The sequence below is a fragment of the Fulvimarina manganoxydans genome (assembly GCF_900176465.1).
In the GTDB taxonomy this organism is placed as follows: Bacteria; Pseudomonadota; Alphaproteobacteria; order Rhizobiales; family Rhizobiaceae; genus Fulvimarina; species Fulvimarina manganoxydans.
Genome location: NZ_FWXR01000007.1, coordinates 56,867 through 113,818, shown reverse-complemented (window position 1 = coordinate 113,818; position 56,952 = coordinate 56,867). Strand labels below are relative to the sequence as shown.

At 61.8% G+C, this 56,952-nt stretch carries 51 protein-coding genes (1 of these 51 running past the window's edge); 25 read left to right on the top strand and 26 right to left on the bottom strand.

Translation table 11 applies throughout. The features are described 5' to 3' along the window. From B9A15_RS10055 to B9A15_RS10045, 3 genes are all read right to left on the bottom strand, one after another. Positions 1–924, bottom strand: the 5' end (the start) of a protein-coding gene (locus B9A15_RS10055) for an efflux RND transporter permease subunit (protein WP_084409923.1). 2,340 nt of this gene lie to the left of the window's left edge; only the first 924 of its 3,264 coding nucleotides appear in the window; the start codon lies at positions 922–924; the stop codon falls past the left edge of the window. Beyond that, positions 921–2,429 carry an efflux RND transporter periplasmic adaptor subunit gene (locus B9A15_RS10050; RefSeq protein WP_170923237.1) on the bottom strand — a complete coding sequence of 503 codons (1,509 nt, stop codon included), beginning with the start codon at positions 2,427–2,429 and terminating at the stop codon, positions 921–923. The genes B9A15_RS10055 and B9A15_RS10050 overlap by 4 nt, the downstream gene beginning before the upstream one ends. Before the next feature lie 743 nt (positions 2,430–3,172). Further along, positions 3,173–3,640: a MarR family winged helix-turn-helix transcriptional regulator gene (locus B9A15_RS10045; RefSeq protein ID WP_084409982.1), complete on the bottom strand. Its 468-nt coding sequence runs from the start codon at positions 3,638–3,640 to the stop codon at positions 3,173–3,175. A 373-nt stretch (positions 3,641–4,013) separates the two neighbouring features. Between B9A15_RS10045 and fumC the strand changes: the two genes are divergently transcribed. Further along, positions 4,014–5,402 (top strand): class II fumarate hydratase, encoded by a 1,389-nt coding sequence (gene fumC / locus B9A15_RS10040; RefSeq protein ID WP_084409921.1) that lies wholly within the window; start codon positions 4,014–4,016, stop codon positions 5,400–5,402. A gap of 155 nt (positions 5,403–5,557) precedes the next feature. On the opposite strand, the gene B9A15_RS10035 is transcribed toward fumC, so the two are convergent. Further along, the gene (locus tag B9A15_RS10035) at positions 5,558–7,306 is read right to left on the bottom strand and encodes a hypothetical protein (protein WP_084409920.1); all 1,749 of its coding nucleotides are present in this window, start codon (positions 7,304–7,306) and stop codon (positions 5,558–5,560) included. Between the two features lie 234 nt (positions 7,307–7,540). Here B9A15_RS10035 and ahcY point away from each other — a divergent pair, with 234 nt between their 5' ends. From ahcY to B9A15_RS10015, 4 genes are all read left to right on the top strand, one after another. Continuing rightward, complete coding sequence (ahcY, locus tag B9A15_RS10030; protein ID WP_084409919.1) at positions 7,541–8,941, top strand: adenosylhomocysteinase; 1,401 nt, start codon at positions 7,541–7,543, stop codon at positions 8,939–8,941. A gap of 261 nt (positions 8,942–9,202) precedes the next feature. Beyond that, entirely contained in the window at positions 9,203–11,794 is a 2,592-nt protein-coding gene (locus B9A15_RS10025) for a sensor histidine kinase (RefSeq protein WP_244556885.1), read from the top strand. After that, positions 11,791–13,356: a tRNA (adenosine(37)-N6)-threonylcarbamoyltransferase complex ATPase subunit type 1 TsaE gene (gene tsaE, locus B9A15_RS10020; RefSeq protein ID WP_244556884.1), complete on the top strand. Its 1,566-nt coding sequence runs from the start codon at positions 11,791–11,793 to the stop codon at positions 13,354–13,356. Before B9A15_RS10025 ends, tsaE begins: the two co-directional genes overlap by 4 nt. Before the next feature lie 87 nt (positions 13,357–13,443). Then, positions 13,444–14,145, top strand: coding sequence for a nucleotidyltransferase family protein (locus tag B9A15_RS10015; protein ID WP_244556883.1), 702 nt, complete (start codon positions 13,444–13,446; stop codon positions 14,143–14,145). A 90-nt stretch (positions 14,146–14,235) separates the two neighbouring features. Here B9A15_RS10015 and B9A15_RS10010 read toward each other — a convergent pair whose 3' ends face one another. Continuing rightward, a complete protein-coding gene (locus tag B9A15_RS10010; protein WP_084409916.1) occupies positions 14,236–16,137 on the bottom strand; it encodes an ABC transporter ATP-binding protein in 1,902 nt (633 codons plus the stop codon). Then, positions 16,134–18,002, bottom strand: a complete 1,869-nt coding sequence (locus tag B9A15_RS10005; protein ID WP_084409915.1) for an ABC transporter ATP-binding protein — start codon at positions 18,000–18,002, stop codon at positions 16,134–16,136. Before B9A15_RS10005 ends, B9A15_RS10010 begins: the two co-directional genes overlap by 4 nt. Positions 18,003–18,303: 301 nt before the next feature. Between B9A15_RS10005 and B9A15_RS10000 the strand changes: the two genes are divergently transcribed. Beyond that, a complete protein-coding gene (locus B9A15_RS10000) occupies positions 18,304–18,774 on the top strand; it encodes a tRNA (cytidine(34)-2'-O)-methyltransferase (protein WP_084409914.1) in 471 nt (156 codons plus the stop codon). Between the two features lie 132 nt (positions 18,775–18,906). After that, on the top strand, positions 18,907–19,875 hold the full coding sequence (locus tag B9A15_RS09995; protein WP_084409913.1) for a calcium/sodium antiporter: 969 nt from the start codon (positions 18,907–18,909) through the stop codon (positions 19,873–19,875). A gap of 63 nt (positions 19,876–19,938) precedes the next feature. On the opposite strand, the gene B9A15_RS09990 is transcribed toward B9A15_RS09995, so the two are convergent. The 3 genes from B9A15_RS09990 to B9A15_RS09980 form a co-directional block, all read right to left on the bottom strand. Beyond that, positions 19,939–20,469: an AAA family ATPase gene (locus B9A15_RS09990; RefSeq protein WP_210190494.1), complete on the bottom strand. Its 531-nt coding sequence runs from the start codon at positions 20,467–20,469 to the stop codon at positions 19,939–19,941. Continuing rightward, positions 20,459–21,319, bottom strand: a complete 861-nt coding sequence (locus B9A15_RS09985) for an urea carboxylase-associated family protein (RefSeq protein WP_084409911.1) — start codon at positions 21,317–21,319, stop codon at positions 20,459–20,461. Before B9A15_RS09985 ends, B9A15_RS09990 begins: the two co-directional genes overlap by 11 nt. Before the next feature lie 104 nt (positions 21,320–21,423). Next, positions 21,424–21,678: a hypothetical protein gene (locus B9A15_RS09980; protein WP_084409910.1), complete on the bottom strand. Its 255-nt coding sequence runs from the start codon at positions 21,676–21,678 to the stop codon at positions 21,424–21,426. 255 nt (positions 21,679–21,933) lie between these two features. On the opposite strand from B9A15_RS09980, the gene hemF reads away from it, so the two are divergent. Next, positions 21,934–22,842 carry an oxygen-dependent coproporphyrinogen oxidase gene (gene hemF, locus B9A15_RS09975; protein WP_084409909.1) on the top strand — a complete coding sequence of 303 codons (909 nt, stop codon included), beginning with the start codon at positions 21,934–21,936 and terminating at the stop codon, positions 22,840–22,842. Positions 22,843–22,932: 90 nt separating this feature from the next. Further along, positions 22,933–23,178, top strand: coding sequence for a DUF1059 domain-containing protein (locus B9A15_RS09970; protein WP_084409908.1), 246 nt, complete (start codon positions 22,933–22,935; stop codon positions 23,176–23,178). Between the two features lie 104 nt (positions 23,179–23,282). Here the strand turns inward: B9A15_RS09970 and B9A15_RS09965 are convergent, their stop codons facing one another. After that, positions 23,283–23,651: a YbaN family protein gene (locus tag B9A15_RS09965; RefSeq protein ID WP_084409907.1), complete on the bottom strand. Its 369-nt coding sequence runs from the start codon at positions 23,649–23,651 to the stop codon at positions 23,283–23,285. A gap of 320 nt (positions 23,652–23,971) precedes the next feature. Between B9A15_RS09965 and B9A15_RS09960 the strand changes: the two genes are divergently transcribed. The 6 genes from B9A15_RS09960 to B9A15_RS09935 all read left to right on the top strand — a co-directional run bounded on the left by B9A15_RS09960 (position 23,972) and on the right by B9A15_RS09935 (position 29,234). Continuing rightward, complete coding sequence (locus B9A15_RS09960) at positions 23,972–24,583, top strand: LOG family protein (RefSeq protein ID WP_084409980.1); 612 nt, start codon at positions 23,972–23,974, stop codon at positions 24,581–24,583. Between the two features lie 163 nt (positions 24,584–24,746). Next, positions 24,747–26,297 (top strand): bifunctional GNAT family N-acetyltransferase/carbon-nitrogen hydrolase family protein, encoded by a 1,551-nt coding sequence (locus B9A15_RS09955; protein WP_084409906.1) that lies wholly within the window; start codon positions 24,747–24,749, stop codon positions 26,295–26,297. A 158-nt stretch (positions 26,298–26,455) separates the two neighbouring features. Next, positions 26,456–26,677 (top strand): DUF3072 domain-containing protein, encoded by a 222-nt coding sequence (locus B9A15_RS09950; protein ID WP_084409979.1) that lies wholly within the window; start codon positions 26,456–26,458, stop codon positions 26,675–26,677. Positions 26,678–26,790: 113 nt separating this feature from the next. Next, positions 26,791–28,092, top strand: a complete 1,302-nt coding sequence (locus tag B9A15_RS09945) for an MFS transporter (RefSeq protein WP_084409905.1) — start codon at positions 26,791–26,793, stop codon at positions 28,090–28,092. Further along, entirely contained in the window at positions 28,089–28,754 is a 666-nt protein-coding gene (locus tag B9A15_RS09940; protein ID WP_084409904.1) for a class I SAM-dependent methyltransferase, read from the top strand. Before B9A15_RS09945 ends, B9A15_RS09940 begins: the two co-directional genes overlap by 4 nt. Positions 28,755–28,835: 81 nt before the next feature. Beyond that, positions 28,836–29,234: a DUF1761 domain-containing protein gene (locus tag B9A15_RS09935; protein ID WP_084409903.1), complete on the top strand. Its 399-nt coding sequence runs from the start codon at positions 28,836–28,838 to the stop codon at positions 29,232–29,234. Positions 29,235–29,573: 339 nt separating this feature from the next. Here the strand turns inward: B9A15_RS09935 and B9A15_RS09930 are convergent, their stop codons facing one another. Both B9A15_RS09930 and B9A15_RS09925 read right to left on the bottom strand, forming a co-directional pair. Continuing rightward, on the bottom strand, positions 29,574–31,892 hold the full coding sequence (locus B9A15_RS09930) for an FdhF/YdeP family oxidoreductase (RefSeq protein ID WP_084409902.1): 2,319 nt from the start codon (positions 31,890–31,892) through the stop codon (positions 29,574–29,576). 149 nt (positions 31,893–32,041) lie between these two features. Continuing rightward, positions 32,042–32,575: a L,D-transpeptidase family protein gene (locus tag B9A15_RS09925; RefSeq protein WP_084409901.1), complete on the bottom strand. Its 534-nt coding sequence runs from the start codon at positions 32,573–32,575 to the stop codon at positions 32,042–32,044. A gap of 135 nt (positions 32,576–32,710) precedes the next feature. Here B9A15_RS09925 and B9A15_RS09920 point away from each other — a divergent pair, with 135 nt between their 5' ends. Together B9A15_RS09920 and B9A15_RS09915 are read left to right on the top strand one after the other, a co-directional pair. Next, positions 32,711–33,394, top strand: coding sequence for a response regulator transcription factor (locus B9A15_RS09920; RefSeq protein ID WP_084409900.1), 684 nt, complete (start codon positions 32,711–32,713; stop codon positions 33,392–33,394). A 45-nt stretch (positions 33,395–33,439) separates the two neighbouring features. Beyond that, positions 33,440–33,892: a cyclic nucleotide-binding domain-containing protein gene (locus B9A15_RS09915; RefSeq protein WP_084409899.1), complete on the top strand. Its 453-nt coding sequence runs from the start codon at positions 33,440–33,442 to the stop codon at positions 33,890–33,892. On the opposite strand, the gene B9A15_RS09910 is transcribed toward B9A15_RS09915, so the two are convergent. Further along, on the bottom strand, positions 33,885–35,150 hold the full coding sequence (locus B9A15_RS09910) for an Hsp70 family protein (RefSeq protein WP_084409898.1): 1,266 nt from the start codon (positions 35,148–35,150) through the stop codon (positions 33,885–33,887). The two genes, B9A15_RS09915 and B9A15_RS09910, sit on opposite strands and share 8 nt — an antisense overlap. 212 nt (positions 35,151–35,362) lie before the next feature. Here B9A15_RS09910 and fae point away from each other — a divergent pair, with 212 nt between their 5' ends. Next, positions 35,363–35,902, top strand: a complete 540-nt coding sequence (gene fae, locus B9A15_RS09905; protein WP_084409978.1) for a formaldehyde-activating enzyme — start codon at positions 35,363–35,365, stop codon at positions 35,900–35,902. A gap of 300 nt (positions 35,903–36,202) precedes the next feature. Here fae and dksA read toward each other — a convergent pair whose 3' ends face one another. After that, a complete protein-coding gene (gene dksA / locus B9A15_RS09900) occupies positions 36,203–36,619 on the bottom strand; it encodes an RNA polymerase-binding protein DksA (RefSeq protein ID WP_084409897.1) in 417 nt (138 codons plus the stop codon). Positions 36,620–36,923: 304 nt separating this feature from the next. Between dksA and B9A15_RS09895 the strand changes: the two genes are divergently transcribed. The 4 genes from B9A15_RS09895 (at position 36,924) to B9A15_RS09880 (ending at position 40,955) form a co-directional block, all read left to right on the top strand. Next, positions 36,924–37,442, top strand: coding sequence for a SixA phosphatase family protein (locus tag B9A15_RS09895; RefSeq protein WP_170923236.1), 519 nt, complete (start codon positions 36,924–36,926; stop codon positions 37,440–37,442). Between the two features lie 332 nt (positions 37,443–37,774). Beyond that, a complete protein-coding gene (locus B9A15_RS09890) occupies positions 37,775–39,232 on the top strand; it encodes a YcjX family GTP-binding protein (RefSeq protein WP_084409895.1) in 1,458 nt (485 codons plus the stop codon). Then, on the top strand, positions 39,229–40,320 hold the full coding sequence (locus B9A15_RS09885) for a YcjF family protein (protein WP_084409894.1): 1,092 nt from the start codon (positions 39,229–39,231) through the stop codon (positions 40,318–40,320). The genes B9A15_RS09890 and B9A15_RS09885 overlap by 4 nt, the downstream gene beginning before the upstream one ends. 101 nt (positions 40,321–40,421) lie before the next feature. Then, positions 40,422–40,955, top strand: a complete 534-nt coding sequence (locus B9A15_RS09880; protein ID WP_420537457.1) for a hypothetical protein — start codon at positions 40,422–40,424, stop codon at positions 40,953–40,955. Positions 40,956–41,111: 156 nt separating this feature from the next. Here B9A15_RS09880 and B9A15_RS09875 read toward each other — a convergent pair whose 3' ends face one another. The 11 genes from B9A15_RS09875 to pcsA all read right to left on the bottom strand — a co-directional run bounded on the left by B9A15_RS09875 (position 41,112) and on the right by pcsA (position 52,986). Then, positions 41,112–42,335 carry a BatD family protein gene (locus tag B9A15_RS09875; protein WP_084409893.1) on the bottom strand — a complete coding sequence of 408 codons (1,224 nt, stop codon included), beginning with the start codon at positions 42,333–42,335 and terminating at the stop codon, positions 41,112–41,114. Beyond that, entirely contained in the window at positions 42,329–42,970 is a 642-nt protein-coding gene (locus B9A15_RS09870) for a hypothetical protein (protein WP_084409892.1), read from the bottom strand. The genes B9A15_RS09875 and B9A15_RS09870 overlap by 7 nt, the downstream gene beginning before the upstream one ends. Continuing rightward, positions 42,967–43,905, bottom strand: coding sequence for a vWA domain-containing protein (locus B9A15_RS09865; protein WP_244556882.1), 939 nt, complete (start codon positions 43,903–43,905; stop codon positions 42,967–42,969). Before B9A15_RS09865 ends, B9A15_RS09870 begins: the two co-directional genes overlap by 4 nt. Continuing rightward, a complete protein-coding gene (locus tag B9A15_RS09860; protein WP_084409890.1) occupies positions 43,902–44,855 on the bottom strand; it encodes a VWA domain-containing protein in 954 nt (317 codons plus the stop codon). The genes B9A15_RS09865 and B9A15_RS09860 overlap by 4 nt, the downstream gene beginning before the upstream one ends. Positions 44,856–44,858: 3 nt before the next feature. Then, positions 44,859–45,251: a hypothetical protein gene (locus B9A15_RS09855; RefSeq protein WP_139798311.1), complete on the bottom strand. Its 393-nt coding sequence runs from the start codon at positions 45,249–45,251 to the stop codon at positions 44,859–44,861. Between the two features lie 7 nt (positions 45,252–45,258). Continuing rightward, positions 45,259–46,197, bottom strand: a complete 939-nt coding sequence (locus tag B9A15_RS09850; RefSeq protein ID WP_084409888.1) for a DUF58 domain-containing protein — start codon at positions 46,195–46,197, stop codon at positions 45,259–45,261. Beyond that, entirely contained in the window at positions 46,197–47,135 is a 939-nt protein-coding gene (locus B9A15_RS09845) for an AAA family ATPase (RefSeq protein ID WP_244556893.1), read from the bottom strand. Before B9A15_RS09845 ends, B9A15_RS09850 begins: the two co-directional genes overlap by 1 nt. Before the next feature lie 335 nt (positions 47,136–47,470). Further along, positions 47,471–48,604: a DUF4214 domain-containing protein gene (locus B9A15_RS09840; RefSeq protein ID WP_084409887.1), complete on the bottom strand. Its 1,134-nt coding sequence runs from the start codon at positions 48,602–48,604 to the stop codon at positions 47,471–47,473. 140 nt (positions 48,605–48,744) lie between these two features. Beyond that, a complete protein-coding gene (glgX, locus tag B9A15_RS09835) occupies positions 48,745–51,009 on the bottom strand; it encodes a glycogen debranching protein GlgX (protein ID WP_084409886.1) in 2,265 nt (754 codons plus the stop codon). A 218-nt stretch (positions 51,010–51,227) separates the two neighbouring features. Continuing rightward, the gene (locus B9A15_RS09830; RefSeq protein ID WP_084409885.1) at positions 51,228–52,214 is read right to left on the bottom strand and encodes a quinone oxidoreductase family protein; all 987 of its coding nucleotides are present in this window, start codon (positions 52,212–52,214) and stop codon (positions 51,228–51,230) included. 37 nt (positions 52,215–52,251) lie between these two features. After that, a complete protein-coding gene (pcsA, locus tag B9A15_RS09825) occupies positions 52,252–52,986 on the bottom strand; it encodes a phosphatidylcholine synthase (RefSeq protein WP_084409975.1) in 735 nt (244 codons plus the stop codon). A gap of 209 nt (positions 52,987–53,195) precedes the next feature. On the opposite strand from pcsA, the gene B9A15_RS09820 reads away from it, so the two are divergent. Further along, positions 53,196–54,437 (top strand): UbiH/UbiF family hydroxylase, encoded by a 1,242-nt coding sequence (locus B9A15_RS09820; protein ID WP_084409884.1) that lies wholly within the window; start codon positions 53,196–53,198, stop codon positions 54,435–54,437. Here B9A15_RS09820 and B9A15_RS09815 read toward each other — a convergent pair. Next, on the bottom strand, positions 54,390–55,355 hold the full coding sequence (locus B9A15_RS09815; protein WP_084409974.1) for an AEC family transporter: 966 nt from the start codon (positions 55,353–55,355) through the stop codon (positions 54,390–54,392). The two genes, B9A15_RS09820 and B9A15_RS09815, sit on opposite strands and share 48 nt — an antisense overlap. A 221-nt stretch (positions 55,356–55,576) precedes the next feature. On the opposite strand from B9A15_RS09815, the gene hspQ reads away from it, so the two are divergent. Both hspQ and B9A15_RS09805 read left to right on the top strand, forming a co-directional pair. Continuing rightward, positions 55,577–55,900, top strand: coding sequence for a heat shock protein HspQ (gene hspQ, locus B9A15_RS09810; protein WP_084409973.1), 324 nt, complete (start codon positions 55,577–55,579; stop codon positions 55,898–55,900). 152 nt (positions 55,901–56,052) lie between these two features. Further along, positions 56,053–56,643, top strand: coding sequence for a PilZ domain-containing protein (locus B9A15_RS09805; RefSeq protein WP_084409883.1), 591 nt, complete (start codon positions 56,053–56,055; stop codon positions 56,641–56,643). The last annotated feature ends 309 nt before the right edge of the window (positions 56,644–56,952 follow it).

The window sequence follows — 56,952 nt, the reverse complement described above, 5'->3', positions numbered from 1 at the left end:
CGTTACGGTCTGAAGCGCGTTGGCGCCCGGCGATTGATTCACCTGGACGAGCTGCGAGGGATATTGGCCGTCATAATAGGAATTGACCGAATAGCTCTGCGCTCCGAGTTCTACACGAGCGATGTCGCTTAAGCGAACGATGGCGCCATCCGGGCTGGCGCGCACCACGACATTCTGAAATTCAGAGACATCGCTGAAACGGCCCTTTGAAGTCACCGTATAGACCGTCGCCTGACCTTCCGGCGCCGGCGCACCGCCGATTTGTCCAATCGAGGCGACCGTGTTCGACGCCTGGATCGCAGCCACCACCTCATCCGGCGAGATGTTCAAGGCCGCCATCCGGTCGGGATCGGTCCAGATGCGCATAGCGTAATCCGCCGGACCGAGTGGTGAGGCATTGCCGACACCCTCGACACGAGACAGAGCAGTCGTCACATTGGTCGAAACATAAGCGCCGAGCTCGATCGGGCTTAAGGCGTCGGGATTGGTGGTGTAGAAAGCGAGCGCCAACAGGAAATTTGGCGACCGGCTGCGCACCGTAACGCCCTGGCGCGCGACATCGGTGGGAAGCTGCGAGGTCGCGAGCTGCACTCGGTTCGAGACGTTCACCTGAGCGATGTCGGGATCGGTTCCAATCGCGAAGGTGATGGACAAGTTATAGGTGCCGGCATCGGTCGAGGTCGAGGACATGTAGATCATGTTCTCGACGCCGTTGATCGCTTCTTCCAATGGCGCGGCGACGGCATCAGCCACCGCTTGGGCCGAAGAGCCGGGATAGGAGGCGGACACCGAGACGGTCGGCGGCGCGACATTCGGATATTGGCTGATCGGCAGAACGAAAATGGCCAGAAGACCGCCGATGATCAGAACGATGGAAATGACGGAGGCAAGGCGCGGTCGTGCGATAAAGAGATCGGAGATCACTGGCCGCTCTCCGCGCCAGAGCTTTGGCTCTCAGATCCCCTTCCATCGCCCGCGCCGCCTCCGGCATCACCGCTGCTCGCTGGACCGCCATTTCCTTGGCTTTGCGACGATCCCTCCGCATCCGCGGCGGCGCCGTTCGTGGCCGATGGGCCCTGCGAAGTCTGCGAGCTATTCTGAAAGCTCGGCGTGACCTTGGCGCCATCCTGGATGTTCTGAACGCCTTGGACGACGACGAGATCGCCATCCTGCAAGCCGGAAACGACCGCGACATCGCCGCGAAGGGTCTTGCCAGTCTCGATCGGCTGGCGCCGTACGGTGTTGTTTGATTGGTCGAGCACGAAGACCGAACGTCCATCACGGTTCAGCTGGACCGCGGCCTGAGGGATGACCGGCAGGCGCGGTGGGTCGCGCTCCTCGGCGACCAGCGTCACGTTTTCGTTCGGCAAGAGAATTCCATCCGGGTTTGGAAAACGGATCCGCACCTCGATGGTGCCGGTCGTTGAATCAACCGTATTGCCGACAAAGGCGAAAGCGCCTTCCGGCTGATATTCTTCGGAATTCGGTAGGCGCAGCGAGAGACGATAATTGTCGACGACAGCTTGGGGATTGGGGTCGGCGGTGCCATCCTGTCCGCCGACCGCGGTCGTCTCGCCTTCCGGCATCGCTTCGTCCGGCCGCACCCGGCGCCAAGTGGCGAGCCGGTTCTCGCCGATCGGAAAGCTCCCCCAGATCGGATCGAGTTGGACGATCTCGGCGAGAGTCCCGCTCGCGGCCGAGACGAAATTGCCCTTGGTGATCATCGCCTCCGAGATCACCCCATCGATCGGCGCTTCGATTGAGGTGTAGTCTAGATTGAGCTGAGCCTGGCGCACGGATGCTTCGGCCTGAAGCTCGCTCGCCCGAGCCGATTCGAAGGACGCCTGTGCCTGATCGAGCTGCGCCTGCGGAATCGTGCCGGAATCGATGAGCTCCTGCGCACGCTTGAGCGATCGCTCGGCTTCCGCCCTTTGGGCCTGCGCACCGGCGAGCTGCGCCTGTGCCGATTGAAGCGAGGCCTGATACTGATCGTCCTCGATCTTGAACAACTGTTCGCCGACCGAAACCTGCTCGCCACCCTGGAAAAAGACTTGTTCGATGAAGCCGTTGACGCGGGGCTGCAGCGTCACCTCTTCGATCGCCTGAATGCGACCGATGAAGGTGAACTCCTCGCCGACCGACTGCAATTCTGCCGCCGTCACAACGACGGCTGGAGGGCGATCGGAGCCGCCCTGCCCGCTTCCAGCGTTCCCGCCCTGCGCATTCGCGCCTTGCCCGTCTCCGCCTTGCGCCTTTTCACCCTTGCTCTCGGAGGTCGCAAGAAAGGAGAGCCAGGATGGAAGGTCGATCTCCCCGATCAGCGGAAGATCGATGCTCGGCGAAGCATTCTCCTGGCTCGAACCACGGCTCTGTTCCTGAGCCGACGCGGCCAGGGGAGCGAAGAAACAGGCCGCTGCGATGACGGACAAGCCAGCCACCGTCGACAGCCGCACTCCGATCGATTGTCCGGCGGTCCGCCCCGGCTGCGTCACTCTAGCCTGCATCGTCCATCCAGTGTGTCAGAGAACGGATCCCGAAAGAAGAAATCTCGTCCAGCCTTTTCGCTTTGCGACTTCGCAGGAGAGCGAAGCGCTGCGCTGGCACGGGACACTCCAAGCGCGGCCTTCGGAAGCCTGAAGGGACCCATGCAACGATTATTCACCCTGCCCGGAGATAGGCAAGCTAAGGCCGTTTATCGGCTCGACAGAGGCAAGGTCAAAGGATGGAGGCGTCGCGCCCACGGGTCTTGTTCTACGACGATCAATCCGCATATCTTGCGGATCGACTACCGGAGGGCGGAAAATTCCTGCGAAAAACCCGCGCGGGCGAGGGCAACGAGGGACCATCTCCCGTTCATCTGCCACATAATATCAAAGAGATATCTTTCGCACCGACCGTGTTCCTATCCGACATGATCGAGCGCCAGCGCCGGGGTCCTTCGCTAAGGAAAGCAACTATGGCTAGCGAGATCTAAGCGGCCCTCACTTAGTCATTCGAATAGGACTGTGAGGCCGTGAATGTCGATCGGCCACTTACGACGTCACGACGAACAAGAGATCCAGACTATTCGTCGCGGCTGTCGGCTGATCAACTTGCATCTTGGTTAGGCAGCCAGCGGATAGGCTCTCGATTCTTCCAGCGCGACATATTGTCCGCAAGCCAGAAACGGTGGTTAGGAAGAGGCCAGCTTCGAGCGACGCGGCGTGAGAATACCCTTGTCCGACAAATCGTCGGCGATCAGTTTCAGATCCTGAAGAAGGAGTCGAAATTTCTGATCGTCCAAGGGAATTCGGCAGCCAACGGCTTGTTGGATCAGCGAGGCCTCCCGCTCCAACTCGCTTCCCTTGTCGGTTAGCCCAATCACGGAAACGCGCCTGTCGCGCTCATGAGCAGCGCGTTCGACATAACCGATCGCCTCGAGCCGATCGATCAGCGGCGTGATTGCATTGGCCGCCAGATCGAGACGCCCGGCAATCTCCGACACGCTCAAGGCACCATGGTCCCACAGCACCATCATAACGAGGAACTGCGGATAGGTCAGATCGAATTTCGCAAGAAGGGGCCGGTAGACCCGAATGATCGCATTGGCCGCATGGTAAAGCGCGAAACACAGCGAATCGTCGAGACCAGCGCGTTCCATCGATGAATCCAGCTCTGGAAGTTCCGACTCGCGACTGTCTGCGCCGAGGTCCTTAGTCATTGCGTCCCGCTCATATTCCGACAGATCACACGGAGAGCCGTGGATCTCGACCAGTCAATGGCTGGAAAAGCCATTGCTGTTAAGCCCTTAGAGGAAACAGCCTTTGGTATAAAGAGTCTCGCGCCTCTTATCTGAACCAATCACAAGCGAAGAGGCGGGTCGATTGGCGTTCGAAGATCCCATCGCACTTGGACGGGAAAGAGACGCTAAACCGATTTTAGCCCGCCGCCCCTCTTCCAGAGCCCAGCGGCGGTCTTTATGCCAGGCGCCAGCGCGGGGGACCCGCTTCTCGATGCAATGGAAGGGACTGGCCATGAGCACACGCACGGAAACCGACTCCATCGGCGCGATTGAAGTCGCCTCGGACCGCTATTGGGGCGCCCAGACCGAGCGATCGCGGAACAATTTCAAGATCGGCGGCGACCGCCAGCCCCTGCCCCTGATCCATGCGCTGGCGACGATCAAGAAGGCGGCAGCAAGGGTGTCGGCCAAGAAGGGCAAGCTGCCGATCGAGATTGCCGACGCGATCGAAAAAGCGGCGGACGAGATCGTCGCCGGCAAGCTCGATGATCATTTCCCGCTCGTCGTCTGGCAGACCGGTTCGGGCACCCAGACCAATATGAATGTCAATGAAGTGATCTCGAACCGGGCCATCGAACTGATGGGCGGTACGATGGGCTCTAAGAAACCTGTTCATCCGAACGACCACGTCAATATGAGCCAGTCGTCGAACGACGTGTTCCCGACGGCGATGCATGTGGCGACGGTGATCGAGACGCATCGGCTTCTGATGCCGGCGCTCGATCGGCTCCATGCCTCGCTGGACGCGAAAGCGAAGGCCTATGCCGAGATCATCAAGATCGGCCGCACCCACACCCAGGACGCGACCCCGGTCACGCTCGGCCAGGAATTCTCCGGCTATGCGATGGCCCTCGAGCTGGCCAAGAAGCGCGTCGGCGATGCGCTCGACGGCGTATTGGCCCTTGCCCAAGGCGGCACGGCGGTCGGCACCGGTCTCAATGCCCCGGTCGGCTTCGACACGGAAATCGCGGCCGAGATCGCCTCGCTCACCGGCCATCCCTTCCGCACCGCCGAGAACAAGTTCGAGGCGCTCGCCTCTCACGGGGCCCTCACCTTCTTCCACGGCTCGCTGAACACGCTCGCCGCCGACCTTATGAAGATCGCCAATGATATCCGCTTCCTTGGATCGGGGCCCCGTTCGGGTCTCGGCGAGTTGAACCTCCCGGCCAATGAGCCGGGTTCCTCGATCATGCCGGGCAAGGTCAATCCGACCCAGGCCGAGGCGCTGACCATGGTGGCGACCGAGATCTTCGGCCATGAGACGACCGTGACGGTTGCCGCGAGCCAGGGGCATTTCGAGCTCAACGTCTTCAAGCCGGTTATCGCGAATGCCGTCTTGTCCTCCATCCGCCTTCTGGCCGACGGGATGGTGAGTTTCGCCGAGCATTGCGTCGACGGGATCGAGGCAAATGAGGGCCGCATCAAGTCGCTGATGGAGCAATCGCTTATGCTCGTGACGGCTCTGGCGCCGACCATCGGCTATGACAATGCGGCAAATATCGCCAAGACCGCTCACAAGAACGGCACGACCTTGCGCGAGGAGGCGATCGCGTCGGGCCTGGTGTCGGGCGAGGATTATGATCGCATCGTCGATCCCCGCGAGATGATCGCGCCGAAATAGAGCTCTTCTGACAGGTCTCGAAGACTTCGAAGCGGCGCACTCACCCGAATGCGCCGCTTCGTTTTGCCCCATCCCATATCCGGCGCAACGGCTGCCGAGTTCGGGCCGACATCACGCAGGACGATGCGCTGAACGAAGAAAGACCCCCGCCCACTTCATTGCGCGCCGGTTTCTTCTTCGTCGTCATTTGTCCCCGCATCCTCAGGCGCAGAGGAGCCCTCGGATCTTGCGCTCTCAGGACTCGCTCCTTCACCGGCACTGTCCGCCGGCTGTGGCAGAACCTCATCCCAAAGCGACGCGATCAGTCGGCCCGTCTCGTCTTCTGGCCAGATGACGTCGCCCGTCGCCCTCGCTCTGGCGAGTTTGTCGCGCAAGAGCCTCGCCGCTTTGTCGTCGCCGGCGGCGGCGATGTTGGCGAGTGCATAGGCCCGCTGCAGATTGCGAGGCCGCCCGATCCCTTCATAGTAAGCATAGGCCAAGCGGCGCAGCGCCGCCCAGTCGCGCGCGGCAAGAGACGCGGTTTCGGCCGTGTCCGCCTGCCGCCCGCTCTCGCTCTGACGCCAGGACTCGGCTGCCACCGCTTCCGCCACCGCGATCTCGGCCGGCGACAAGCGCTTAGTCAATGTCTCGGTGAGGCTTGGCTCGACGCCGTTGCGGTCCGCACGGGCGAGCAACACCGCCTCATAGATGCGGCTGAGCGCCTCCTGCGACATCTCGGCCCCAGGATTGAGGACGAGCGCGCGCGCAAGGCTCGAGGCCGCAGACATGTCCCCCGACAGAAGACGCGGCTCGAGCATGGCCACGGCTCGCGGAATGTCCTGCGGAAGGCCGCGCCCTTCGATCAAGGCGAAAGAGAGCGCCTCTTCACGGGCCGGATCGTCTGCCGCGCTCGTGGCAGCCGCATTCGAGATGAGCGGCACGCGATCGACAGGGCCATTCGTCACGGATGGTCTGAGGGCCAACACATCGGCTGCCAAGACCTCCCCATCGTTGAAAGCGGCGAGATCGAAGGGCCGCGCTGGATCGAGCCTGATCGACAGGCGATCCGGGTCTCGCAGAAATTCCTGCACGGCCACCGACCAGGATTGCGCGGCGCCGTCGAGCTCCGAGGTCGAACCGCCGGGAAGCGAGGCAAACATGGAGGCTATCGCGATGCCGGCCATGGCCGAGGCCATATCCCGAGCCTGAACCGCATCCAGGTCATTCTTCTCGCCAATAGTCGTCGTGATGGCTTCCACCAGCCCCGCATCGGTCAGATCGCCCCGGGCCGTCACCAGCTGGCCAGCGAATTGGACATCCTGGCCCGGCGGCGTCACCCCCTCGATCGGTGCGAGAAGGTGAAATCTGCGGAGATCGGCGGCGACCTCCAGACGCGCGACTTCGTCGCCCGAAACCGTCATCGAAAAGCGGACATCGCCACTCGAGGGAGCAACGTCGCTCACGATGCTCGATTTGAGGTTTAGAATCTCCTTGTCGAGCCGTTCCAGAACGGCTCGCACGGTCGGATCGAGCGGGAGAGCGCGCGTATCGATCGCGAAGCCTTCGATAATCGTCTCTGTGGGCGCTATGCGCAGCTGATCGATCGCCATCTGAAAATCGCCGCGAGCGATGCGGAGGTCGGTGATGACGAAGGAATCCGTGATCTGATCGTAGCGCCGCGTGCCATAGCTGACGATGGCGAAGCTGCGCCCGACCGAGACCGCGAAATCGAAGGCATAGGGAAGCGTCAGCGCGAATAGAGATCCGATATCGACAAGCTCTTGCCGCGCGCTCGAAGGCTGCAGCGGTGCGGCGAGTGCGGCGCCGTCCCGCAAACCATCTTGTGCCATGGCCGGAGCGAGAGCCAGCGCCGGCAAGAGACAAAGCGTGGCACTGCCGCGCAGGAGGCCTCGGAAATATCGCATGGTCACATCCTCCTCCAGACCGTCGAGGGACCCGATACGATCAACCTCGATCCGTTGCGCGGGACGTTATCATCGGCCTGCCAGCGGTCAAATCGCCCCATCACATCAAGACATAAAGATTTGTTTATATCTTCTTGAGTAGCCGTTGATGACCTGCTAGGAGACTGCCCGAGACTGCGTCGCTTCGCGCGGCGCACGCACACATTCATTTTTCCGTTCAAGGAGCCGCGCAACATGGCCGAATCGACCGATTATATCGTCAAGGACATGAGCCTCGCCGACTACGGGCGCAAGGAAATCCAGATCGCCGAAACCGAGATGCCGGGCCTCATGGCTTGCCGCGAAGAGTTTGGCGCCGATCAGCCGCTGAAGGGTGCGCGCATCACCGGTTCGCTGCATATGACGATCCAGACGGCGGTGCTGATTGAGACGCTGACCGCGCTCGGCGCCGAAGTCCGTTGGGCGTCCTGCAACATCTTCTCGACCCAGGATCACGCCGCCGCCGCCATTGCCGCGAGCGGCGTTCCGGTCTTCGCCATCAAGGGCGAAACACTGGAAGAGTACTGGACCTATACCGACCGCATCTTCCAGTGGTCGGATGGCCAGCCCTCCAACATGATCCTCGACGATGGCGGCGACGCCACGATGTATATTCTTCTGGGCGCCCGCGCCGAGGCCGGCGAGGATGTTCTGTCCAATCCCGGCAATGAGGAGGAAGAGATCCTCTTCGCGCAGATCAAGAAGCGCATGGCCGAAACGCCGGGCTTCTTCGCCAAACAGCGCGACGCCATCAAGGGCGTGACCGAGGAGACGACGACGGGCGTTAACCGTCTCTATCAGCTGCAGAAGAAGGGCCTGCTTCCCTTCCCGGCGATCAACGTCAATGACAGCGTCACCAAGTCCAAATTCGACAACAAGTATGGCTGCAAGGAAAGCCTCGTCGACGGCATCCGCCGTGGCACCGACGTGATGATGGCCGGCAAGGTCGCCGTCGTCTGCGGCTATGGCGATGTCGGCAAGGGCTCGGCCCAGTCGCTCGCCGGCGCTGGCGCCCGGGTGAAGGTCACCGAGGTCGATCCGATCTGCGCGCTTCAGGCCGCCATGGACGGCTTCGAGGTCGTCACGCTCGAAGACGCTGGCCCGACGGCCGACATCGTCATCACGACGACAGGCAACAAGGACGTCGTCACCCTCGACCACATGCGCTCCTTCAAGGACATGGCGATCGTCGGCAATATCGGCCATTTCGACAACGAGATTCAGGTCGGCGCCCTGCGCAACATGCAGTGGACGAACATCAAGCCGCAGGTCGACATGGTCACCTTCCCCGATGGCAAGCGCATGCTGCTGCTCTCGGAAGGCCGCCTTCTCAATCTCGGCAACGCCACCGGCCATCCGAGCTTCGTAATGTCGGCCTCCTTTACCAACCAGACGCTGGCCCAGATCGAGCTGTTCACCAAGGGCGGACAGTACGAGAACAAGGTCTATGTGCTGCCCAAGCATTTGGACGAGAAAGTTGCCCGTTTGCATCTCGGCAAGCTTGGAGCAAAGTTGACGGAGCTCTCCGAGGCGCAGGCCGACTATATCGGCGTCACGCCGCAAGGGCCTTTCAAGCCTGAGCATTATCGATACTGACCCGTCTTCGGGCCTGGCCCGGATCAAAAAAGCCGTCGGAGTTCAAGGACTCCGGCGGCTTTTTTTGTTCAGCCCGCATTAACCATCCACCATTGCGCTGATCCGTCTCTCGGCTACTATGTCCGAATCGTGGCAGGGATGGTGGACCCGGCCACGAGAGTGATGCGTCTGACGATCGTTCCAGGATCAAATCGCGGCAATACGGGGATCGATACGATGAAGAAACGGGCAACCGGGTGCAGGCCTGCGCCGCGGACCACGATGGATTCGGCTCGGACGATTTTCCAGGTGATCGCTTTGCCCTCTCTCACGATCGTCAACACCCGCCGCCCGGGCGCATTCTCCCTGGCTCTCACCCTGACTTTGATGCCCTGCGGCGCCTTGGCGCAAGGTTTCCAGCGTCCCACCGGGATCGTCGAGGACCCCGTCGCGCTGACGCTCATGTCGCTCGTCGCGATCCTCATCGGCACGGCGATGATCTGCGCGGTCTATCTGATGCGATATCGCGCGCGGCTCGTGGATGAGAACGAGGCTCTGCGCTCCGAAATCGCGAAGCTGTCGAACGATGCCGGCGAACGGCTAGCGCTTCTTGCCGCCGACGATCAGCGGCTTCTCGTCTATCGCGGACCGGGCCAGCCCCATGTTTATGGCCAGTTGCCGGCAAAGGCCGGCACACCTCAAACCCACAGCAATTTCCTCGATTTCGCCGAATGGCTCCCGGTGGAGGTGGCGGGGGAACTCGCAGCCTTGATCGAACAACTTCGCACGACGGGCCGGCCCTTCAGCGAATCCTTCGACACGATGAAGGGCGAACTCGTCGAGGTCGCAGGCCGCACCCATGGCGGCCTCGCGCTCGTACGCTTCAGCCATCTCGGCGGCCTTCGCGTGACCTTAAAAACCATCGAGGCCGAGCATGCCGAGGCGATCGCGACGGTCGAGACCATGCAGACCCTGTTCGACACCGCCCCGGTGCCCACATGGCTGCGCGGAGAGGACGGCCGGTTGGTCTGGGTCAATCGGGCCTATGCCGAGGCCGTCGATATCAAGGACCCGGCCGAAGCCATCGAGAAACAAGTCGAATTTCTCGGCGAGACGGACCGGCGCCGGATCGCCGAGACGGTCGTGACCGGCGAGACTTTCGCCGACAAGCTCTCAACCGTGGTCGCCGCCGATCGGCATATCTTCGACGTCACCGAGACCGCTGGACCGCTCGGCACGGCCGGCCTGGCCATCGACATTTCCGAGACCGAAAGCGTTCGGCGCGAATTGCGCCAGACGATCGACAGCCAATCGGAAACCCTCGACCAGCTGGGCACGGCCGTCGCCCGTTTCGACGCCGAGACCCGCCTCAGCTATCACAACGCCGCCTTCAAGGATCTGTTCGAACTGACCGAGCCCTTCTTGCAGGGCGACCCGGATCACGTCGCGCTTCTCGATCATCTTCGCAGCCGGGGCGTGCTGCCGACCGAAACCGCCTTTCCAAGCCAGAAGCGCCAAGAGGTGCTCGCCGCCTATAAGGCGACGGAACCCACCGAAGATATGTGGCACCTGTCCGACGGCCGCACCCTGCGCGTCGTGGCGACGCCCCATCCGCAAGGCGGCGCGACCTTTGTCTTCGAGGACATCACCGAGAAGCTGAAGCTGGAGATGCAGATCAAGACGGTCATCCGCCTCCAACGTGAGACGATCGACTATCTGTCGGAGGGTGTTGCTGTGTTCGGCTCCGACGGGCGCCTGCGCCTGTCCAACCCAGTCTTTGCCGAGATGTTCGGTTTGGAAGAGGCCTATCTTTCCACCAATCCGCGCATTCAGACCTTCCGCGATCTGACGGCGATCAAGGCCGAGGCGGCCGATCGCGCCGATATTTGGGCGGAATTTGCCATCGTCGTCACCTCCTTCGACGAGATGGAGCGCGCGTCCGAAGCGGGCGAAATGGAGCTATCTTCGGGCCGCACGGTTGCCTATCGCGCCGTTCCCCTGCCGAACGCTCAAACCATGCTGACCTTCTCGGACGTGTCGGATGCGCGCGCGGCCGAACGCATGCTGCGTGAGCGTAACGAGGCCCTGGAACAAGCGAACCGTATCAAGAACGACTTCGTCAAGCATGTGAACTACGAGCTTCGCTCGCCGCTCACCTCGATCATCGGCTTCTCGGCTCTGTTGCGGGCACCCGAGACCGGCCCGCTCAATCCGAAACAGAGCGAATATCTCGACTATATCGGGTCTTCGACCTCTTCGCTTCTGACCATCGTCAACGACATTCTCGATCTGGCGACGATCGATGCCGGCATCATGGAACTCGAAGTCTCCGACGTCGATATCGCGGCCACGGTGGACCATGCGGTCGATGGCGTGCGCGACCGGCTACTCGAACATCAGATCGCGCTCGACATCGACATCGCCGAAGCCGGCACCGCGTTCCGCGCCGATGGGCCGCGTCTGACCCAGATCCTCTTCAATCTCCTGTCGAACGCCGCCAATTTCGCCCCGCATGGTTCGACGGTCGGACTTCGCGCCTGGCGCGAGGCGGATGCGGTCGCCTTCTCCGTCACCGACAACGGCCCTGGCATTCTCCCCGAACAGATCGAGACGATCTTCGAACGCTTCGAGAGCAATCCCGATGGAGGACGCTCATCGGGCGCCGGCCTTGGCCTGTCCATCGTCAAGAGTTTCGTCGAATTGCACCATGGGACGATCACCGTCGAATGTCCGCAAAACGGCGGCACGTGTATCACCTGCGTGTTCCCATTCTCGCCGGACGATCCGAACGGAGCGGGCGACGACGATCCCCTGAGGACCGAAACGACGGAGGCTGCGACCCGTTCGCAGGACTTTCGGGACGCCGCAGAATGAGCCGCACGCACGTGATTGAAATGCCAAAGTCGTCAGAGGACGACACGATTGCGCCCCTCACCCGCCTCGTCGATTTCCATCTCGCCAGCGAGGCCGATACGCGCCGTCTTGGCGAAGACCTGTCGCTTGCCTTCAGGCCCGGCGACCTCATCGCTCTCCTGGGTGATCTCGGGGTCGGCAAGTCGACGCTCGCCCGCGCTGCGATCCGCGCTTTGGTCGGGGAGGACGATCTCGACGTGCCCTCCCCGACCTTCACTTTGGTTCAGGCCTATCCTGGGCGCCACCCTGTCTCCCATTTCGATCTCTACCGGCTGAGCGATTCCACGGAGCTTGCCGAACTCGGCCTCGACGAGGCACTGGAGAGCGGGATCGCCTTGGTCGAATGGCCAGAAAATGGAGGCGATCTGATCTCGAGAGCGACGATCGTCATCGAATTGGCCGTCAGCGAAACCCAAGGACGCCGCGTAGCCATAGCAGCACGCGAAGAAGCGGCCGACCGCCTCGCGCGAACGCTTGCCATCCGGCATTTTCTGACGAATGCGGACTTGCCTGAAACGAAGCGCCGCTTTCTCCTGGGCGATGCCTCCTCCCGCCGCTATGAGACGGTCGGTGACGAGAGCGCTCCGCTTCTTCTCATGGATGCACCGCGCAAAGCCGATGGCCCCCCCATCCGCGACGGCCTTCCCTATAGCCAACTCGTTCATCTCGCTGAGGATGTCGCGCCATTCGTGGCAATTGCCGGTGCGCTCGGACGAGCAGGTTTCACCGTACCCACTATCCTGAAGGCCGATCTCGAGGCCGGCCTTCTTCTCACAAGCCATCTTGGAAAGGGAACGATCCTCAAGCCCGACGGCTCGCCGGACCCGACGCGCTACAGAGCGAGCGTCGAATGTCTCGCTCGCCTCCATGACAGGACATGGGAAAGCGACCTTCCCATTCCGGGCGGCGCAAAGCATCACGTCCCAAGCTTCGATAAGAGAGCTATGACCATCGAGGCTGAGCTCCTGATCGACTGGTATGTGCCGGAAATGCGCGGCGCGCCGCTCGGCGAGGACGAGAGAGAGCGCTTCACCGAGACCTGGGCGGCGATTCTGACCGAGATCGAGGACGCCGAGACGACGCTCGTCCTGCGCGACTATCATTCGCCGAATATTCTATGGCAGGCCGATGCGATCGGTCCGGCTCGGATCGGCATCATCGACTTTCAGGATGCGATGATCGGTCCCACCGCCTACGACGTCGCCTCGCTCGCCCAGGACGCGCGCGTCGATGTGGCGCCGGAATTAGAGGCCGCGCTCGTCGCAGCCTATGTGAAGGCGCGAAGAGAAACCGATGAGAGTTTCAAGCCGTTCGCCTTCGAGCGCGATTACGCGGTGATGGCGGCTCAGCGAGCCTCGAAGATTCTGGGCATTTTCGTTCGGCTTGCGGTCAGGGATGGAAAACCGCAATACAGACGTCACATCCCTCGGATACGCGGCTATCTTCAGCGAACGCTGAATCATCCGACCCTGTCGGCGCTGAAACTGCTCTATGCCGATCTCGGCGTGACAGAGCCGCGCTGACGAAGCGGACCGATACGCCTCCACAGTTTACAGATGATGCGACCCATGAACTCCGTCCGCGAGATTTCGAATAGGCCGAAAACGGCCATGATGTTGGCAGCAGGCCTCGGCAAGCGCATGCGTCCCATCACGTCGACCATGCCGAAGCCCCTTGTGGAGGTTCATGGCAAGGCATTGATCGACTACGGCGTCGACGCGCTCGTGCGCGCCGGCGTCGAGACGATCGTCGTGAATGTCCACTATCTCGCCGATCTGATGCGGGCGCATCTGCGGAAGCGATCGGATGTGGAGATCATCATTTCGGACGAGACCGATCGCCTGCTCGATTCGGGCGGCGGCATCGTCAAGGCGCTTCCGCATCTCGGTCCCGATCCGTTCTATGTGATGAATGCCGATACGTTCTGGATCGAAGGCTATCGCGACAATCTCGACCTGTTGGCCGCCCTCTGGCGCCCTGAGGCGATGGATATCAGCCTTCTCATCGCCGATATGGCACAATCGACCGGCTATGACGGGCGCGGCGACTTCGTGATGGATGCCACCGGGCGCCTGACCCGGCGCGAGGAGCGCGACATCTCGCCCTTCATCTATGCGGGCGCCGGCATCATGAAGCCAGAGCTATTCGACGGATACGAGGCCGAGCCCTTCTCGCTCAACCAGATCTTCGACAGCGCGATCGAAGCCGAGCGCCTCTTCGGCGTGCGCCTTGGCGGCCTATGGATGACCGTAGGCACACCACCGGCCGTCCGTCTGGCCGAGGATGCCTTCAAGGCGAGCGCGGCGGCCTGATTACTCTGATCCTGGCGACCGGCGAGAATCACCACGATCCAGCTGGAATCCGAGCCCGGGCGGGCGATAAGAGCGCGAGCAGGTCTCGCGCTACTCGGCTGCCTCGACCTCTTGCTCCCCACCCAGAAATCCGCCGGATTGCCGATGCCAGAGATCGGCATAAAGCCCGCCCTTGGCGACAAGATCGGCGTGGCGCCCCTCCTCCACGATCCGCCCCTCGTCGAGCACGATGAGCCTGTCCAGCGCCGCAATGGTCGACAGGCGATGGGCGATGACGATGACGGTCTTGCCCTCCATCATCGTGGCGAGATTGTCCTGGATCGCCGCTTCGACCTCCGAATCGAGTGCGCTCGTCGCTTCGTCCAGAATGAGGATCGGCGCGTCCTTCAAAAGAACACGGGCGATCGCGATGCGCTGGCGCTGGCCGCCGGAGAGTTTGATGCCGCGCTCGCCGACCGTCGCCTCATAGCCGGTCCGCCCCTTCGGATCGCGAAGAGTGGGGATGAAACCATCTGCATTGGCCCGGCGGGCAGCGGCGAACACCTCCTCGTCGGTCGCGCTCGGTCGGCCGAATGCAATGTTGTCGCGGATCGAGCGATGCAGGAGCGCGGTGTCCTGGGTCACGACGCCGATCGCCGAGCGCAAGGAGGCCTGAGTCATCTCGGCGATGTCCTGACCGTCGATGGTGATCCGCCCGCCCTCGACGTCGTAGAGCCGCAGCAAGAGATTGACGAGGGTCGTCTTGCCCGCGCCAGAGCGGCCGACCAGCCCGACCTTTTCACCGGCCCGGATGGTAAGGTCGAGATGGTCGATGACGCCGCCACCCTTGCCATAGTGGAAGGTGACGCCGTCATAGCGGATTTCCCCCATGGTCACCTCAAGTGGTTCGGCTTCAGCCCGGTCAATGAGCGTCGGCAAGCGCGTGATTGTTCCCACCGCGTCCTGGATGGTCCCATAATTGCGGACGAGACCGTTGATGTTGAACATCATCCAGCCGGACATCTGATTGAGCCGGAGAACAAGGCCGAGCGCGGCTGCGACCCCGCCGGAGGTGATTGTGCCGGCCTGCCAGCCGGCGATGGCCACCCAGCCGACCCCGGTCATCATCAGGCCGTTCAAGACGGCGACCGTGGTGCGGACGGTCGTCAGGGCGCGGGTGGTGCGGCGGGTGGCGTCGACGAGCCGACGAAAACCGTCCTTGACGAACTGATCCTCGCGCCGGGTCGAATCGAAGAGTTTGACCGCGAGAATATTGGTGAAACTGTCGACGACCCGGCCCGATACCACGGAGCGCGCGTCGGCCGAGGCCCGGCCATATTCGCGGATCTTCGGCAGGAGATTGCGCACGATCCAGACATAGCCGAGCGACCAGACGGCGAGCACCAGCGACATGCGCCAGTCGATGGCGCCGAGGATCGATATCGTCAGGATGATGAAGGTGACGAAGGACCAGAAGGTCTGGAGAACCGTGGTGATGAAGTCGCCGGTCGCCTGTCCCGCCTGCTGCACCTTTTGGGCGATGCGGCCCGCAAAATCGTTCTGGAAGAAGGCATAGGCCTGCTCCATGACGCGCCGATAGCTCTGCCAGCGGATGCGGTTGTAGAAGCTCGGCGAAATCACCTGCTCCTCGAGAACCGAGCTGGCGAAGAGCACGATCGCCCGGCCGATCAGGGTGAGGAAGGCGAGCCCTGCGACAAGCCAGAAGTTCTCAGCGATAAAGGTGGCCGGCGACGAGCTTTCCATCGCATCGACCAGCCAACCGACGCCGGTGAACATGATCGCCTCGACAAGACCGGTCAGACCGCCCGTGACGAGAAGGCCGATGAGCGGCCACTTGGCCTGTTTGGCGAAATGCCAGATGAAACGGTTGGTCTCGTCGGGCAATGGGTCGAGATGGCCCGACCGGTTGACGGCACGATCCTCCGGCGCCTCTCCCTCGTCTTCGAATGGGTCGAGGATGGTCTCGAAGCGTTGGAGCAGCCGGTCCATCATTCGGCCGCCCTCAATGCGCCCGTCTCCTCAGGCTCGGACTGAAGCAGGAAGCCGCCTGCCTGGCGCTCCCAGAGCTGGGCATAGAGCCCACCCTTGGCGACGAGATCGGCGTGGCTGCCCTCCTCGACGATCCGCCCCTTATCGAGCACGATCAGCCGGTCGAGCGCGGCGATCGTCGACAGACGATGAGCGACGGCGATGACGGTCTTGTTCTCCATGAGGCGGTAGAGGTTGTCGGAGATCGCCGCTTCGACTTCCGAATCGAGTGCACTCGTCGCCTCGTCGAGGAGGAGGATCGGCGCATCCTTCAGCATCACCCGCGCGATCGCAATGCGCTGGCGCTGGCCGCCGGAGAGCTTCACGCCGCGCTCGCCCACTTCGGCATCGAGGCCCGAGCGGCCATCCCGGTCGACCAGTTCGGCGATGAAGTCTTCGGCCTTGGCGTCGCGCACCGCGCGCATCACCGCATCGTCCCCGGCATCCGGGCGGCCATAGAGGATGTTCTCGCGGATGGAACGATGCAGGAGCGAGGTGTCCTGGGTCACCATGCCGATCTTCTCGCGCAATTCGTCCTGCGGCACGGAGGAAATGTCTCGTCCGTCGATCAGAATGCGCCCGCCCTCCACGTCGTGAAAGCGCAGAAGAAGATTGAGGATGGTCGACTTGCCGGCGCCCGACCGGCCAACCAATCCGATCTTCTCGCCCGGCTTCACGGTCAGGTCGAAATCCTGCAGGACGCCACCCTCCTTGCCATAATGGAAGGTGACCTTGTCGAAGCGGATTTCCCCTTTCTCGACAGGCAGGGGCTCGGCCTTGCGTTTGTCGACCACCTGGTGAGGCAGCTCGAAAGTCGACATCCCGTCTCGGATCGTGCCGATATTCTCGAACAAAGCCGAGACTTCCCACATGATCCATTGGCTCATGCCATGAATGCGCAGGACGAGCCCGAGGGCGGCGGCGATCGCACCGGCGCTCACCAGACCGTCGGTCCATAGAAAGATGCCGAGCGCGCCGACGGCGAAGAGCAGCAGCGAATTGATCGTCTGCAGCGAGGTCACGAACAGGGTGACGAGACGCGCCTGGCCATAGACCGGATTGAGGAAGATGCGCATCGAGGCGCGCGCATAATCGGCCTCTCGCCGCGTATGGGCGAAAAGTTTCACGGTCTGGATGTTCGAATAAGCATCGACGACGCGGCCGGTCATTTCGGCCCGCGCATCGGCCTGCGCTTCCGAAACCCGGTCGAGTCGCGGAATGAAATAGCGCAGAATCACGGCGTAAAGCGCGAGCCAGCCCACGAAGGGCAAGGCCATTTGCCAGTCCGAGGCCGCTACGACGAGCAGGATGCCGGTGAAATAGACCGCCACATAGAGAAAGACGTCGATCGATTTGACGATGACCTCGCGCACCGCAAGCGCCGTCTGCATCAGCTTCTGGGAAACCCGGCCAGCGAATTCGTCCTGGAAGAAGGCGACCGAATGGCCGAGGAGCCAGCGATGCATCTGATATCGGAAGCGCATCGGCAGATTGCCGAAGACCGACTGGAAATTGATCAGCCCGTCAAATAGCTGGATCGCCGGCATGACGACCAGGATCAGAATGCCGAGTCCGACGAGTTCCCAGGTCCGATCGATGAGAAAGCTCTCGGGATCGGACGAGGCGAACCAATCGACGATGTCGCCCAGGAACGAGAAGAGCGACACTTCGATAAAGGAGAAGATCGCCGTCGTCACCGCAAGGACCAGAAGCTGCGGCCAGAACGGCTTGGCAAAATGCCAGACGAAGGAGCCGAGCGAGCGCGTCGGCGGCGCGGCCACGGGCGTATCGGGAAACGGGTCAACCATCCGTTCGAAGAAACCGAACATCAAAACTCTGCCGATCATAGGTTTGGTGGGGCGCAGAAACCAACGAGCGCAAAAGGCCCGAAAGTTCCGACGCCGAAAGAACGGCGGGCCTTGAAGCCGGCCCGTCGCTTGCGCTTGGGACCGCATATAGGTTCTCTCCAAGACGATCCCATGGCATCAGACGGTCCGTCTATCAGGCGCACGCTCGTGTGATCACCAGTCCGCGCCTTCGTAGCCTCGTCGTTCAATCGCCTTGCTGGCTCGATGCCAAACCAGTCTGGATCAGCCGGCACCTTGTCGCCCCCTATCGACGGACCATCGAATGCCGATTTCTATCGCGCTTTATCAGCCTGACATTGCGGGCAATACCGGCACGATCCTCAGGCTGGGCGCCTGTCTCGGGATCGCTGTCGAAATCATAGAGCCGGCCGGCTTCGACCTTTCGGACCGTAATTTGAGACGCGCCGGGCTCGACTATCTCGAACGCGCCGCTCTCCTGCGACACCTCGACTTCGAGGCCTTCGAAATGGCGAGGGAGACGCAAGGCCGCCGCCTCATTCTCTTCACGACGAAGGCGGCTGACGCCTATACGGATTTTGCCTTCGAAGAGACCGACATTCTCTTGTTCGGCCGGGAGAGCGCAGGCGTTCCCGATCATGTTCATGAGCGCGCCGACGCTCGGCTCCTGATCCCGATGCAGACCGGCGCGCGCTCTTTGAACCTCGCCGTCTCGTCCGGGATGGCTGCCGGCGAGGCCTTGCGCCAGACGCTTTGGTCGCGGCCCTGCGCATGAACGTGCAGAGCGGCAATCCACCCCTGCGGCCAAAATCGGCGTGAGCACGGGTGAGATGGGGCTGACAATTTCAATCGGGCACACCATCTCGACTGAAACCGATCCCGCCTCTTGTCAGGAGACCCGATCTTAATGCTCGTCGACAGCGCTTACGTCATTGCCGGCCTCGTTCTACTTTTCTTTGGCGGCGAGGCGCTGGTGCGCGGTAGCGTCGCAATCGCCGAACGGATGGGCATTTCGAAGCTGATCGTCGGCTTGGTCATCGTTGGGTTCGGAACGAGCGCGCCGGAATTGCTCGTCTCTCTCCAAGCGGCACTGGACGGCGCGCCGGACATCTCCATCGGCAATGTCGTCGGCTCGAACATCGCCAATGTTCTCCTGGTCATCGGCCTCGCAGCGGCGATCGCTCCGGTCGCGAATACGGACCGCTCGCTTCGCCGCGACCTTGTCGTTGTGGTCGCCAGCGCGGCTTTTGCCTGCGCGCTCTTCCTGACCGGGGAGATCGGTCGCTTGTCAGGGCTAGCGCTGGTCGCGGGCCTCACTGCCTATCTCGGCTACTCGGTCTTTGCGGAGCGTCGGCGGCGCAAGCTCGCGCAAGGCACGTTGGACGAGGCGGACGTGGTTCCAGGCGCTGAGGCCGGCGGCCTCACCGAGAAGCCTTTGATTGCGGGCCTTGCCGTTCTGGGCGGCATTGCCGCGCTCGTCTTTGGCGCAAGACTGTTGGTGACCGGCGCGACCGGCATCGCCCGCGATTTCGGCGTCTCCGAAGCGGTCATCGGCCTCACCATCGTCGCCATCGGGACATCGCTTCCCGAACTTGCCACCGCCCTTGTCGCCGCTGTGAAGCGCGAGGCTGAAGTTGTTCTGGCGAATGTGGTCGGCTCGGGGATCTTCAACGTGCTTTGCATCCTCGGCATTACAGCCTTGATCGCTCCAATCCCGGTGGCCGAACGCTTCGCTTATATGGATGGGCCGATCATGCTGGCAATCTCGGCGCTTGCCGCCCTCTTCCTCTGGTATCGTGATCGGATCGGCCGGCTGGTCGGCGCCAGCATGCTCGTCGTCTATGGCGCCTATATCGCGGTGCAGAACGCGCTGTAGGGCGCGATCGACCGAAGCCTCAATGCGCTTCGGCGAACATGCTCGAAAGAGACCCGGAGATCGTCAACGCAGGGCGGCCAAGAGAAAATCCGCCCGCTCCGCCACGCTAAATTTGGGCAAGACGACGGCTTCGTAGCCGAGAGCGGCATAGGCGGTGATGAGCCGATCATATTCGGCAACCGCCTCGCCCAGATCATGCCGTCGGGCATCATCGGTCTGATAGATCTCCGGCCAGGGCGGCGTCATGAAAACAAGACGATGATAGGGATCGAAGGGCGCGAGACGATCAGTGACATCGTCTCCGCCGGCAAAGGCGAGAGCGACCGCTGCGTCGACGAGACCGCGATCGAAGAAGACCCATCCCGTCTCCCCGGACATCCGCTCGCGGTCTTCGGCCGCAAGCCTCAAGGCTCGCTCGGCAAATTTTGCGAGATCGACCCAAGGCAGCGCCGCGCCGTTTCCCCGCTGCTCTTCGTCAACGATCCGGCGTCCCGGCTCGTCCACCGTCGGAAAGCCACGGTGCGAAAGTTCCTCCAAAAGCGTAGACTTTCCGCCACCGGAGCAGCCGGAAAGAACGACATGTTTAGAGGCCATGCCCGCGACCATAGGCGCTTTTTTCCGATGTGCGCCATCCCACGGGCTGTTCGGCCGGCCGGTAGATTTCGATCAGAAGCGGATGGCAGGCCGCCACATCGCTCGAATGTTCCTGGCCGCAATCACCGCCGGGACAGGCGGAAAGGGCGCCAACAAGGTCGATTTCGGCGAAGAATTCCAGGAAATCGCCCGGTCGGACGGGGCTCGCCTTCATGAAATACTGCCCGGTGTCGCGGGTGAAGCCGGTGCACATGAAAACATTGAGAACGTCGTGGACGAGATGCTCGACCGCATCGGTCGGCTGTTTCAGATGAGCGGCGAGCGCCCGCGTCAGATTGGAATGGCAGCAGTGGTGATAGTCGTCCCCGGACAAAAGCTTGTGGGTATAGGGATCGCAGCGCGTCCCTATCACGTCATGGACCGATCCCCCGAAGGCGTCGAAGCCATACCAATCGAGCGTGTCCTCGGTGATCGTCGCCATGGGTCGAAAATGCGGAAAACTCGACCAGAGCCGGTCGCCCGTCGACAGATGGGTGCCGTGCAACGCGCGGGTCTTGCCGGAATAGAAGCGCTCAGTCGGATCGATGGCCGAGAAAAGATCGAGATCACCGACTTGCGGACCTTCGACACTGACGACCCGGAAGAAGGAACCGGCCGGCACTGAAAAGCAGCGTGCGTCGCGAGCAGGTACGAGAAGCTCCTCGACCTTCGTCCAACCCTCGCGCGCCTTACGATAGGCGGAAATATCCGGCTGGGCGAGGCCATCGACGGGATAGCAAATGACCGGAACGACGGATTTGCGCCGGACCCCGTCTTCGGGCGCGGCGTGTTCGCTCACCTCAGGCTTCACAGAAGTCCTCCTCGCTTGCAAAAATCACGCGAGCCCCCTGCCCGGCGGCTGACGTTTGCATCTCCGCTATCTTGATGGATGTCAGCGTCAGAGACGAGAACGGCTCAGTCAGCAGTTGGAAGACGCCGCATGGTGAATTCGACCGCATCGTCGTCGAGCATCCTCCAGCTCTCGACCTGCGTCCAATAGGCTTGTCTGGGATAGCGCTCGAACCACTCTCGCGCTTTATCGCGGGCCGCCTCGCGCGGCAGCCGGAAGGTCTCGCGCACGAAACTGTCCGTCGGCGCTTCGCATGCGCTCCGCACCCGGCCGAGTTGGCGGCGAAGGCCGTCGAGCGGAGGATGGTTCGGACGAGCCATGAGCAGGGTTCCGTTTGCTGCCGCACCTGATAGACGCGACTGGAGAATAGGGCCTGGCACGCTGGATTGCGAATCGGAAAACCGGACGGGCGCTGCGATGACGCCTCGAGCGCAATCGCCCAAGTTTCGATTGCCAGAGCGGGCGCCAAGTGCCATCCCCATGGTGAACAACCGGTTACGAAGGGGTGGGACCAGTCCCATATGGGACAGACCTTTCGACACCGATTGCCAAGATGACGGGGGATTGCGAGGCGCATGGAACGGCCGAACCTGCCCGAAGGGCTGCCGGACGACATCGAGACGAAGAAGGCGACGGCTCAAGCGTGGTTCGAAGCGCTGAGAGACCGAATCTGCGCCGTGTTCGAGGATCTGGAGGCCCAGCATGGTGCCTCGACCGGCCTTGAGCCAGGCCGCTTCGAACGCAAAGCTTGGTCACGCGAGGGCGATGGCGGCGGCGGCGTCATGTCGATGATGCATGGCCGTGTCTTCGAAAAGGTCGGCGTTCACACCTCGACCGTCTTCGGGGAGTTCTCCGAGGAATTCCGCAAACAAATTCCCGGCGCCGAATCCGATCCCCGCTTCTGGGCGTCCGGTATTTCGCTGATCGCGCACATGCGCAATCCCAATGTGCCGGCCGTTCATATGAATACGCGCATGGTGGTGACGACGCGCCAATGGTTCGGGGGCGGCGCCGATCTGACACCCACACTCGAAAAGCGCCGCACTCAGAGCGACCCGGATGCCCGCGCTTTTCATAAGGCGCTGCAATTCGTCTGCGACCGCCATTCCGCCGTTGCCGATTATCAGAAATACAAAGCCTGGTGCGACGAGTATTTCTTCCTGCCCCATCGCAACGAAATGCGCGGCATCGGCGGCATCTTTTATGATTGGCTCCATTCGCCCGACGAGGCCGGCGGCTGGAACGCCGATTTCGCCTTCACGCGCGACGTCGGCAAGGCCTTCATCGTGGTCTATCCGCATATCGTGAAGCAGAATGTCGATCTGCCTTTCACCGAAGCGGACCGCGACGAACAGCTCGTGCGTCGCGGACGATATGTGGAATACAACCTCCTTTACGATCGCGGAACGCTCTTCGGACTCAAGACAGGAGGCAATGTGGAATCGATCCTCTCCTCCATGCCGCCTCTGGTTAAGTGGCCGTGACATAAAAGTTATTCGACTTTGGTCGAACGCCATGCATCCTGTCCGCGTTATCGTTTCGATAAGAAAACGATGATCGGGAGGACTGAACTCATGTATGAACTCGACTGCACCGGTATCATTCCGGGTTGCAAGCGCGTGATTCAAGCGGATTCCGAGGCGGAAGTCTTTCGCCGGGCGGTCATGCAGGCACGCCAAAACGGCATTGAGCGTACGACGCCCTTGATGCGCGACCGATTGCGCGCCGCAGTGCGCGAGCGCGCCGACTTCCCTTCGAAGACGACACCGATGGTTGTTGCTAAACGTTCGACACGCTCGGGAGCGCCGCGCGTCGTCTGAGGGATCACCCTTGATCTGAACCCTATTCGAAGCGGGGTCGGGCATTCGTCCGGCCCCGCTCTCATTTTGTCGAGACAACGCCCTCGTTGCTTTGCCCGGTTGCGTTACCGAGCCGAACGGAGTGGCTCAGGCCGCGTCCACAAAAACAGTGCCACGGCGCAGAAGATCACGGCCTGCACGAGAAGGATCGTCGTGGAGAGCCGGGCGAGGATGCCGCCCACGAGCGTCACGGCCATGACGATGGAGGCAAGCCATTTCGCACGCCGGCTGAGCGCCCTCTCCTCGCGCCAATCCCTGATCGGCGGTCCAAAACGCGGATGATCGACCAGCCAGCGCTCCAGCCGCGGCGAGCCCTTCGAAAAAGCGAAGGCGCTAAGGATCAGAAAGGGCGTCGTCGGAACGAGCGGCAGAACGACTCCGGCAAGTCCGAGAAGAAGAGCGACATAACCGAGCGTTAGCCAGAGAATTCGCATGCGGGCCGATCCATTTCGCGGTTCCGAGAAGCGATTTTCATATCGTCAAACCCTGGCGCATGATGCCGCGACCTCCCCGCCTTTCCGAGCCGTCTGAGCGCATTGTCTCGGAAATGCATCCGCGATTTGCAGGAGCGCCGCAGCCATTCTGAACTCGGTCGAAGCGCCCAAAGATCAAGAGGATGTCAGAAGACGATCCTGAATGGAGCGCCTTTGGTTGGCGGCACGCCCAGAGGATCATCGGATGGGCCTGACCGCCTTGTTGCAGCGCATCAGCGACAGTCTTGATTTTGCTCATCCCGCATCCGACTGTCGGACCCATGAAAACGATTCGATCCATTTGCGTCTATTGCGGCTCGTCCTCCGGCCGCGATCCATCATATGTGGCCGAAGGTCGCGCGCTTGGCCGGGCGATCGCCGAAGCGGACTGGCGCCTAGTCTATGGCGGCGGCACCAAGGGAATCATGGGTGCCGTGGCGAACGGCGTCAAAGAGGCCGGCGGGGCCGTCACCGGGATCATCCCGCGCTTTCTCATCGATATGGAAGCGACGGAACGCGAGCTTAAAGGTCTCGACGAGTTGATCGTCACTGAGAACATGCATGAGCGAAAGCACCTGATGTTCGAGCGGTCCGATGGCTTCGTCGCGCTACCCGGCGGCATCGGGACGCTGGAAGAGCTTGTCGAGATCATGACCTGGTCCCAGCTCGGGCGACATGAGAAGCCGATCGTCATCGCCAACCTCAACGGATTCTGGGAGCCTTTCTCGCGGTTGGTCGAGCATATGGCCGAGGAAGGCTTCCTGCATCGGGCAAGTCAGGTGCGACCGCTGGTGATCGACGAAACCGACGGCATCGTCGAGGCCCTGGCAAACCAGTTCCAGACACTCTCCTCTGCCGGGTCTGGACGGGAAGAGATCATCGAGAGGCTATGAAGACGCTTCTCGCCGGCATCGGTGGTCCGATCGAGGTAGCGAAAGGCGGAGCGAGCGCGCCTTGCGTATAGAGGTCAGCCACCTAAATCCCACTATCCCGCTTGCACCAGGGCTCGCCCGCATCGGGAAAAGAGACGCAGGATGAAGGACCAAAACGACCCGCATGGCTGACGAACACGCGCCCCCGAAGATCGAAGTCCGCGTCGCGGATAAGAAAGATGTCGACGCGATCATCGCGCTCTCCTCCAAGGTGTTTCGCGACGAAGCGCCCTATACGCGCGGTATGATCCTCGGTCAGTTGTCGGCCTTCCCCGAAGGCCAGTTCGTCGTCGCCTATGAGGGCGAGATCGTCGGCTATGCCGCGACGATGATGCTGAAGGAGCGCAAGGCGCTGGCCCAGCATAGCTGGGCCGAGGTCACCGGTGGCGGCTATGCGGCCATGCACGACCGCAAGGGTGACTGGCTTTATGGGATGGAGGTCTGCGTCGATCCCGACAAGCGGCGCCTCAGGATCGGCAAACGCCTTTACGACGCTCGCCGCCGTCTTGCCCAAGACCTTCACCTGAAAGGCATTGCCTTCGGCGGGCGCATGCCTGGCTGGAAGCGTAATGCGAAGAAGTTCGACTCGCCCGAAGACTATCTGGAGGCGGTCAAGCGTAGCGAGATCCGCGATCCCGTCGCGAGCTTCCATCTGAAGGCTGGTTTCGAGCCGCTGCGCCTCCTCAAGAACTACTATCCAGCGGACACGGCCTCGGGCGGCTACGGCATTCTGATGGTCTGGCGCAATCCCTATTACGATCCCCAGCGCGAGGAGCAGCCGGTCAACCGAGGCAATCCCGACGTGGTGCGAATCGCGACCGTTCAAATGCAGGCGCGAACCATCGAAAAGCCGGACGACTTCTATAAGGCCGTCGAATATTTCGTCGAAGTCTCATCGGAATATGACGCCGATTTCGTCGTCTTCCCGGAGCTCTTCACGCTGATGCTTCTCTCCTGCGAGCCGGAAGAGCTGAAGCCCGACGCCGCGATCCGGCGCCTGACGGAACACACGCCCGAATTCGTCGAACGGCTGACCCAGATGGCGATCCGGCGCAACATCAACATCATCGGCGGCAGCCACGCCACAGAGACCGATGACGGCGACATTCAGAATGTCGGCTATGCCTTCCTGCGCGACGGCTCGGTTCATGCGCGCGAAAAGATCCATCCGACGCCCAACGAGCGAACCTATTGGCAAATCCAGGGCGGCGATCCGATCGACGTGATCGAGACCGACTGCGGACCGATCGGCATCATGATCTGCTATGATTCCGAATTCCCCGAGATCGGCCGCCGGCTCTGCGACCAGGGTGCGCGGATTCTTTTCGTGCCCTTCAACACCGATACGCGCCACGGCTATCTCCGAGTGCGCTATTGCTGTCAGGCGCGGGCGATCGAGAACCAGTGCTATGTCGTCACATCGGGCATGACGGGCAATCTCGGCAATGTGGACAATCTCGACATCGAATACGCCCAATCCGGTATCTTCACCCCTTGCGACTTCCCCTTCGCCCGCGACGGCATCGCTGCGGAGGCTTCCGAGAATGTGGAGATGGTGACGGTCGCCGACCTCAATCTCGCGACGCTCGCCTGGGCGCGTTATGAGGGCTCTGTTCGTAACTTCCGCGACCGCCGGCTCGATCTGTATCGCACGACTTGGTCGGATGGCGGCTGAGAGGCCTTTCTGCTGAGCGGTGAAAGGGCTCGGCGACGACCTTGATGATTGAAAGGACGAGGCGCTTCGATCGAGGCGCCCGTCCTTTCGAACCACGGTCGGGAACGATTGCTCTCTCAGAACATTTGATGAACAAAGCCAATTTCGGAGTTCATCTCATGTCCGATGCGACACCCAAGGTCGACGCCCCGTCTAACGCGGAAAAAGACCCCGACACCTGGACGACGGGCGGTGAGCCTATGACCGGTGCTCAGGCGTCCTATCTCAAGACGCTTTGCGAAGAGACCGGACACGAATTCAATCCCGATCTCGATAAGGCGGAGGCGAGCAAGCTGATCGATCAGCTGCAAGGTGAGAGTGATCGGGTCAAACAGGCCTGAGCACCCCGCCGCGGCGGGAATGGGCAAAGCGCCCATTCTCGCCAAATTGTCGCAGTTGAAGCTGTTTAGAATTATTCCAGACTCCTGCCTCTCGATGAGATGTGGGAGTCTTCATGTCGGTGGTGGATCAAATTGGCGATGTTTTCTTCGGCGACGAGGAAAACCGAGTCTGTCGCGATATCCCCGATGAAGCTTGCCGCGAGCAGCCGAAGAATGCCGGGCTGCATCTCATCAGCCTGACGGCGACGAAAACCGCCGACGGCTTACTCGACCCCAAACTCGTTCTGCCCTTTCTCCTGCAATCGGTCGGCGCACCCAGCGCCGCGATCGGCTTTCTCGTCCCGGTTCGCGAGGCTTTGGCACTCCTTCCGCAGATCCTCGTGGCCCACCGAGTTCGTGCCATGGCCCGGCGCAAATGGGTCTGGAGTTTTGGAACCGCGATCGAAGCGCTGGCGATCGTCGTCATGATCGCAGCGCTTCTGACGCTGACAGGTGCAAGCGCCGGCTGGGCCGTCGTCGCGCTGCTTGCGATCTTCGCCCTCGGCCGATCGCTTGCATCGGTCTCTTATAAGGACGTCTTGGGGAAGACAGTTTCCAAGACCCGCCGAGGGGCCGTCAGCGGTGCTGCCGGCTCTTTTGCCGCAGCAATCGTTCTCGCCTATGGCATCGCGCTCGCATTCGGCCTGCTTCCTGTCGAGACGCCCGTTCTCCTTTTCGGGCTCGGTGTCGCGGCCGCTCTCTTTGCCCTGGCCGCCTTCACTTTTTCCGGCCTCGTCGAAGAGGCCGGGGCGAATGACGGTGCGCGAAACGGATGGAAAGCGATGGTCGAGGACGGGCGGACGACCTTCGCGGATCAGGAATTCCGTCTTTTCGTCGCGAGCCGAGCTTTGTTGACGGCAACGGCGCTCGCCCCGCCTTATCTCCTCCTCTCAGCGGGAGAAGACGGCGAACGGGCGTTGGGTACGCTCGGCTCCTTCGTCGTCGCCTCGGCGCTTGCCGCGATCCTTGGCTCTTATGTCTGGGGCACCCTGTCCGACCGGTCGAGCCGCAAGGTGTTGATCCTGTCAGCCCTTGCTGGATTTCTCGTTCTGGCCATCGCCGCGCTTCTTGCAAGCCTGCCGTCGACCGCCTCTTGGTGGCCGATCGCAGCACCCTTTGCTTTCTTCGTCCTTATGCTGTCCTATCAGGGCGTGCGTCAGGGCCGAAAAATTCATCTGACCGACATGGCGCGAGCGGAGGATCGCGCGATCTATACGGCCGTCTCCAATACGACGATCGGCGTCGTCCTCGTGGCCATGGGCACCTTCGGCTTCCTCGCCGATGTCTTCGGGCCTGCCTTGGTTCTCGGCATCTTCTCGCTATTCTGCCTCGCTGCCGGCGGCATCGCCGCACGCCTCACCGAGGTTCAGGAATGAGATGGACAGATGCGGCCCGTGCGGCCTTCATTCTGGATAACACGGCGCCCGAGCCCGTTGCCTTCGTCGAGGAGGTGCGCCTTCATCTCGCATCGGATGTCCACGCGCTTTGGCACAAGACGCAGGATGATCTCGACGCGCTTGATCTCGCCCCGCCCTTCTGGGCCTTTCCCTGGGGCGGCGGCCAAGGCCTGGCGCGCTTCATCCTCGATCGAGCGGACATCGTGGCGGGGCGAATTGTGACCGATTTCGCCTCGGCCTCCGGCCTCGTCGCGATTGCGGCCGCGATGGCGGGTGCTTCCCATGTCACAGCAGCCGACATCGATCCTTGGGCGCGCAGCGCGTCCAAGCTGAATGCGGATCTCAATGCGGTTCGCATTGCCTTCGAAGGGGACGATATCGTCGGCCGGACGCTCGAAACCGACATCCTCCTGGCCGGCGACGTCTTTTATGACCGGAATATGGCGGACCGCCTTGCGCCTTGGTTCGATCGACTCACCGCAGAAGGGATAGAAATCCTGATCGGTGATCCATTCCGCTCCTATTTGCCCCGTGAGTCCGTTCGCCAGATCACCAGCTACAATGTGCCGGTTTCCAAAGAGATCGAGGGCATAACCCTTCGCGAATGCGGCGTCTTCCAGTGGAAAGCGCCCACAACCTGAAGATGCTCGGCCTCTCCCAATATTGACCTCTTCCGCAGTGCAACGCATTGTCCGCCACTGGGGATCACAGGGGCATATTCAATGGGGATTGGATCGGTCGATCTGTTCGCCGTCGCGTTGGCGACGGTGGCTTCGATGGTGGTCGGAACGATCTGGTACGTTGCGCTCGGTCATTTCTGGCGCAGGGCGGCTCGGCTCGGTTCGGAAATGAGCGAGCCGCATTTCGGCATCTTCGTCATGACCTTGGTCTGCGAATTCGTGATGGCCATCGTATTCGCCTCGATCCTCCAACATGGCGAAATTGTCGCGCTTCTCGAAGCCCTATGGGTCGCGGTTCTGCTCTGGACCGGATTCGTCGCAACGACCCTCATCGTCAATACCCGTTTTCAAGGCTTTGGCTGGGACCTTCCCCTGATCGATGGCGGTCACTGGTTGATGGTTCTCCTCGCCCAAGCCTGCGTCTTCAGTGTCTTTTTATGATCTCGCCTCGAAGGAATTGCGGATGATGGAGAAGGGCTGATGCGAGGGTACCAACCTTTGCGAACCGATAGTCCACACTTCATGACACGATGCTCGAACGCAGACGACGACTTGATAGTAGTGCCGAGCCCCTCGACGCTTCATCATTCTCGGCCACCGTGCCGAGAATCCAGAGACGCCGACGAAAAAGCGGCCTCATTGGTGCACTGGGTGCTCGGGCCGGAGCCCGAGCACGACGCGTTCGATGAAAGTCAGCGCCAAACCTTTGAGTGCCAAGCGCTCGTTATATCCCGCTTGATAAACCTGTCTTATAATGTGGCGATCGCCGAGAGCTAACCACTAAGAGGCCGCCGCCCGCTTAATCACCTTGATCGGAACGGACTTGGCCGCCGGCACATGCGCCCTTCGCGAATGGTGCCAAAGCGGAATCAGTTCGTTGAGTTCGGGATAATAGCCCGCACAATCGCCCTTCGGGACGGACCAGGCGTGGACCCGGTAGTCCTCGACTCTTCGCGTTACACCATCATCGGCATAGGTTTCGAGATCGACGCGGTCCTGATCGCTGAGGCCGAGCCGCTTCATGTCTTCTTCGTTCATGAGGATGACCATGCGCGTGCCCTTTACGCCGCGAAGCCGGTCATCATAGCCATAGATTGTCGTGTTGAACTGGTCGTTCGACCTGACGGTTAGGAGTTTCAAGACGTCCGACGGTCTCGTGTCGATGTCGGGATCAACGTCGAAGCCCTCTGGAACGAGGAAGTTCGCTTTGCCCGTCTCGGTCCGCCATTCGCGCTTCGACGCCCCGATATCCCGGTGAAAGCCTCCGGGCGTCCCCATCCGCTGATTGTAGTCCTTGAAATCCGCCGGATAGGCGCGCTCGATCGCATCGCGAACCTTCGAATAGTCGCCCACCCATTCGTCCCAAGGAACCGTCGATTTGCCTGGCACCGTCGCCTTGGCGAGCTCGGCGACGATCCGAGGCTCGGAGAGAAGCTCCTTCGAGGCTGGCTCGGTCGTTCCGAAGGAAGCATGAATGCAGGCGGTTGAATCTTCGACGGAGACGGTCTGCTCAACCCCGTTTTCCAGATGCCGTTCAAGTCGGCCGAGACAGGGCAGGATGTAAGTCTTTTCTGCCGTCAGCAGATGGTTGCGGTTGAGCTTAGTCGAAATCTGGACGTTCAGGCGCATCTTCCGCCACGCCTCTTCGACGCGCCGCGTATCCGGCACCGCGCGGGAGAAATTGCCGCCGAGGCAGACGAAGCCCTTCACCTCGCCTTTAAGCAAGCCTTCGCAGGCCTCGACCGTATCGAGCCCTTTCTCCTTTGGAACCGTGAAGCCGTAGAACTCCTCGAACTTCTCGACCGGGATCAGCTCGGGTTTTTCGGTGATGCCAACCGTTCGCTGGCCCTGGACATTGGAATGACCTCGGATCGGCGAGATGCCGGCCCCCTCCTTTCCCATCATGCCGCGCATGAGGAGAAGGTTGCACAGCATATGGACGTTCTCGATCCCATGCCGATGCTGGGTAAGGCCCATTCCATAATTGCCGATCACCCGGCTCGCCTGGGAGTAGACCCGGCCGACATGTTCGAGATCGGTTCTGGCAAGCCCCGAGCAGCGCTCGATCTCGCCCCAATCGGCATCGCGGACGAAGCGCTCGAAGGCTTCGAAGCCATGGCCGTGCTGTTCGATAAACTCGACGTCGAGAACACGTTTTCCGCCCTTGGCTTTGGCCTCGTCGTCCAGCGCGAAGACGGCTTTGGCGATCCCGGTCATGGCCGCGATGTCGCCGCCACCCTTCAGCTGGTAGTAGTCGCTCGACATCTTCGTGCCCTCACCGGGCGAGAGCATCTCGACCGGGCTTTGCGGGCTCTTGAACCGCATCAGCCCCCGCTCTTGAAGCGGGTTGAAGGTGATGACCGGCGCGCCGCGCTGGCGGGCCTTTTGCACCCAATGCAGCAGGCGGGGCGCATTGGTGCCGGTGTTGTGGCCGAAGAAGAACATCATGTCGCAGGTGTCGAAATCGGCGAGCGTCACGGTTCCGACCGGCGAACCGATCGACTCCGGCAGGCCAACCGAGGTCGATTCGTGGCACATGTTCGAGGAATCGGGGAGATTGTTCGAACCGTAGATGCGCGTGAAGAGCTGCCACATATGGGAGGCTTCGAGCGAGGCGCGGCCCGAGACGTAGAAGACAACCGACCTCGGATCGAGGCCGTTCAATTCCTCCGCGATCTCCGCAAAGGCGTCGGACCATTTGATCGGCACATATTGATCGAGCGTGCCATCGTATTTCATGGGCGTCGTCAGCCGCCCCTGCTTCTCAAGGTCATGGTCGCTCCATTCAAGAAGTTCGCTGACCCGGTGTTTGGCGAAGAAGTCCCGATCGCACCGCTTGGGCGTGATCTCCCACATCGTCGCCTTGGCGCCGTTCTCGCAATATTCGAAGGGCTTAGGGTCGGCAGGCTTGGCCCAGGAACAGGAGACGCACTGATAGCCATCGGGTTTGTTCTGGTGCTGCATCGTCGCCCAGACGGTCGAGGCCAAGAGACCTTCCTGGGCCGACTTCTCGACGAGCGATTTCACCGAGCCCCATCCGCCGGTCGGCTCGTCATAGGGCTCGATCTTCGGGCGATCGGTGTTCTCGCTGCGGTCCATGACATCTCCCTTCGCAGATCGGCAAAGCGAGCGATGGATGGCAAACTGCAGGGCCGCTCGGCCGATCGCTGTCAGTGCGATTTCGTTTGAAACCGTTCTAAGGGCGGAAGAGTTGCATGATGTCTCGATCGAACATGAGTCCCAAGACATCACCGCTTGATCGTCAGACGGGCTTTTCGACGAAGAAACGGCCCGAGCCGCAGCATGTCCTTGGGCGAGACGGCGACGCAGCCGGCCGTTGGCGGATAGCCCGGCTTGGCGATGTGGAGGAAGATTGCGCTGCCGCGATTGCGTGCGCGAGAGGTTACATTCCAATCGAGGATGACGACGAAGTCATAGAGACGATCGTCGCGCATCATGGTTTCCGCGCTGGCTTCGAAGGGAAAGCGGACGGGCCGGTTATAAGCGGGATGAGACGAGGAGTCGCACCAGCCATCGCCCGAGCGGGTCTGGCGGATCGGCAGCAGCGCGCGCGGACGCACCATCCGGTCTCTTCGATGCCTCGCAGATAGAAGTGGCAAACTTGCGACCGGCGATGCACCATCGCCTTCCCGCTTGAAGATCGTCGTCCCCGTTCGTCCCAGGGCGCAGGGCAGACGCAAGGGTCCCGCAACGATGATTCCACGCCGTTTATCGAGCGCCGAACGCCGAACGACGATCTCGAGAGAGGATTTTTTCTGCATCTTCGACCCATTCCCGCCTAAAGGTCCGATTGTCGGCGCAAAACTCGCGCCTATGTTTGTCAAGAGAAAGAGATCATAGGCCCGGCCACGCGGTCGACGGACGCATAGGGCCCGCCGACAGACGACGAAAGACGCATGAACCAGCGGACCATTCTTATTGTCGACGACGACGACGATCTGAGGCAAACCCTCGCCGAGCAACTCGATCTCCATGAGGAGTTCAACGTGTTGCAGGAAGGGTCGGCATCCAGCGGCATCCAGGCCGCCCGCGCCGGCCTCATCGACCTTTTGGTGATCGATATCGGCCTTCCGGACATGGACGGGCGCGAAGCCGTCAAGGTCTTGCGCAAGAGCGGCTTCAAGGCGCCGATCGTGATCCTCACCGGCAACGACGCCGATGCCGACACGATTCTCGGTCTCGAGGCCGGGGCCAACGATTATGTGACGAAACCCTTCCGCTTTGCGGTTCTGCTGGCGCGCATCCGCGCCCAGCTTCGCCAGCATGAGCAGAGCGAGGATGCCACCTTCCGCGTGGGCCCCTATACGTTCAAGCCAAGCCAGAAGCTTCTGATCGACGAAAAGGGCGGGAAGATTAGGCTGACCGAGAAGGAAACGGCGATCATACGTTTCCTCTATCGTGCGGATCGACAGGTTATCACCCGGGATATTCTGCTGGAGGAGGTTTGGGGCTACAATTCTGGCGTGACGACCCATACGCTGGAGACCCATGTCTATCGCCTGCGCCAGAAGATCGAACCCGATCCCTCGAATGCACGACTGCTCGTCACAGAAGGCGGCGGCTACAAGCTCGTACCTTAAGCGTATCGAACCTTTTGAGAGCGGACAGACCGAAAAGGCGAAGCGATGAGCCTCGCCGATGATATTGCCCTATTAAGTTCGGTTCCGCTTTTCGACGATCTCGATGACGACGCGCTTCGGCTGATCGCCTTTGGCGCCGAGCATCGACATTTTCGACCTGGCGAGACGATCTTTCGAGAGTCGGCCGTCGCCGATGCCGGCTTCGTTGTTGCAGCGGGGACGGTCGTTCTGGCGCGCGGCTATGACGATCCACCGAAAATTGTTGGCGCCTATGGTCCCGGCACACTGATCGGCGAGATGGCCCTGATCACCGATACTCGCAGGCCCGCGACGGCGCGAGCAGAGACCGAGGTCGACCTCCTTCGAATCGGGCGTCCGCTCTTCCGGCGCCTGCTTGAAGAATATCCGCGCTTCACAGCCGGGCTCGAAGCCCGACTGCGCGATCGTTTCCTGCAAATGACTCGGCAGATCGCGCAGATGGAGGGGCGTTTCAGCTGAAGCGCCGCGCCGCGTCGATGGCAAGACCGAGGCCGACGGCGCCGAAACGATCCGCCTGAACCACGGCGGCATGCGGAAAGCGCGCTGTCGCGGCGCCCAAGACGGCCGGAACCTGGGCACCGCCGCCCGTCAGGATTAGGGTCTCGACCGCCTCTTTGTCGATCGAGGCGAGCCGGAGACAATCGTCGATCGCCCCGACGATCCGCGTGACGAGCTCGCTATTGGCTGTGTTGAATGCATCCCGCGTCACAGGCTGCTCGAAGCGAAGCCCCGGCTCGATCAGCGCGACCTTCGCGAGGCTCTCGTCGGTGAGCGCGATCTTCGCCTGCTCGACCGCACCCATCAGCCGATGGCCGGAGCGCGCATCGAGAAGATGGGCGTAACGTTCGAGCTTGGCCGGTTCCTCCGCCTCCTTGCGCAAAGCGTCCACATCGCGGCGGATCTTCGGCGAATAGAGCAGATTGATCCGATGCCAGGTCGCCATGTCATTGAAATACCAGACCGGCAATTGGCGCTTACGATCCACAGTCCAGGAGCCGAGCCCGAACTCCGGCATGACTTCGGCGATCGACAGAACACGGTCGAAATCCGTTCCGCCCACATGGACGCCCGAGGTTGCCAGAATGTCCGAGCCTCGCTTGCCGGTCTCGCCCGCCGCTTCTGGCGACAGGCGCACGAGGGTGAAGTCCGACGTACCGCCGCCGATATCGACGACGAGCGCCAATTCTTCTTTGGTAACATGGGCTTCATGGGTGAGCGCGGCGGCCACCGGCTCATATTGAAACTCGATATGGTGGAAGCCTTGCGCCTTGGCCGCAGCCCGCAGTTGGTCCTCGGCCGCGCGGTCGGCAGCATCATTGTCGTCGACGAAACGGACTGGCCGGCCGAGCACGACCGCCTCGGGCATTGATTCCGATCCCAGATGCCGGGCCAATCTTTGCCGCATCTCGCTCAAGAAGCGCCCGATCAGCGCTTCGAAGCTCCAGCGTTCGCGGCCAATCTGGGTCGTCTCCTCCATCAGTTTGGAGCCGAGCACCTGTTTCAAGGCCCGCATGAATCGGCCTTCGGCGCCGTCGCGATATTCGAAGACGGCGGCGCGCCCGAAATAGGTCTCGCCATCCTCGAAGGAGAAGAACAGAGCCGAAGGAATGGTGAGATGATCGCCCTCCATCGGCACGAGGGCGGGCGCAGTCCCGCGTGCACTTAAGGCGAGGGTCGAATTGGTCGTGCCGAAATCGAGACCGGCGAAACGGGTCATGGCGGCTGGCTTTCCCTGGGACGTTCGATGAGGAGGGCGCCTCTTAGACGATCGTCCGGCGCGGGCAAAGCCCAGTGCGTTCCAGTTTTTTTCAAGCCGCTTCGTTTCAACCCTCTCCCCGCCGTTTCGCTTCTGTGGCATGGGCCGGCAACAAGGGCTTCTTCGATGGACCCTTCTCACCATTGCGCGAGCCAGAGGAGTTGGAGCCCGCCATGACTGAAATCATATTCCGCACGGGGGAAGCGACGGTTCTCGCCGCCGAGGGCCAGGCGACGGACGCCATGCCCGAAATCGTCATCGGCTCGGTGAAGGGTCCAGTGGGCCACGCCTTTGCCGGCATGCTCGGCCAGACGGTCGGTCACACCCGCATGTTCGTCGTTCGCGATCTCAACCAAATGGTCCGCCCCGCGACCATGATGACCACAAAAGCCACCATCCACACGGGCGAATATGTCGAACTTCTCGGCGGCGTCGTTCAGGCGGCAACGGGCGATGCGATCCTCGACAGCGTCATCGAAGGGGTGATCCCGAAGGACATTGTCGACGACATCTGCATGATCGTGACGATATGGCTCGATCCGCGCTGCGCCGAAGACGAGAATCTCGACAAGGCCGATCTCTATCGCACCAATTACGAGGCAACGAAGCTCGCCATCTCCCGCGCGATGAAGGGCGAACCGACAATCGACCAGCTCATTGCGAACCGGAAGAGCGTCAAACATTACGCGCTGGAAGACGTGATCGACTATTAAGCGATTGGAAGAGCGAAAGGGGCGGCATCTTCATATGCCGCTTCTCCTCGGCGTGGAGCGAGGATCGAAAGCGTCTGACTCAAGGAGCGGCTGATAAAGGCGCGAGAAATTCCCGTGCCGATCCGTTCAAATCGCGTCATGGCCGAGGCCGCCCTTAAGGGCGCTTTGGATCAATGGACGTCACGAACGCTTTCCGTTCGCAGACGCATGTCGGCTCCAAAAGTTGGTCGCAAAGCGCGATTGAGTCTTTGCTATGATCTGCCTCGCGCGAAGGCCGCGCGGGGCTCTTCTTTTTCAGCCTTATTCGTCCCGGTAGATCTTTTCGCGGCGCTCATGGCGCTCCTGGGCTTCGAGCGAAAGCGTCGCGATCGGCCGGGCGTCGAGACGCTTCAAGCTGATCGGCTCGCCCGTTTCCTCGCAATAGCCATAGGTGCCGTCCTCGATCCGCTGAAGGGCGGAATCGATCTTGGAGACGAGCTTGCGCTGGCGATCACGGGCCCTCAACTCGATCGAGCGATCAGTCTCGGACGATGCCCGGTCGGCGGCATCGGCGAGATTGGAGCTCTCATTGGCGAGTGCTTCAAGAGTTTCGCGGGATTCACGGAGAATATCGGTTTTCCAAGCGAGGAGCTTGCGCCGAAAATACTCCTTCTGACGATCATTCATGAATGGACCGTCATCCGACAAGGCAGTTGCAGTATCGAGAAGCTCACTCATCTCGGTATCTCCTATGTCGAGTGCCGCGGCTTATATCCGCGCTCCTTGTCTCAGACAAGCACAATGATGCCGCATTCGAATAAATTGCTTTCTTCCTAACCCGTTGAAGTGCCGAGATTTTCGACTCAGCGCCCCACTTTGTGGCTATCCGGCGTGCATGGCTGCGCAAGCCTTGAGCAAGTTCGGCACGGAAATTGCCTGGACTTCAACGCGAATCGTCCCGCCCTTTGGGCGTTCGCCGCAGCGTAAACCGAACCGCCTTTCCGATTGCTCAATCGGCCGCTTCGGCCTATTGGCTTTGTCCATGGATGTCGCGCCCTACCGCCTCTTCGTCTTGCGTCACGCTCATTCCTCCTGGGCGCTTCCCGGCCAGCGTGACCATCATCGCCCGCTCGACGAGCGCGGAAAGGACGATGCGGAGCAGTTGGGGCGAGTCCTGGCAAGCGAGTGCCTTTCGCTGGATATCGCCTTCTCATCCACGGCAACGCGGGCCCGCTCGACCCTCGACCTCGTTGCGCCCGGGTTCCAATCCATCGGTAAGACTGAATGGCTCGACGAACTCTACGCCCAAGGGTCTGATGCCTATCTTTCCGCCATCAAATCCGCCCCGGAAGCGCATACGGTCCTCATTGTAGGCCACAATCCGATGATCGAGGAATTCACCATGAGCGCGGTGCGCGAGGATCAAGAGGCGATCGATCGGCTAAGGGCCGGCATGCCGACCTGCGCCTTTGCCGAGATCACCTGCGACAATGGACCGGCTGACATCGAAGCAGGCAAAGGCCGTTTGATGCGGCTCTTGCTGCCGCGCGAAATGGCTTAATCTCACCGCGCAGCATCGTGCGCCGGGCGCGGGTCGCAAAACCTGGGCTTGCTGTCAATCATCGAGCGTCCCTGCTCTCCCCAGCGTGCAGCATTCCGCCCAGAGCGCTCCTCTAAAACCTTAACGTCCTTCTATAAGCATCTGGAATAAAACGCTCTTTTCGGGCCACAACGCTCATGCAAGCATTGCTTCTGACCGAGATGACGGTCCGATATCGCAAGAGGCCGTCCGGAGACCTATATCGTTTTTTGGCCCTTTGAGCTGACGCTTTCGATAAAGAGCGGGTCTCGGGGCCAGCCTGACATTGTTCGGAAGAAGGATCCGCGCCTTTCATGACCTCCTTTGCCGACGAGGCCCGCATCGCGCTCGACAACCTCGTCGACCGGACTGGAGACATCTTTCATCCGACCCTGCGTTTGGGCGTCACGGGGCTGTCGCGGGCGGGAAAGACCGTCTTCATCTCCGCCCTCGTCCACAATCTTCTGCATGGTGGCCGGCTGCCGCTGTTCCATGCCCAGGCGGATGGGCGGATCGCCCGAACCTATCTGGAAGAGCAACCGGACGACGCCGTGCCGCGCTTCCAATATGAGGACCACATCGCCAAGCTGGTGGAGGAACGCGAATGGCCGTCCTCGACCCGCGCGATTTCCGAATTGCGGCTCACGATCGATTTTCAATCAGCTTCCGGCTGGTCGCGCATGTTCTCGCGCGGCCGCCTCTCCATCGACATCGTCGACTATCCCGGCGAGTGGCTCCTCGACCTTCCCTTGATCGACAAGGATTTTTCGACCTTCTCGCGGGAAGCGATCGAGCGAGCGAAGCTGCCAGGCCGTAGCGGCATTGCGGAGGCGTTTCTGCGGGAACTCGCGAGTGTCGACCCGGCGGCCAAGATGGACGAGCCGACCGCTCAACGGCTCTCCAAGAGCTTCGCGAGCTATCTGAGGGCCGCCCGGTCGGACAATACCGCGCTGTCGACCCTGCCACCGGGGCGGTTTCTCATGCCTGGCGATCTCGAGGGCTCGCCCGCCCTTACCTTCGCGCCGCTCATGCTGGATGACAGCGCGACCTATTCGAGGGATTCGCTCGCGGCTGTGCTCGGCAAGCGTTACGAGGCTTACAAGAGCGTCGTCGTCAAACCCTTCTTCCGCGACCATTTCGCCCGGCTCGACCGGCAAATCCTCCTCGTCGACGCTCTTCAGGCGATCAATGCAGGGCCGGAGGCCGTCCGCGATCTGGAGATCGCTCTCTCGGACATTCTGCGCTGCTTCCGGCCAGGACGCGCGAGCTGGCTCGGCTCGCTTTTGACACGGCGGATCGACCGTATTCTCGTGGCCGCCACGAAAGCCGATCATCTCCACCGTGACAGCCACCGAAAGCTTCAGGCGATCGTCCATCGCCTTCTCGACGGCGCGATCCGCCGCGCCGATTTCTCCGGTGCTCGGACCGAGGTTCTGGCAATGGCCGCCATAAGGGCGACGCGTGAGGCGCGCATCGACGATGGGGGCGAAGAGCTGCCCGTCATTGTCGGCGTTCCGCAATCCGGGGAGACCATTGCCGGTGAAACATTCGACGGTCGAAGCGAGACGGCGGTTTTCCCCGGCGATCTACCGAGCGACCCGACCTCCCTCTTCACCGATGCGGATGGCAAGGCGGAGCATGCCGATCCGATCCGCTTCGTGCGGTTCCGCCCGCCGAAGCTCGAGCGAAACGAGGACGGGCTTACCCTTTCCCTACCCCATATCCGGCTCGACCGAGCCCTTGAATTCCTGATCGGAGACCGCCTCGCATGAGCGACCGCGATCCCCCTTTCCGCCGCCCGCAATCCTTTCGTGTCCCCGGCGCCGAGGATGGCGAAGAGCGCGCAAAGACAAGCGAGCGCGAAGCCCCTTCGCAGCGGGCACCGCGCGCCATTGCGGATATCGCGGAATTGCGCTTCGAACCTGCCGAGGCGATCGACGAAGACGTGTTGGCCGAAACCGAATTGCCCGCCCGTCCCAGGAAACGGGGCTTTTCCTTCGGCAAGCTCGCTTTGGGGGCCCTTGGCGCCCTCGTCTCGCTGGGGATCGGCCTGTGGATCGATTCCCTCGTCCGCGATCTCTTTGCCCGCAACGACTGGCTCGGCTGGGCGGCTCTCGGGGCGGCGATCGTCCTTATGCTTGCCGTCCTTGGCATCGTGCTTCGCGAGATTCTCGGCCTGATGCGCCTGTCGGCGGTTGAGCGCGAACGTCAGGAAGTGTCGGCTGCCTATGCGTCGAACTCGCGCGCCGATGCGGAAGTTGCGATCGGCAAGCTCGGCACGCTTCTCGCTGATCGGCCGGACACGGTGGCCGGACGCGCAAAGATGAAGGCGCTGAAGGACGAGGTCATCGATGGCGCCGATCTCATCGCGCTGGCCGAACGCGATATTCTCGGCCCTCTCGATCGTCAGGCGCTCAGCCTCATTCTGGCGACATCGAAGCGCACGTCGGTGGTCACCGCCGTATCCCCCAGGGCGATCGTCGACGTCTCCTATGTGCTCTTCGAAAGCGTTAAGCTCATTCGGCGCATGTCGGAGCTCTACGGCGCGCGGCCCGGTGCCATCGGCATGGTCCGCCTCACCCGCGACGTCATCGGCCATCTTGCGGTCACGGGATCGATCGCGATTGGCGACGATCTGATCGGCCAGGTCATCGGTCACGGGCTTGCGGCAAAGCTCTCGGCACGGCTCGGTGAAGGCGTCGTCAACGGCCTCCTGACCGCCCGGATCGGCCTTGCCGCGATGGATCTGTGCCGTCCCTTCCCGTTTCTTCGCGCCGAGCGGCCGAAACTGCGCGGGATCCTCTCGGAACTCACCCGCTTTGCTTCGCGGCAACAGTCATCCCAGAATAGGACAGGGTGAACGCTTTCCAAATTGTGGCCGAGGCAAGGCTCCGTTAACCCTTATGAGCGATAGTTCTTCCTATCGCCCAACGCCTTGCCTGAAGCCGAAAGGTTCGCCCTATGTCGCGTCTGATGTCTCTCGGTCTTGCCGCCAGCCTTGCCGTCGGCTCCGTTGCCGCGACGCCCGCCTTCGCCGACCAGGACGAGAAATTCTTCCGCCAAGTGGTCGGCCAATGGTCGGGTCCGGGCGAGGTCGTTGCCGGCAAGTATAAAGGCACGAAATTCGTCTGTAATTTCGATGGTCTGGCCCATCCTAAAAGCACCGGCATGACCCTCGACGGCTCCTGCCGCGTCGGGCTCTTCGCCCAGCCGATGCGCGCCGAAGTGGTTCGCGCTGGTCGCGGCTATCGCGGTGCCTTCCAGGACGGCGCCGCCGGAAAAGGCCTCGACATCGTTTCCGGTGAGGTCAATGGCAACCGCATGGTCGTCGGCCTTGATCGCAAACAGCTGAAGGGCGCCATGGTCGCGCGCCTTGCCGACCACGACACCATGGCGATCACCGTGTCGGTGCGCGTGGCCTCGGAGCTCGTGCCCGTCATCGGCATGAACTTGAAGCGCTCCGCATCGGTCAAGGAATCGAAGCTCTCGCGCTGAGCCTTTCCCGATCTCGAACTGCCAGGATCGAAAACCCGGCGCCTCGATCGAGGTTCGCCGGGTTTTGGCCTTTGGAGCCTACCGAGGGTCGCGACGAGCGAGCCAGCGCGTAAGCCGCGTTATTCGTTTGAGCCTTTCCGGCAAGCTGCCGAACGATCAGGAGCGAAACCACAGACGACCGAAAAGCGCCCTGCGAATGCTCGTCAAATCCGCTGACCGCTGCGCGCCGCGTCCATAAAGGACGGCATCGAGCGGCGCGAGCCGGCGCTCGCATTCGGTGTCGCTCAGGTCGCTCTCGGCTTTCAAGATCCGCATGGCATGATGCCGGAAGCGAACAGGATCGCCGCGCCTTTCGGCAAGGCGCATCGCGATGAAGTCCCGGCTCGGCAGAGAACGGCGTATGCGGGTCGCGACCTCCCCCGCGGTCATCAGACGGCGACCCGGCAAGACAAGCGCGACCGGGAGGCCCAAACCGAAAGCGAGGGCTGCCCACATGCCCCAATGGACATTCCGATCTGTCTCGGCGTTCGGCTCGACGATGGCGGCATAGGCGATGCGCTGGGACGGGATCACGATCTCCCGCATCTGGCGATCGGAGGTGTCGAACCAGGGAATGTGGAACGCCGCCAGATTGCCTGGCTCGGCCCTTGACGGGCGCATCCGCCATTGCCACTGGACTGTTCCAATGGGGCCGTCACGGGTCAGCTCGGTGGATCTTTGCTCCGGCGCGATAAAGGAAATCAGCCACGGCGCTCGCATCTTTGGCGGCGGCGGCAGGGCGTCAGCCGTCTGGCCGATCGCCTGAATGGTCACGGTGCGCGTCACCGTCGCGCCGTTTTCCAGATTGGCCGGGTCCATATCCCAGTGATCGTCGAGCGTGATTTCCTTCGCGGGAAGCCACCAGCCGGCTGCAGTCTTGGGCTTCGGCTGGATATCCAGCGTGACGCTATTGGAAAGAACGTCGACGACCCGCCGCTCGCCGCCGGGCGCGACAAGTGTGAGATGATGCCGAAACGGCCCGATCGTTTGTTGGCCGGACTTCTGGGCATAGAGCGCGATCTTGCGCTCGACGCTCGGAATGTCCTGGCCCCGCACGCGCCGTTTGGACCAGATATCGCGGCCAAGCTGGATCCAGGTGAAGTTCCGCAGCCGGAAATCCTCGAAACTTTCCAATGCGATATAGGCATCATAGGTGCCGGTGAGCGTCACCAGGATCATCTCGCCGACATAAGGAGTCTCGCTACCAGCCTCGACGGTCACTTCGAGAGACAGATTATCGGATTGAGCCCGGGCCGGATGCGACGGAGCTGCAGCGATCAAGGCCAGGAAACCAAGCACGAGAAGCCTTGCGAGAGAACGGCGAGGTTGCAAGGCTACCATGCCGTATCCTCCGGCGGGTTGGCGAGCCCGAGATCCTGACGTCGTTCATATTCAGCCTTGATGCGCCGCTTCAGATAAAGAGCGGGCTCGTCGGCCAGCGTTTCCAGCCAGCCCGTCGTGGCAGCCGTTGCCCGCTCGACGCGCGTATCGAGAACGCCCTGCTGCTCGGCAAGCGTCAGGCCGTTGAGAATGTCCCGGCTCGAGGCCACGGCGTCCGACTGAGGCGCTTCGACATTGGCCGCCACACCGTCGATCTCGTTGGACTGACCCACGATATCGGGCACGAACCGGGCCAGAAGCTCGCGATTGTAACGGGCGTCTCGGTCGGATGGATTGGCGAAGAGAACAGCGTCGAAATAAGCGACCGCGAGCTCGATATCGCCCGTGGCGGCCAGGGACAAGCCGCGATTATAGGTTGCCGTGCGGCCCGCTTCGGCAAAGGCTTCGTCGGCCTTGCGATACTCCCCGGCTTCAAGAAGCGCGACGCCTCTCTCATCCGGCTCAATCAGGAGCGAGGAAGCAAGGCTTGGCAGGCCGACGACGAGCGCGATCCGGCCAAAGGCCTCAGAACCGGCGGCAAGCCCTACCACGATCGCCAGCGCGGCACAGCCGATCAGCAAGGGGGCTCGTCTCATGTCGCCCTCCGAAACAAGGCCAGCGCGGGAAAAAGCGCCAGAACCAGAAGATAGCGCCCGTAGTCGCGGAAGAAGAGGGCCGCCGTCTCGCCCTTGGCAAGCGCACTTGCGGCCCGTTTTCCGATCGTATCAGCGAGCGGCGCCGGGTCGGCGGCATTCCCAAGCGAGCCGTCACCTAGCCGGGTTAAACGCTCCAACCCGTCCCTATCAGGCGCCGGCATATCGCCATGGCGTGCCGTCGGCTCGACGAGAAAGCCGTTCACCCGGATATTGGCGGCCGCCAATTGCGCGGCCGCATCGAAAGCCTGCGGAGTCAAATGGTCTCCGTCGGTCACAAGAACGACATCCCCGGAGAGAATTCCCGCCTCTGAAAAAAGCGTTGCGGCGAGATCCAGAGCCCGGTCACTGCGGCTGCCGGCATTGGGGACGATCTCGCCATCGAGGACCGCAAGCACCGGCGACAGAGCCAACGCATCCAAGGTGAAAGCGCTCGCCACATAGGCTTCGCCGGCATAGACGATCATCGCGACAGGTCTGCCCGCAGAGAGCTGCAGGATCATCTGGGCAGCTGCCTGCGCATCATCGAGACTTCCGCCTTCTGCGATCGAACGCGAGAGGTCGATCGCCAATACGATGCCATCGAGATTGCGAAAGGTGTCGGGGTCCGCGATGCGTCGCGCCGGGCCGGACAGAGCCAGGATGGCGATCGCGGCGACCGCGACAGGCCAGAAGATGCGCCGTGCCGCCCCGGGAACGACATGGCCGAACCGCTCCATCGCCGCCAGCAAGGCAGGGTCGAAAGCCTGTTCCCAGGCACCAAGTCCGCGCACGCGGCGAAGGGCGAGGTAGGAGAGAAGCGCCAGCGCTAGAAGGGCAAGAAGCCACCATGGGCGCAAGAGCATCGTCGTCGCAAATTGAGACGCCCCATCCATCATAAGGCCCTCCGGCTGACGATAAGACAGATAGACAATGCGAGGGCGAGCGTTGCAGGATAGGGCCAGTAGTCTCGGCGTATGGTCGCCGGCGGCGCATCGAAACCGCTCGCCTCCAGCCGGTCGATTTCGGCGGTCACTGCTTCGAGATCGGCCGTGTCGCGGACCCGGAAGCTTTGGCCTCCGCTCATATCCGCGACCGCGCGAAGCGTCGCCGTGTCGACCGCATTACGATCCTTGGGTCGCGTCTCGAGGTCGATCGGCCCGAGCGCGATGGTGTGCACTGTGATGCCGAGACGCTTGGCGAGACCCGCCGCGTCGCGCGGCTCGACCGTTCCGCTGGTGTCGGAGCCATCGGACAAAAGCACGACGACGCGCGAGCGAGCGTCCGACTTCGAAAGCCTTTTCACCGCAAGGCCGAGGCCACCGGCAATCGCGGTGGAGCGGCCGGAAATGCCGATCGTGGCCTCGTCGATCGCCCGCGCGACAGCCGCCACATCGAAGGTCAGCGGTGCCGCAACATAAGCGTCTTCGGCAAAGAGAACGAGACCGATCCGGTCCCCGGCCCGGCGTTTGACGAAGTCCTTGGCGACCGTTTTCACGGCCTGCAGCCGCGACACCGTCTTCCCGTCGAGCGAGAAATCCTCTTTCTCCATGCTTCCCGAAAGATCGACCGCCAAAACGAGATCACGGCCCGTGACCGGCAGGGCTTCGACCGCTTCGAGCTTTTGGGGACCAGCTATCGCCGTCACAAGCGATAGCCAGAGTAGAAGGGGCAGCGCCCGGCGCGCCCTCACCCGAACGCCGTCCGTCGCCGCCTTCGGCAGATGATCGGCAATCGTCGCAGGAACCTTGAGTGCGCCGGTCACCGCGCGGCTGCCCGGCAGAAGCCGCATGGCTATGAGGGGCAGTGGAAGGAGCAGAAAGACAAGCGGGCTCGCAAAACTCCACATCGCTCAGCCCCTCCCGCCGATCGCGGCGAGGATCTCGCCGTCCATCTCATTCGGATCAAGGCTCGGCTTGGGCCGATAGAGCTCTGCGGACAAGCGTTCGCCGATGGCGGCCAATCGTTTGGCGCGTTCGGCGTTGCGACGCCGGTTCACAGCTTTCGCCAATTCGCCCGCGAGCCGGGCCTGCGCGAGAAGCCGCTCGGACGGATCGAGCCCGCGCGCCGCATCAAGGCTCTTGCGCGCCGTTGCGGCCAGAGATGGACGCAAGCGAGTTACGGCCATGACGAGAAGCGCGAGACAAACGCCGCCAAGTAACGCCAATGCCAGGATCGCGAGGATTCCATCGCCGGAAAATGCGTCGAACCCTTGCGGCAGACGCGCCGGGCGCAAATCAGCCATGAGGGTCTCAGGATCGGGGATCATCGAACCCCTCCAGAGCGCCGGCCATCAAGCTCCAATTCGCATCGCTCGCCAGCATCCGGATTGTGACGCCCGCAGCCCGTAGACGTTCGATGCGTTGATCGTCCCTCATTCGTCGTTCACCGGTCAGAAAGGCCCAGCCAAGCGCGGACTTGCCATTCTCACCCATCGGCAGGAACGGATAGGCCCCGCGCGGCGCCGCTTTCTCGAAGGGATCGATCATCAGAAGGATTTCGAGATCGAACCGGCGGCCGGCGGCCGCAGCAAGACGGTCGAACGTTTCGTCTGCGCCATCGAGAGCAGTGGCAAATACGATCCGCGTGCCGCGCGAGGAGCGAGCAATCGCGCCCTCCAACAGGGTCGAGAGGTCGCCCGTAGCTTGATCTCGGGGCCCCTCGGCTTCTCCGACCGCCGCCTCATGGGCGCGCTGCAGCGCCTCGCAAACGGTGGCCATCCCGCGCTCACGCGGCTTCGGCGGAATGTACTGCTCTCCGCCGCCGGTCAGCACCATAAGACCGACACGCCCTCCTCCTTCGACCACACGCCAGCCGGCGAGCGCAAGCGCGCCGGCGGCCGCGACCGAGCGAAGGCGCCCGCGCGTTCCCCAAAGCATCGGCAAGCGAAAATCAGCGACGAGAAGCGCAGCGCGATCGCGTTCTTCGCGAAAGGTTCGAACATGGGTCTTGGCGGTCCTCGCCGTTGCGGCAGCATCGATATGGCGTGCATCATCGCCCTCGGAGAACAGCCGGACATCGACGATTTCGAGGCCGTTGCCACGCCGACGGCCCGCAAAGCCACCCGGCCGTCCGACCGGGCTCAACCCGCGCTCGGGACTGTTGCGAACGACGTGACGCAGGCCGAAGAGCGTTTCGGCCGAAACCTCGGTCGGCCCGCCTTCGCCTCGTCCTGCAAATGGCATGCCCATCAATGGGGCTCGACACGCTCGAGCAACCGGGCAACGAGGGTGCGCCCCGTTGTACCCTCGGCGGCGGCCCGCCAGGTTGGAATCAGCCGATGGGACAGGATGTCAGGTGCGATCGCCGAGACATCCTCGGGCACCGCATAGTCACGCCCTTTCAGATAGGCCCGTGCGCGCGCGCCTGCTGCAAGAGCAAGTGTCCCCCGCGGTGAGACGGCGTGCTCGATCTCGCCTTGAATGTCGCTCGCCACCGGATCGTTGCGCGTCGCCATGACGAGACGCACGACATAATCCTTGAGGGCGGGGGCAAGATGGATCCCGGCAACGGTTTCGCGCGCTCTGAGGATCGCCTCCCCCGCGACCGGCTCGCCGAGGACAGCACTGGTTTCGGACGCTTCCCGCTCGACGAGTTCGAGAATGCGCAGTTCGGAGGCCGCGTCGGGCAGTTCGACCAGAACATGCATGAGAAAGCGGTCGAGCTGGGCTTCGGGCAGCGGGAAAGTGCCCTCATGCTCAATGGAATTCTGAGTCGCGACCACCATGAAAGGCGATGGGAGCGGATAGGTCACACCGCCGACGGTGACCTGGGATTCGGCCATCGCTTCGAGCAATGCCGATTGAACCTTGGGCGGAGCGCGATTGATCTCGTCGACAAGGACGAGCGAATGGAAGATCGGCCCGGACACGAATTCGAAGCGTCCGGTCTCTGGCCGGAAGACCTGTGTGCCCGTCAGATCGGCGGGCATCAAGTCCGGCGTGCATTGGATGCGGGAGAATGAGCTGGCAAGCCCGCTCGCCAATCGCTTGACGGCTCGCGTCTTCGCAAGCCCAGGTGGGCCTTCGACGAGAAGATGGCCACCGGTGAGAAGAGCGATCAAAAGCCGCTCGACCAGGGCCGTTCGGCCGACAAGTCCTGCCTCGACGCTTCTCTGCAAAGACGCCAGCGCATGAGCGCCCCGCGTCGCGCCAGCCGGTCCGCTCCCTTGGTCCAAGGCGTCATGGCTCAGTGACGAGCCACCGCGCTCGGAGAATTCTTCAGTCACATCGTCCTCCCGACAACGATTTCGAATGGCGGTGCCAGACCTTCGAAACGCCGTCGGTGTCTCTTATGGCCGATTGAGACGGAGAGGGAAATGGGCCTCGCGCAACACGCACCCTATCGCTTGTTAGGATGCCCTGGATCGAACACCCCGACCCGTGGTGAGCCCTGCCTCTCTGGCAGGGCCGTTAGGTGGATCGAACCGTCAGCCTGCTCGTAGTCGCTTCAATTGCTCACGGTTCACGCTTCCAGAAAGAAGCCATTCTCGATCGAGGCCGCGACGGTGGTGATGTTCTCCTCGCTCTCGGAGAAGCCAGCAAGCACGTCCGCTCGCGAGACGACGCCGCGATCGAGGCGATCGGTCCAGAAGAAGACACCAGAGTCTTCTCCGGCACGATCGAGGATGTTGAAATAGAGATTGTCGACGAAGTCGCGGTTTGACAGATCAGGTCCATAGAGCGACACGAACTCGGTCGACCGCATGACATTGGCGGCGACGAATTCAAGACTCGCCCCCGCATCGATTCGATCGATCCAGAACGACAGGCCGGCTGAATCGGGATTGCGGTCGAAGGCGGCCTGATAGATTCGGAACGCCATTCCGGCATTCTCGCCTTCGCCGGTGTCGAGATAGACGGAGCGATCATCGAAGACCAAGCGCTCGACATTGTCGAGCGTGATCACGTCGCCGAAATATTCAAGCTGCACCTGTTCGCCTTGACGCGAATAGCCGAAGCTCGTCCAATCGTCTTGAGCGGCGTAGGTGTCGAGGCCATAGCCCGCCTCGATCGTCTCGTTGCCGCCCTGGCGGACAAAGAGATCATTACCGCTGGTGCCATAACGCACACCTGGTAGGGCGATGCCTTCGAAGACCGGCGCACCCCAGGGATCGGTCTCGGTCCCGAACCAGACATGGGCGATATTGCCGTGAATGCCTATTCCGATGGCGTTCCAATCGTAATTGGACCAGACGCCCTGATTGGTGATGACGTCGTTATGGCCAGGCGAATTGATCCAGCTGTTCAGCGCGCTTTGTGGATCGAGGGGCCCACCGCTGCCGACGGAGATTTCGAAGCCGTTGCCGCGATAGGCGGTATCAAGGCGCTCGGGCGCCCGCCACATCCATTCGTTTGTATAGGCTTTGAAATTGACACTGTCGTCGGCGGGATCGTCGCTCCAGCGGTGGCCGGCATAGTAGCCGAGATTGTAGATCTGATCGACGGCATGCCGGCCCGCGACGATCGTCAGCGATTCCGAAAGCGGAATATCGCCAAGGCCGAGCGAGGCACGGTAGTCCATAATCAGATTGTAGAGTTGATACTCTGCCGCATCGAGCGTGTCTTCGCGGGTGTCGGTGTAATAATTGAGCGCCATTGCCGTCCTCGCCTGCAGCGGAAAATCTCGTCATCGCAGCATGAAGCTCGGACGATGAACAGGCACCGTCCGAGCCATTTAGGTTTCTTGCAGACTCTTTGGGTCCGTCACATCCCTTACAGACCCGAGCGCTTCTTTTTTTAATCCGATAAGGGCAGCGGATCACCAGCAGCGCGGGCGAGCGCTTCGCTGATATAGGCGAAGGAGCGAAGGGCTGGCTCCTGCCCGTCCTCGGTCTTGTCGGGCTCTAGAAGGAACATCAGGAAGGACCGACCGGTGACCATATAGTCGTGACCCATGTCGAAGGGCTCGAACTGAAACTCATCCGGCAGGTTGGTGTCGAAAACGCGCTGCCAGCGTAGACCGCCTTGCGCTTCAGGAAGCTTGAAATTCACGACGTCATCATGAGCGTTCATAATGAGCAGCATCGTGGCGTCCGTGCCCGGCCGCCGGATACCGGTCGACTGGGCCCGCCCATCGAGCAAGACGCCGAAGCAACGCGCCGCCGGGTCCTGCCAGTTCTCGTCGGTGAATTCGGTGCCCGACGGCGTCATCCAGGCGACGTCCTTGACGCCCAGCTCCTCGTCGAACGTGCCATGGAGGAAGGTCCCGCGCCGAAGAAGCGGCAGGCTCTGACGCAACCGGATCAGCCTTTGGACGAAACGGGCGAGCGCCCGCGAGCGCTCCGGCGCATGCCAATCCACCCAACCGATCTCGTTGTCCTGAGCATAGGCGTTGTTGTTGCCGCCCTGCGTGCGGGCGAATTCGTCACCGGCGAGAATCATCGGCGTCCCGCGTGAGAAAAGCAACGTCGCGAAGAAATTGCGCATCTGGCGGAAGCGCGTCTCGATGATGTCCTCGTCCTTCGTCGGTCCTTCCTCGCCGTGATTGAAGGAGAGATTGTGGGAATGGCCGTCGCGATTGTCCTCGCCATTCGCCTCGTTATGTTTGTCGTTATAGGAGACGAGATCGTTCAGCGTGAAGCCGTCATGGGCGGTGATGAAATTGACGCTCGCCCACGGCTTGCGTCCCCGCTTGTCGAAGAGATCGGCCGAGGCTGAGAGTTTGCCGGCCATCGCAGGGACGATGCCCTCTTCACCCTTCCAATAGGCGCGCACGGTGTCGCGATAGCCGTCGTTCCATTCGGCCCAGCCCGGCGGGAAACGACCGACCTGGTAGCCGCCGGGGCCACAGTCCCATGGCTCGGCAACGAGCTTGACGCTTGAGAGAAGCGGGTCCTGCATGCAGGCGTGCAGGAAGCTCGACTCCTCCGAAAAGCCAGTCGGCTCGCGGGCGAGGATCGTCGCTAGATCGAAGCGGAAGCCGTCGACGCGCATCTCGCCAGCCCAATAGCGCAAGGAATCCGTCACCAGCTGCATCACGCGTGGATGGCTGGTATTGACCGTGTTTCCGGTGCCGGTATCGTTGATATAGAAACGCTTCTGGTCGGGCATCAGCCGGTAATAGGCGGCGTTGTCGATACCCTTAAAGGAGAGCGTCGGCCCCTTCTCATTGCCCTCGGCCGTGTGATTGTAGACGACGTCGAGGATCACCTCCAGACCGGCATGGTGATAGGTGGAGACAAGTTCCTTGAATTCGTTGACGAAGGGCGAAGCGAGATAACGCGGCTCGGGGGCGAAGAAGCCGATCGAATTATAGCCCCAGTAGTTCCGCAAGCCCTTGTCGACCAGATAGCTGTCGTCGACGAAGGCATGGACAGGCAGCAGCTCGACCGAGGTGACGCCAAGGCTGCGGATATAATCGACCACCTCGCCCTTCATCAGGCCGGCAAAGGTGCCGCGATCGAAATCGCTGACCGCCGGATGGCGCTGGGTGAAGCCTTTGACATGGGTCTCGTAGAAGATCGTGCGATCCCAGGGGACGTTCGGCTTGCGCTCATCCCCCCAGGTGAAGGCCTGATCGACGACCACGCATTTTGGGATGAAGGGTGCTGAGTCGCGCTCGTCGAAGGACAAATCCTCGTCCTGATGGCCGATCGTATAACCGAACAAGGCATGGTCCCATTTGACCTCACCGCGAAGCTGCTTGGCATAAGGGTCGATCAGGAGCTTGTTCGGATTGAAGCGATGGCCGGCGTCTGGTTCGTAAGGCCCATGGACCCGGTAACCGTAGATCATGCCTGGTCGGGCTTCCGGCAGATAGCCGTGATAGATTTCGTCCGTATATTCCGGCAGCTCGATCCGCTCGATTTCCGTCGCGCCATCAGGAGAGAAGAGGCATAGCTCGACCTTCGTGGCGTTGGCCGAAAACAGGGCGAAATTGACGCCGAGACCATCCCAGGTCGCGCCCAGCGGATAGGGCCGTCCTTCCAGGACACGGGAGCGCTGTCGGCCAGCGCGCAGATGGTGGGAGGCCTTGGTATTGGGAGTAATGTGAAGGGTCACGGACGTTCCCGAAAACGGAGTTTAAAGCGACATCAAGCAAAACAGCCCGGCCGCTCGCATGTTCCATCGCAGCTGCGAAAAGCATGGGCGGCCAACAGCCGCCGCGCCCGTCGCGGCGCCTGACCGATGCCGGTGGCCTTGAGACGCGCGCGCCTCAAGGCCGTGCCGAACACCCGCCGAGCATAGGCAAACGAGCGTTGGCGCTGAAATGACTTGGATCAATCGACGGTGAGGATGGTCGCGCCCGTTGTCTGTCGACCTTCAAGTGCGCGATGGGCCTCGACCGCCTGGGACAAGGCAAAGCTCTGCCCGATCTGGATCTTGACCGCCCCTGACTTGACCACCTCGAAGAGATGGTTCGCGCAATCGACCAAGTCTTCCCGCGTCGCGGTGTAGTTGAAGAGGCTCGGGCGTGTCGCGAAAAGCGAGCCTTTCTGGTTCAGAAGGCCGAGCGGAAATGGCGGCACATTCCCCGAGGACTGGCCGAAGGAGACGAAGAGACCGAGCCGCTTCAGGCAGTCGAGGCTTGCCGGGAAGGTGTCCTTGCCGACCGAATCATAAACCACGTCGCATTTCTTGCCGTCGGTCAGCTCGCCGACACGTGCGACGAAATCCTCTTCACGATAATTGATGACGTGGTCATAGCCGTTCTTAAGAGCGAGATCGCATTTCTCCCGGCTGCCGGCGGTCCCGATCACCGTTGCGCCGAGATGCTTGGCCCATTGGCCGGCGATTAGGCCGACGCCGCCGGCAGCCGCATGGAAGAGAAGCGTCGTGTCCGGTCCGACCTTATAGGTGCGCCGAAGCAGATATTCGGCGGTCATGCCCTTGAGCATCATCGCCGCCGCCGTTTCATCATCGACACCATCCGGTATCGTTACGACCTTCGACGCCGCGATCAGAACATGACGCGCGTAAGAGCCGTCCGCCGCCGAATAAGCGACGCGGTCGCCCTTTTGGACTTCGCTGACGCCGGGTCCGACAGCTTCGACGACACCGGCGCCTTCCTTGCCCGGCGTGAAGGGAAATTGCGGAGCCGGATAGGTACCGTCGCGGAAATAGACGTCGATGAAGTTGATGCCGATCGCGGTCTGGCACACGAGAATCTCGCCCTCGCCCGGATCGTTCAACGTGACATCCTCGAAGGTCATCACCTCCGCCGGGCCGGTTTCCTTAATGCGAATGGCTTTGGTCGTCGTCGCCATGAACGATCACTCCCCTCGTAGTCTATTAGGCTGAACGTCAGCCTCGGCTGAGGCGGCGCCGGCCCTTGTAGCGATCATAGGCCTGAAGGACGCCGCCGATGCAGAAGAGGTAGAGCCCGGTCACGACAAGTCCCGCCTTGACCGGCCAGGACGGCTCCAGCCCCTGTAGCAAAGCCCAGATGCCGAACAGCGACCAGGCGGCGAAGACCGTCAGATTGAGGCCCCGCAGTCGTTTGACGCGGACGGGATGAAGAAACTTGATGGGAAGAAAGGTCGCCACCGAACAGAAGACGACGAAAGCGAAGGCCGTCGACTCGTTCGGCGAGATCGCAAAGAGCGTGAAGACCAGCATGTTCCAGCAGACCGGAAAGCCCCGGAAAAAGTTGTCCTTCGTCTTCATCCTGAGGTCGGCGTAATAGATCGCGCTCGTGATCACGATGAGGCCGGCCGCAACGAAGGACGTTGGCCGGCCAATAATCCCCGAATGATAGAGCGCGACGGCGGGGATTAGGCTGAAGGTCGAATAGTCGATGACCGAATCGAGAAGGTCGCCTGACCAGTTTGGCAGCCGGCGTTTGATATCGAAATGCCTGGCGATCGGGCCGTCGACACCATCCACCGCCAGCCCGACGCCGAGCCAGAGGAAACAATCGACGAAGCGTCCCTCGCCCGCCGCAATCAGCGACAGAAAGGCGAAGAATGCCCCGGTTGCGGTCAGGACATGGACGAGGAAGGCCCGCCATTGGGCAAATTGGGAAAGATCGAACACCATTCTCGCTTCGGGCCCTTTCGCAATCAGGCCGTCTTCTTCGCGCTGCAATCTGTCGCCCCTTCGAGGCGACCGTGAACCATGGACATCAGCGGCCCATGGCGTAATTCGCGATGTTGAGAGGAATTTTCCCCGCCTGTCGAGACCTTGTGGCGCGAAGCGCGCTCCGGGGTCATATCTGGCATGGGATCGTGAGAAGGAGCTTATGGGATATGGAGAGACGTGAGATCGCGGTCGTCGGCGGCGGCTTGGCTGGAACAGCGACGGCTATCGCGCTCGCCAGAGCCGGCTTCGACACCATTCTGCTCGCGCCGCCCGCACCAACCGATTTCCGGTCCACCGCGCTGATCGGCGCCTCGATGGATTTTCTCGATCGAATCGACCTGGCAGGACCCATTAGGGCGAAAGGCGAAAGCCTTGCGGTGATGCGGCTCGTGGACGACACCGGCCGGCTGTTCCGAGCACCGACGATCGAATTCCGCGCCTCCGAAATCGATCGGCCGGCTTTCGGCACGAATATTCTCAACGCCGATCTTGCCGCCTTGCTCGATGAGGCTGTGGATCAGACGGACAGGCTGGAGAGACGCGCAATCGCGGCAAGTGGCGTCGAAACCGACAGAGACGGGGCGGTCGTCACCTTAGCCGATGGCAATAAGATCGCCGTTTCACTAGTGGTCGCGGCCGATGGTCGCCGCTCCGTCATGCGCGAGGCGGCCGGGATCAAGACCCGCGATTGGCGCTACCCGCAGACGGCGCTCGTCTTCAATATCGGCCATGACGTGCCGCATGATCAGATCTCGACCGAGTTCCACACCAAGACCGGCCCTTTCACCCAGGTTCCCCTGCCCGGCCGTCGCTCGGCGATCGTCTGGGTAGAAAAACCCGATCTCGCCGAGCTCTATGTGGACGTGAAGACCGAGAAGCTTGAACGTATCGTCGAAGAGAAGATGCACTCGATTCTGGGTCGGGTGACGATCGAGTCCGAGATCCAGGCCTTCCCCTTGTCGGGCACCTCGGTCGATCGATTGACTGGGGAGCGGCTCGCTCTGGTCGGTGAGGCAGCCCATGTCTTCCCGCCGATTGGCGCGCAGGGGCTCAATCTCGGTCTGAGGGATTGCCAGGCTCTGGTCGACTGCCTTCTCGAAAGCCGCGACGACCCGGGACGCGCGTCGACGCTTCTCAGCTTCGAAGCCAAACGCCGCGCCGATGTGGCGAGCCGGACGGTCGGCGTCGATCTCCTCAACCGCTCGCTCCTGGCCGACATGCTGCCCGTTCAGTTCGCGCGCAGTCTCGGGCTTTCGGCCATGGCCGCAATTCCGCCTTTGAGACGCTTTGCCATGCGTGAGGGGGTCGCGCCCGGCTCGGGGCTCTTCCGCTCCCCCTGGCGCGCGGCCAAGGAGCACCGCTCAACCAAACGGGCTGAGCGGGAGATGGCCGGTCGAGAAGAGATATAAAAGCAGGGTGACGGTTGCGACGGACAGGACAGTGGTCACCAGAACCGTTGCCGTCGCCCGCTCCACCCAGACTTGATACTGCTGGGCGATGACGAAGACATTCGTGGCGGCCGGCAGGCTCGCCATCAGCATCGCGCTTTTTATCCACGCCTCGTCCACATCGGAGACGAAGCCGAGAAACAGCCAGACCACCAGCGGATGGATCACGAGCTTGATCGGCACGAGCCAAGTCAGCTCGACCGGGACACGCTTCAGCGGACGAAGGGCGAGCGTGACGCCCATGGCAAATAGCGCACAAGGCGCCGCCGCATTCGCCAGAAGCTGAAGGAAGCGGTCGACAGGCTCCGGCAGTGTGAGCCCGGTCAAAGCGGCGCCGACACCAACAATGGTCGCTAGGATGAATGGGTGGGTGAAAATCCGCCACAAGACCGCCCGCATGATCGCGAAGGGTGAATTGTTGCTGCTACTCCCCGACAGCGCCATGAGAAGCGGCGCCATGGTAAAATGCATGGTGTTGTCGAAGCAGAAGATCAGCGCCACGGGCACGGCGGCAGACGGACCGAAGGCCGCGAGCGCAAGCCCGGGACCCATATAGCCAATATTGCCATAGGCGCCCGCAAAACCCTGGATCGTCGCGCTGGCAAGATCCCCTTTCGTGCGCCATAAGCCGAGGAGGACAGTGCCGGCAAAGACGACGAAGGTCGCCAATGTGGTGGCCGCGATGAAGCCGATCCGCGTCAGCTCCTCGACCGGCGTCTTCGACAAGAGCTGATAGAACAGCGCCGGCAGCGCGATATAGATGACGAAGATATTGAGCCAGGCCAGCCCCTCGACCGGGTGACGGGCAATGCGACCCGCCCCGAAGCCGAGACCAATGAGACCGAAAAAGGGCGCGATCAATCCAAGGATCTGAAGCATGGGCGGAAGCGCGGCATCCGTTGCTGCGGCCATCCGGGCTGGCTGCCTGACGGACGGCTCGGCCGGATGATCGGGAAAAGTCGAGTGGCGCCGAGATCGCTTCCCGGTTCGTGGAAGGTCTGGCCACCATGCCTGTTGTCAATGCTCGCGGGGTGATCGATTCTTGCGCCGACCCGTCGATCTTGGCTATGGCAATGCTCGGTAACGGAGTCCCCTTCGTCATGCAAACGGCGCGCTTCTTCATCGGACAGATCGTCCGCCACCGGATCTACCCTTTCCGGGGCGTGATCTTCGACGTCGATCCGATCTTCGACAACACCGAGGAATGGTATCAGGCAATCCCCGAAGACATCCGCCCGCGCAAGGATCAGCCCTTCTATCATCTCTTCGCCGAAAACGAGGAGACGGAATATGTCGCTTACTGCTCCGAACAGAACCTCGTCCCGGACGACAGCGGCCAGCCGGTGCGCCATCCGCAGATCGGCGAGATGTTCGACGGGCCGGTCGACGGGGCCTATCGGCTGAAGCTTGCGATCCATAATTGACGAACCGGCGGCGCGACTTGTCGCTTTATCCGTAAACCACGCTTCTCAGTTTCCATTCGTTCCGACGCGAAGATCAGCCCTCGTTAACCATGGTCGTGCGAAAGTGTCGCCGAGATGCGGTCAAGCGCGGCGGTTAAGAGGAACAGGGTGGAATGATGCAGGGCCAGGAAGGCGTCGAAGCCAGCGAGTTCAATGCGGTGCCGGTCGATCTTCTCGGCCGCTTCATGCGTCCCGACCATACCGAGTTTCCCTGCCGCATCGACTCGATGTCTCCAGCAGAAGCATCCATCCTGACCACCTCGCCGCCTGCGGTCGAGGAGCGGATCATCGTCTATGCCGATCATGTGGGTCGGCTGGAAGGCGTCGTCACCGAGCTCTTCACCGGCGGCTTCTCCATGTCGACGGCCGCGACGGAGCGCAAGCGCGAGAGGCTGGCCGCCAAGCTCACCTGGCTCTGCAATCGCGATCTTCTCAACCTGCCCGAAGATCGTCGCCACGAGCGTCTGCAACCCGAGAATCCGTTCCGCGACATCATCCTGGCCGATGGGCGCCGCTACAAGGTCAAGATCATCGATCTATCGCTCTCCGGCGCCGCCGTTCAATGCTCGGTGCGCCCGGCCTTGGGTTCTCAGATCACGCTCGGCGCGATGCCCGGCCGCGTGGTCCGCAATCTCGAAGACGGTTTTGCCTTAGAATTTTCCAACATTCTGGCCGAAGACTCTATGCGCCGGCTTTTCCGGTAGAGCGCGCGGCGATCCTCGTCACGGTACCCGACAGTCTCTTCAAACGGCGTCTGGCGAGCACACGGCACTTGCAAATCAGGCGTTCATTTCTCTCGCGTTTGTCATGCTCGGGCGCCGTCCCGAGCATCCAGTGCGCCAGTGAAGCCTCTCTAGTTTCAGACACTTCTGGATTCTCGGGACAGAGCCCTACGACATTCACACATCTTCTCGCTAACAGGTAAGGGCCGGGCCTGGAAGCTTCTGCTTCTCCCCCATGGGGGAGAAGTGCCGGCAGGCGATGAGGGGCCGGCCAGGAGTCTTTTAGAAGAG

Excerpts from the sequence above, each read along its gene's own strand:
- B9A15_RS10045 (WP_084409982.1), bottom strand. The coding sequence starts at position 3,640 with ATGGAACGCGCTGGTCTCGACGATTCGCTGTGTTTCGCGCTTTACCAT.
- fumC (WP_084409921.1), top strand. The coding sequence starts at position 4,014 with ATGAGCACACGCACGGAAACCGACTCCATCGGCGCGATTGAAGTCGCC.
- B9A15_RS10035 (WP_084409920.1), bottom strand. The coding sequence starts at position 7,306 with ATGCGATATTTCCGAGGCCTCCTGCGCGGCAGTGCCACGCTTTGTCTC.
- ahcY (WP_084409919.1), top strand. The coding sequence starts at position 7,541 with ATGGCCGAATCGACCGATTATATCGTCAAGGACATGAGCCTCGCCGAC.
- B9A15_RS10025 (WP_244556885.1), top strand. The coding sequence starts at position 9,203 with ATGGATTCGGCTCGGACGATTTTCCAGGTGATCGCTTTGCCCTCTCTC.
- tsaE (WP_244556884.1), top strand. The coding sequence starts at position 11,791 with ATGAGCCGCACGCACGTGATTGAAATGCCAAAGTCGTCAGAGGACGAC.
- B9A15_RS10015 (WP_244556883.1), top strand. The coding sequence starts at position 13,444 with ATGATGTTGGCAGCAGGCCTCGGCAAGCGCATGCGTCCCATCACGTCG.
- B9A15_RS10010 (WP_084409916.1), bottom strand. The coding sequence starts at position 16,137 with ATGATGGACCGGCTGCTCCAACGCTTCGAGACCATCCTCGACCCATTC.
- B9A15_RS10005 (WP_084409915.1), bottom strand. The coding sequence starts at position 18,002 with ATGTTCGGTTTCTTCGAACGGATGGTTGACCCGTTTCCCGATACGCCC.
- B9A15_RS10000 (WP_084409914.1), top strand. The coding sequence starts at position 18,304 with ATGCCGATTTCTATCGCGCTTTATCAGCCTGACATTGCGGGCAATACC.
- B9A15_RS09995 (WP_084409913.1), top strand. The coding sequence starts at position 18,907 with ATGCTCGTCGACAGCGCTTACGTCATTGCCGGCCTCGTTCTACTTTTC.
- B9A15_RS09990 (WP_210190494.1), bottom strand. The coding sequence starts at position 20,469 with ATGGCCTCTAAACATGTCGTTCTTTCCGGCTGCTCCGGTGGCGGAAAG.
- B9A15_RS09980 (WP_084409910.1), bottom strand. The coding sequence starts at position 21,678 with ATGGCTCGTCCGAACCATCCTCCGCTCGACGGCCTTCGCCGCCAACTC.
- hemF (WP_084409909.1), top strand. The coding sequence starts at position 21,934 with ATGGAACGGCCGAACCTGCCCGAAGGGCTGCCGGACGACATCGAGACG.
- B9A15_RS09970 (WP_084409908.1), top strand. The coding sequence starts at position 22,933 with ATGTATGAACTCGACTGCACCGGTATCATTCCGGGTTGCAAGCGCGTG.
- B9A15_RS09965 (WP_084409907.1), bottom strand. The coding sequence starts at position 23,651 with ATGCGAATTCTCTGGCTAACGCTCGGTTATGTCGCTCTTCTTCTCGGA.
- B9A15_RS09960 (WP_084409980.1), top strand. The coding sequence starts at position 23,972 with ATGAAAACGATTCGATCCATTTGCGTCTATTGCGGCTCGTCCTCCGGC.
- B9A15_RS09955 (WP_084409906.1), top strand. The coding sequence starts at position 24,747 with ATGGCTGACGAACACGCGCCCCCGAAGATCGAAGTCCGCGTCGCGGAT.
- B9A15_RS09950 (WP_084409979.1), top strand. The coding sequence starts at position 26,456 with ATGTCCGATGCGACACCCAAGGTCGACGCCCCGTCTAACGCGGAAAAA.
- B9A15_RS09945 (WP_084409905.1), top strand. The coding sequence starts at position 26,791 with ATGTCGGTGGTGGATCAAATTGGCGATGTTTTCTTCGGCGACGAGGAA.
- B9A15_RS09940 (WP_084409904.1), top strand. The coding sequence starts at position 28,089 with ATGAGATGGACAGATGCGGCCCGTGCGGCCTTCATTCTGGATAACACG.
- B9A15_RS09935 (WP_084409903.1), top strand. The coding sequence starts at position 28,836 with ATGGGGATTGGATCGGTCGATCTGTTCGCCGTCGCGTTGGCGACGGTG.
- B9A15_RS09930 (WP_084409902.1), bottom strand. The coding sequence starts at position 31,892 with ATGGACCGCAGCGAGAACACCGATCGCCCGAAGATCGAGCCCTATGAC.
- B9A15_RS09925 (WP_084409901.1), bottom strand. The coding sequence starts at position 32,575 with ATGCAGAAAAAATCCTCTCTCGAGATCGTCGTTCGGCGTTCGGCGCTC.
- B9A15_RS09920 (WP_084409900.1), top strand. The coding sequence starts at position 32,711 with ATGAACCAGCGGACCATTCTTATTGTCGACGACGACGACGATCTGAGG.
- B9A15_RS09915 (WP_084409899.1), top strand. The coding sequence starts at position 33,440 with ATGAGCCTCGCCGATGATATTGCCCTATTAAGTTCGGTTCCGCTTTTC.
- B9A15_RS09910 (WP_084409898.1), bottom strand. The coding sequence starts at position 35,150 with ATGACCCGTTTCGCCGGTCTCGATTTCGGCACGACCAATTCGACCCTC.
- fae (WP_084409978.1), top strand. The coding sequence starts at position 35,363 with ATGACTGAAATCATATTCCGCACGGGGGAAGCGACGGTTCTCGCCGCC.
- dksA (WP_084409897.1), bottom strand. The coding sequence starts at position 36,619 with ATGAGTGAGCTTCTCGATACTGCAACTGCCTTGTCGGATGACGGTCCA.
- B9A15_RS09895 (WP_170923236.1), top strand. The coding sequence starts at position 36,924 with ATGGATGTCGCGCCCTACCGCCTCTTCGTCTTGCGTCACGCTCATTCC.
- B9A15_RS09890 (WP_084409895.1), top strand. The coding sequence starts at position 37,775 with ATGACCTCCTTTGCCGACGAGGCCCGCATCGCGCTCGACAACCTCGTC.
- B9A15_RS09885 (WP_084409894.1), top strand. The coding sequence starts at position 39,229 with ATGAGCGACCGCGATCCCCCTTTCCGCCGCCCGCAATCCTTTCGTGTC.
- B9A15_RS09880 (WP_420537457.1), top strand. The coding sequence starts at position 40,422 with ATGTCGCGTCTGATGTCTCTCGGTCTTGCCGCCAGCCTTGCCGTCGGC.
- B9A15_RS09875 (WP_084409893.1), bottom strand. The coding sequence starts at position 42,335 with ATGGTAGCCTTGCAACCTCGCCGTTCTCTCGCAAGGCTTCTCGTGCTT.
- B9A15_RS09870 (WP_084409892.1), bottom strand. The coding sequence starts at position 42,970 with ATGAGACGAGCCCCCTTGCTGATCGGCTGTGCCGCGCTGGCGATCGTG.
- B9A15_RS09865 (WP_244556882.1), bottom strand. The coding sequence starts at position 43,905 with ATGATGGATGGGGCGTCTCAATTTGCGACGACGATGCTCTTGCGCCCA.
- B9A15_RS09860 (WP_084409890.1), bottom strand. The coding sequence starts at position 44,855 with ATGTGGAGTTTTGCGAGCCCGCTTGTCTTTCTGCTCCTTCCACTGCCC.
- B9A15_RS09855 (WP_139798311.1), bottom strand. The coding sequence starts at position 45,251 with ATGGCTGATTTGCGCCCGGCGCGTCTGCCGCAAGGGTTCGACGCATTT.
- B9A15_RS09850 (WP_084409888.1), bottom strand. The coding sequence starts at position 46,197 with ATGGGCATGCCATTTGCAGGACGAGGCGAAGGCGGGCCGACCGAGGTT.
- B9A15_RS09840 (WP_084409887.1), bottom strand. The coding sequence starts at position 48,604 with ATGGCGCTCAATTATTACACCGACACCCGCGAAGACACGCTCGATGCG.
- B9A15_RS09830 (WP_084409885.1), bottom strand. The coding sequence starts at position 52,214 with ATGGCGACGACGACCAAAGCCATTCGCATTAAGGAAACCGGCCCGGCG.
- pcsA (WP_084409975.1), bottom strand. The coding sequence starts at position 52,986 with ATGGTGTTCGATCTTTCCCAATTTGCCCAATGGCGGGCCTTCCTCGTC.
- B9A15_RS09820 (WP_084409884.1), top strand. The coding sequence starts at position 53,196 with ATGGAGAGACGTGAGATCGCGGTCGTCGGCGGCGGCTTGGCTGGAACA.
- B9A15_RS09815 (WP_084409974.1), bottom strand. The coding sequence starts at position 55,355 with ATGCTTCAGATCCTTGGATTGATCGCGCCCTTTTTCGGTCTCATTGGT.
- hspQ (WP_084409973.1), top strand. The coding sequence starts at position 55,577 with ATGCAAACGGCGCGCTTCTTCATCGGACAGATCGTCCGCCACCGGATC.
- B9A15_RS09805 (WP_084409883.1), top strand. The coding sequence starts at position 56,053 with ATGATGCAGGGCCAGGAAGGCGTCGAAGCCAGCGAGTTCAATGCGGTG.